This is a genomic window from Flavobacterium sp. IMCC34852 (genome assembly GCF_030643905.1).
Taxonomy (GTDB): Bacteria; Bacteroidota; Bacteroidia; order Flavobacteriales; family Flavobacteriaceae; genus Flavobacterium; species Flavobacterium rivulicola.
The window spans coordinates 2,306,853-2,364,523 of sequence record NZ_CP121446.1 but is presented as its reverse complement, the minus strand read 5'-3'; the positions used below and the strand labels follow the sequence as shown (position 1 = coordinate 2,364,523).

The window sequence follows — 57,671 nt, the reverse complement described above, 5'->3', positions numbered from 1 at the left end:
AATCACTCTCGGATATTTATACGGCGCGGCTACTTCTTTGAACCAGTGTTGAATATGGTTTTTCATATTGTCGGTAGCTTTAGCTGGATCTTTTAATACAATATGGGCGCAAACTAACATGCCTCTTTCCACATCCGGTAACCCTACTACGGCACATTCGAGAATTTCTTCGTGGGTCAAAAGCACGCTTTCGACTTCAATGGCTGCAATGTTATAGCCCGAAGAAATAATCATATCATCGCCTCGGGCGACAAACCAAAAATAGCCTTCTTCATCTTGGCGGAAAATGTCTCCGGTGACATTCCAGCCGTTTTCTACGTATTCTTTTTGTTTGTCAATTCGGTTCAAATATTTGCAACCGGTGATGCCGCGAACGACTAATCTTCCGGGTTCGTTGGTTGGGACAGCGTTTCCGTTTTTATCTACAATTTTAGCTTCATAACCAGTAATAGCCACACCTGTGGCGCCGGGCTTCATATTGGCTTCATTAGAGGAGATAAAGATATGCAACATTTCGGTAGCGCCGATGCCATCGATGATTTTTAGTCCGGTCGCATTGTGCCAATCTTGCCAGACCTTTAACGGCAAAGTTTCTCCAGCGGAAACACATTTGCGCAAGCTGGAAATATCAAAATCGGCTACTTTGGTAGTGATGATTCGCCATGCGGTTGGTGCGGTAAAACAAATGGTTATTTTATAATCTTGAATCGCTTGTAAAAGCATGTCCGGACTTGGTTTTTCGATTAAGAAGGTCGAAGCACCGAAGTACATGGGGAACAAAACCAAGCCGCCGAGACCAAAGGTAAATCCGAGTGGCGGACTTCCCGTAAAGATGTCATCAGCTGTGGGTTGGAGTGAATATTGTGGAAATGCTTCGCAAATGTTTAGAATGTCTTTGTGGAAATGCGCGGTCATTTTAGGCAAACCTGTTGTACCCGAAGTAAAGCCGATTAAGGCAACGCTGTCGGATTTTGTATGGTAATTGGTGAAAGTTGTTGGTTTGTTTTGCATTAATACTTCCAACTGTGAATTGCCATAGAAACAAACACTTTGTAAATAGTCTGATTTGACCAAATGCATTTCGTCAGCCAAACTGTGGTCGCACAACGCATGAGAGATTTCGGCACAGTCAATGATGGTAGTCAGTTCTTTCGCACGCAATAAAGGCATAGTCGCCACAACGATGCCGCCGGCTTTTAAAATGGCGAACCAAACCGCCACCATCATTGGGTTGTTAGCAGAACGAATCAATACTCTGTTGCCTGATTTCAACCCTAAATCTTCAACTAATACATGCGCAATTTGATTGGCTTTTTCGAATAAATCTTGATAGGTCCAAGTGGTTTCAAAAGTGCGGATGCAAATGTTGTTGCCACGACCTTCTTTGATGTGGTTGTCCAAAAGTCTATCCACACAATTGAGCATTTCCGGTCGGTTGAACTGCGGCATATCTAAAAAGATATAATCCGGTTGCAGGTCTAAGCTCGGTAAATATTGGTGGGTAAAGTTGTCTTCGTAATGTTTCATTGTTCAGTACTTAATCGCTCAATGCTTAATCTTTTTTATTGCTTTTCGGTTTTAGCGCTTTTTTCATGCCTTCGGTTTGCTTTCTTTCGGCGGCTTTTAGCGGATAGAGATGTGAACTTCCTGCTTTGTATTGGTTTGGTATATCATTGGCTTCGAATTGCTCGTAGGCTTGTGCGTTGCGAACGAAATTGGCATCGGCTAATAACGGTCGACCCAGCGCCACCAAATCGGCTCTACCGTTTAAAATAATAGTGTTGATTTGGTCAATGTCTTGAATGTAGCCGGTGGTTATGGTTGGAATGTGAACTGTATTTCTCACTGCATCTGCAAAAGGTGTTTGCCACATTCTGCCGACTTGCGGTTTCTGATTCGCTACGGTATTTCCGGTAGAAACGTTGATGATATCGGCGCCGGCATTTTTAAAGGCTGTTGCTATAGTGATCACTTCTTCTTCAGTGATTCCGTTTTGTGCCCAATCCGAAGCGGAGATTCTTACTGACATGGGTTTGTGTGTTGGGAATACTTTTCGCATTTCCTTGAAAACCCTTAGCGGAAACTTCAATCGGTTTGCTATACTTCCGCCAAATTCATCGGTTCTGATATTCGTCAAAGGCGATAGGAAAGAGGCTAGAAGGAATCCGTGGTGCGCTTGTAATTCGATTAAATCAAAACCGGCGCGGTCGGCATTTTTGGTAGCTTGGACAAATTGGGAAACGATTAAATCCATGTCTTCGGAAGTCATCTCCCTTGGAACAGGAAGTTTGTCGTTAAACGCTATTGGCGAAGCCGAAAGTAAATCCCAAGGCAAATTGATCGGTTCGTTTTGTCCTTCCCAAGGTTTTTTGGTAGCGCCTTTTCGGCCTGAATGTCCTAATTGAATTCCGATTTTAGTTTGGGTGTTTTGATGGACGAAATCGGTTATTTTTTTCCAGTCAACTATTTGTTCCTGAGTGTAAATTCCGGCACAACCTAAAGTGATGCGTCCTGTTTCGGAAACGGCTGTCATTTCGGTAATGATTAGTCCGACACCTCCGGTGGCTCTGCTTCCGTAATGCACCAAATGCCAATCGGAAACTTTACCGTCAATGGCAGAGTATTGTCCCATTGGTGACATGACGATGCGGTTTTGTAATTCTAAATCACGTAATTTGAACTTAGTAAATGCCGCAGGCAAAATTTGATTATTGCTATTGAAATTGTCATTGAACTCTTGAAGGACTTTATCCGTAAATGATTTATCCCTTAGTCTTAAGTTTTCAAACGTTACTTTTTTGGAGCGTGTCATACAACCGAAAGCGAACTGATAGAACGGATGTTGGTTGTTTCTATCCATATGTTCAAACCAATCGAGCGAAACCAAAGCAGCGTGCTGTATCATTTCTACTGTATTTCTGCGGGTTTTATCGTATTGTTCGAATGCGGCTTGCACGTTGTTCGGATTCGCAATTACCGCATCGGATAACCCAATAGCGCAATCCATCGCCAATTTGGTGCCCGAACCGATAGAGTAGTGCGCGGTAGCTTTGGCATCGCCTAACAAAACGATATTGTTGTGAAACCATTTTTCATTGGTTACATGCGGAAACTGACGCCAATGGGATTTGTTGGAAATCAATGGATGTCCGTCGAGTTCTTCTTTGAAAATTTCTGCAATTTTAGCCATCGTATCGGCTTCATTGGTCACTTCGAAGCCATGTTTTTGCCAAGTTTCATCGCTGCATTCAAATATCCAGGTACTCATGCCTTCTTCGTATTGATAGGAATGGGCAACCATTACGCCATGTGGTGTAGTTCTGAAGAAATAGGTGAAAGCATCTAACGGTTTGGTTGAGCCTAACCATACAAAGCGGTTTTTCTTTAACGTGATTTTGGTTCCGAATGCTGATTCGTATTGTGTTCTGATTCCACTGGCAATTCCGTCTGAAGCCAAGATAATGTCGGCGTCTTGGTATTGACTTAAGTTATCAATATTCTGTTCAAAATGAAGATTCACGCCTTCTTCACGACAGCGCTGGTGTAATAATTTGAGTAATGTTTTTCGGGAACAACCGCAAAAACCGTTTCCTGCGATGCTGACTCCTTGTCCGTCACGGGCAACAATGATATCGTCCCAATAGGCAAATTTACTTCGAATTAACTCATACGATTGCATGTCGCGTTTAAGGAATTCGCCCAGAGTTTCATCAGAGAAGACTACGCCAAAACCAAAACTATCGTCGGGTTTGTTGCGTTCGTACACGTCGATTTGGCAATGAGGCATTGCTTTTTTAGTTAGTATCGAAAAGTAAAGTCCGCCCGGACCGCCACCTATAACTGCTATTTTCATTCTTTTTAAAGGTTCTAAGGCTCTGAGGTTTTAAGGTTCTAAGGTTAGCCTCTTTTGATGGAGAACAATTCTCCTAATTTGGCATAATTAGAACCGGCTAATCTCGAGATGGGTTTATAGGTTTCTAAATTGATTTTGTAATGGTCTAACAACACTTCGTCGTCAAAATGCATCATTACGATTCTACCGATAATGATACAAGCACCGCCGTTTTTATGGTCTTCGAGGAAGTAATGGTGTACCAGTTCGCATTCGAAAGTAATTGGACTTTCTTTGACGCGCATGGGTTTCACTTTTAAAGATGCTATTGGTGTAACACCTGCTAATTCGAATTCGTCCACTTCAGACGGAACCGATTGTGCGGTGGTATTCATTTGCTCTGCTAATTCTTCCGTTACCATATTTACTACGAACTGCTTGGTCGCTAAGACATTGTTTAGCGTGTCTTTATTGGTGTTGTTGCCTCTTCCGGCGGCAAACATTACGTGAGGCGGATCTTCGCCAACGGCATTGAAATAGGAGAAAGGCGCTAAGTTGTTGATGCCATCTTCACTAATGGAAGAAATCCACCCGATAGGTCTAGGGATAATGGCGCCGGTTAGTAGTTTGTAAACAGCCGAATACTCGAGCTCGTTAGGATCAAATAGCATGTTGTTGTTTGTTTACTACAAATTAAAGCTATTTTTTTTAGATTTTTTTAACTGATTGCTATTTTGTAAAGGGAAAACTTGAGAATAATGCATAACACCACCAACGGCATTTGCCATTAACAGTGATAAGGCTATCTGACAATAAAATGAGCATTTAAAGGCTTGTTTTATGACAGCAACTAAGCGTTTTCTTTTTCGTGAATTTTAAAAGCTTTTTTGACCAATGATACTATGGTAGTCGCGATTATGGCGCCTAGAAATGCTAAGAAAATATCTTTTTGCGCATCCCAAATATCGCCTTGAGTTCCGAGGTAAGCAACGCCTTGTGCCGGGAAGAATAAATCGGCTACAGCCCATTCTATCAATTCATAAAAACCGCTTATGGAAAGGGTAATTTCAATAGGCAAGACCCACGCCACCATATTGGGGTATTTGACCCATTTTAAGAACAATTCTCTCATGGGGTAAGCTAATAAGAATCCGAAACTAAAGTGTACTATTCGATCGTAATGATTGCGTTCCCAACCCATATAATCCTTGAGCCAATAGCCAAAAGGGTTTTCGGCATAAGTGTATTTGGCGCCATAAACATGCAGGCAGAGGTAGACGCAAATGAGCAAATAGGAAAGGTCGCTGAATTGGTATTTTTTATAAGTAACCAATAAAAAGACAAAGAACAAAACTGTCAAGGTGTTTTCGAGCAACCAGTTGTTCATGTCGTTGGTTCCGATTAGCGTGCTTATCCAAATGATGGTGAATACACTCAGGAAAACCCACAACCATGGGTTTTTGTTGAACGGAGTTCTTGTGGGTGAAATAGCGATAGTAAATGGCATTTTTATTGTGTTTGATTAGCTAAAGTAATAATATTTTTCAGTTGTAGTTTTAAAGAGGTTGTCAAAACGATTGTAAAAGACATACTTTGTTCAAAATTATTATATATCTAATAAAAACCCAATAAAATTAATGCTTCTGTAATTTTTTACTAAAAAAATTATCAAAAACACTTTTGTATATTTGCTAAATAAGTATATTTATGCAAAATTTATATATATGGAAATTTTAGCTTGTCCCAAATGCCTAAGTGATGCCATAGTCAAAAGTGGCGTCATCAAAGACAGACAAAGGTTTTTATGCAAAAAATGCAATTACTACTTCACCGTTAACAAACTGGGTAAAAAGATAGACAGTTACTATGTAACCAAAGCTTTGCAGTTATATCTGGAAGGCTTAAGTTACAGAGAAATCGAACGAATTATAGGGGTTTCGCATGTTACTGTTAGTAACTGGGTCAAGGAGTTTAAAATTTCCAAGCCCAATCATACCGATTATCACCCAACTTATAAGATATACAATCATTTAGAACTCGTTGAGTTTCTAAAAAATAAGGAAGTTCTCAAAGGTGCCGGGATGATTATAACAGAGTTAGGAGATAAGTTTATGCTGATAAAATGGGAACGATTTAAAGATTAGCTATAGTATTTTACAATAATATATATCATAATTTTTTTCATTGGTAAATTGTTAGAATTTGGCCGAACAAAACATAACCAAAACCAACAATTCAAATTATGAAAAAACTATTATTATTAACGTTTGCAATAGGCTCTTTTTCGGGTCAGGCGCAAACCACTACTGCGCCGGCAGCTACTCCTGCAACGCCAGCCAAAGAATGGGACGTAAGTGTGTACGGTTTTATTCGAACTGATTACATTTGGGATACTCGACGTTCCGCACAAGTACGTGAGTACAACTTAAACCTTTACCCGTTAGACGAACAACTAGATGCCAACGGAGATGATTTAAACGATGCCGGTGCTTCCAACTTTTTATCGGTAGTGTCTCGTTTAGGTGTTAAAGCTAAAGGTCCAAATGTTTGGGGAGCCAAAACCTCAGGAACATTAGAAGGTGATTTTTTTGGAAACACTGAAGCTTCTATCGGTTTATTTCGTTTGCGTCACGCTTATGTAACCCTTGATTGGGAAAAAACGAGTTTGACCTTGGGACAAACTTGGTATCCGACTTTTATTCCGGAGGTTTTTCCGGGTGTTGCCAACTTCAGTACCGGAATTATGTTTAATCCTTTTGGATGGGTTTCTCAGGCGAAAATCAAACAAAACTTTACCAAAGAATTATCTTTTGCTTTGACCGCTTACAAGGAAAGAGAGTTCACCACAGCTACTGCCACAGGCGGAACACAAAACTCAGCTTCTTTTAATTCACCTTTGCCAACGCTACACGGGCAATTCCAATTCAAAAACACCAACTGGATAGCCGGATTGGGATTTGAATACAAATCATTACAACCGTTAACAGTAAGCAATGGGTTAGCCACTTCGGAGAAAGTCAATACCACTTCAGTTGTAGGTTACTTCAAATACAACAATGACAAATTCCACATCAAAGCTTACGGAATCAGCGGTAAAAACATGTACAACTTAGTAATGTTGGGTGGTTTTGCAGGCTATGCGGATCCTAACGGCGGAGTGGAAACTTATGAAGGAATCAAAACCACCGCCATGTGGGTAGATATTGCCGGTAACGGTAAAAGTGTAGCTCCGGGATTGTTCTTTGGATATACTAAAACAGACGGGGTTAGTAAAGACAACCCAACCACGCTCTACGGAAGAGGTTTTGCAGGAACTCGTGGCGTTGACAACGTAATGAGAATTTCGGGTAGAGTAGATTTCAAACAAAACAAATTCAGAGTAACTCCTGAAATAGAATACACAGGAGCCACATGGGGAGATATAAAACCCGATGCTACTTTTGATGGCAACAATAAGGAAGTGGGCAATTTCAGAGCCATGATTTCTTGTGCTTACAGTTTTTAATAACCAACCAATTTATATAGTATGAGCGATAAAAAAACAAAAGGAATTTGGAAAGTTATTTCCGCTTCCTCAATGGGAACCATGATTGAATGGTATGATTTTTACATCTTCGGTAGTTTGGCCGTAGTGTTATCAACTAAATTTTTCCCTACAGACAACCCAACAGCTGCGTTCTTGTCAACCTTGGCCACCTTTGCAGCAGGTTTCGTAGTGCGTCCTTTCGGAGCATTATTCTTTGGTCGATTAGGAGACCTTATTGGAAGAAAGTACACTTTTATGGTTACTTTGATGTTAATGGGTGGTGCGACCTTCGTAATTGGGTGTATTCCAAGTTATGAGACCATTGGTTTTGCCGCACCAATTTTAGTCTTAATCCTTCGTTTACTACAAGGGCTTGCACTTGGAGGAGAATACGGAGGAGCTGCAACCTATGTAGCAGAACACGCACCAAAAGGCGAAAAAGGCTATTGGACATCGTGGATTCAAACCACTGCTACCGTAGGTTTATTTATTTCCTTGATGGTGATTTTAATTACTAAAAGTGTTTTGTCTAAAGAAGCCTTTGATGAATGGGGATGGAGAGTTCCGTTTTGGGTATCAATTCTGATGGTATACGTGTCTTACATGATTCGTAAAAACATGGAAGAATCACCCGTTTTTGCCAAAGCCAAATCAGAAGGAAAAACTTCAACCAATCCGTTAAAAGAAAGTTTTGGTCACAAATACAACTTAAAATTTGTCTTATTGGCTTTATTCGGAGCGACTATGGGACAAGGTGTAGTTTGGTATACCGGACAATTCTACGCGATGAACTTCTTAAAAACTGTACAAAGTATCGACTCGTCTCAAGTAGATATGCTATTGGGTATCGCCTTAATCTTAGGCACACCTTTCTTCGTGGTCTTTGGTTGGTTGAGTGACAAATGGGGCAGAAAATCAATTATGATGGCGGGAATGTTATTGGCTATTTTCTTATACCGACCAATATATAGAGCCATGTATAACAGCACCGATTTGACTAAGAAAACAGAAATCGCTGCCAATACTAAAGTAGTACCTTCGTTTAAAGAAATCGATGCTACTAAATCAGACTCTATCTACACTACTACAAAAGAATATACTGACGGAACCAAAGTAGAAGAAATCAAAACCCTGCATTTCGAAGCCGGAAAATTAATGGTAGACGACAAAGGAAAAGATAAAATCGAAACTAAAGTCACTAAAACCATCAACAGCACCGACAAATGGTTCTTGGTATTGATGGTATTCATTCAAGTAATCTTTGTAACGATGGTGTACGGTCCAATCGCGGCTTTCTTAGTAGAAATGTTCCCGGTTAAAATCAGATATACTTCGATGTCGTTGCCTTATCACGTTGGAAATGGTATATTTGGAGGATTACTGCCAGCCATTTCAACCTACTTTGTAACCCAATCCAAAGAAGCCGGTGATGTAGAGTTTTACCTCGAAGGATTATGGTATCCGATTGGAATCGCTGCCGTATGTTTTGTCATCGGGATGATTTACATCGACAGAAAAATTAATACACTTCACGACTAAAACAGACATTATGAACACAGTAAAAAAGATTTTAGGGATTGTTTGGATAGCCTTAGCCGTAGCCGTGGCTTACTACGCAATTGGTATTTTCGGAGGCAAATTAACCTCAGGAAAACAAGATGATTTGGTTTTCGGGATAATTATATTTTTTGTATTATTACCTTTGATTGTAACCGGATTAACCATCTTTGGATGGTATGCTCTCACTAATGAATATGAAGATTAAACAAAAATAGTTTATTGGTTGCCTCAAGCTCTTAATTCGTTAAGGGCTTTTGGCTTTTTATATTGTTAAAATAAATGAAACAAAGACACCAACAAAAATTAGTAATCATCTCTATGGTACTACTCATCGGATTAAATCTTCCGATACTGTTGCTGTTTGACAGTGCCGAGAGTATTATAGGGTTTCCTGTAATTTATATTTACATTTTTTCGGTGTGGTTGTTTTCTATTTTGTTGTCATTTATCATCATAAAGCGCTACCATGAATAGTATTGTTTTATTAATCATATTGGCACTTTATTTAGGGATTCTTTTCTTCATTGCCCATTGGGCAGAGAAAAAAGGAAACTCAAAATGGACGAACAATCCGTATATCTATTCACTTTCCTTAGCGGTTTATTGTACGGCATGGACGTATTACGGAAGTATTGGTGTAGCCGCCAATTCGGGACTGAATTATCTGCCAATTTATTTAGGTCCGATAATAATTATACCTGCATGGATGATTATTTTGAAGAAAATCATACGCATTTCAAGAGTCAATAAAGTTTCAAGTATAGCCGATTTTATTTCGCTTCGTTATGGCAATAGCCGTTTTTTAGGCGCTGTCGTAACCATCGTTTGCTTGTTTGGTATTTTGCCCTACATCGCTTTGCAATTAAAATCCATAGCCGAAACGTTTCACGTTGTAACCCAAACCGAATCGAGTTCCAACATCTTTGACGACAGTACAACTTATGTAGCTTTTGCCTTGGCGATATTTGCTTCTATTTACGGAACGCGTTACGTTGATGCTTCCGAAAAACGAAAAGGAATTGTAACCGCGGTTGCTTTAGAAAGCGTATTGAAATTGGTTTTCTTTATCATCATTGGTGTATATGTTACGTTCTTTGTCTTTGATGGTTTTGATGATATTTATGCCAAAGCTTCGCTGCTCGAACACTTCCGCGAAAAGAATACCATCGGCGGATTACCACAAGCCATCAACTGGTTTTTCTTGTGCATACTTTCATTGTTTGCCATCTTTTTGTTACCAAGACAATTTCAGGTTTCGGTGATCGAGAATACCAGAGAAAACCATGTGAATACTGCAGTTTGGTTATTTCCGTTGTATTTGTTGTTGTTCAATATTTTTGTCTATCCAATCGCTTGGGGCGGCAATATTTTATTCGAAGGACAAAGCGTGAATTCGGATACGTATTCGCTTTTAATTCCGCAGCTTTTTGACAATAAGACTCTTACCGTGATGGTTTTCTTGGGTGGATTTTCAGCAGCCATTTCTATGATAGTTGTTTCGTCTATCGGATTGTCTACGATGGTGAGTAATAACTTGATTATTCCTTATGGTTTGTTGGGAAGACTGAAACACAACGAGCAAAGTACCATCAACAAAAAGATTGTCAACATCCGTAAGATTGGGATTTTCTCGCTGATTATCATTTCTTATTTCCTCTACCGTTATTTCGCTTTAGATTACAGTTTGTTCTCTATTGGATTGGTGGCTTTTGTCATTATTGCTCAATTGGCACCATCGTTTTTCGGCGCTTTGTTTTGGAGAAGAGGTTCAAGAACCGGAGCGGTTTCGGGCTTAATTGTAGGTTTTGTGATTTGTTTGTACACACTGTTAGTGCCTTATGCATTAGGCATCACTTCTTCCGATACTTCCTTCATCACCGAAGGTTTATTTGGCATCAAATTATTAAAACCATTACAACTTTTTGGCTTAGATTATTTACAGCCTGTTCCTCATGCATTGTTTTGGAGTTTGTTGTTCAACTTCATGATTTACATCGCGGTGTCGGTGAGTTTCAAAGGCAATTACCGAGAGCGTAACTATGCCGAAATGTTCCTTGATATCAACAAATACATCACCATGCACGAAAATGCATTCGTATGGAAAGGAACGGCTTACCGAACCGATATCGAGAAAGTGTTGATTAAATTCTTAGGCGAAGAACGAACCAAGCGTGCCATGAACATCTTCAACCTAAAATACAATGTAGATAAAAACGAAGAGTTAGCCGATGCACGTTTGATTAAATTCTCCGAAAACCTTTTGACCGGACATATCGGTACGGCTTCTGCCAAAATATTAATTTCCAGCGTGGTCAAAGAAGAAAAGATAACTTTACCCGAAGTTTTGAAGATTTTGGAAGAATCCAAAGAGAATATCATCATCAATAAAAAGCTGACAGAAACCTCTAATGAACTTAAAGAAATCTCGGCTAAGCTTCATGAAGCCAACGTTTCTTTGATGGAAAAAGACAAGCAAAAAGATGAATTCCTCGATACGGTTACCCACGAATTGCGAACACCAATCACCGCCATTCGTGCTTCGAGTGAGATTTTATACGACGATGACGAAATTCCCGAAGAACTGCGCAAACAGTTTTTGCAAAACATTATATCAGAATCGGATAGGTTAAACCGTTTGATTGATAAAATTCTTGACTTAGAAAAGTTTGAAACCGGTCGACAAAAAGTTAACTTTGCTACTCACAAAGTTTTGCAAACTATTGAAAATGCGATTGAACCTTTGCAACAGCTCATCAATAACAAGTACATTCACGTTCACATAGAAGGCAACAGCAATCTGAAAGCCGATTTTGATGAAGACAGAATAGTACAAGTGGTGACCAACTTAGTGTCGAACGCGATTAAGTTTTGTCCCGAAACCAATGGTTTGATTACCTTAGCGGTTTATGAAAAACACGATTTTGTGCAAGTGGAAGTGAGTGACAATGGTAAAGGAATTGCACCGAATGATTTTGAAAATATATTTGACAAGTTCTACCAATCGACCAATCAGAATTTCAAAAAACCTATTGGTAGCGGATTAGGATTGGCGATTTGCAAACAAATTATCGAACACCACAAAGGTAAAATTTGGGCTACCAATAATGCTACCGGCGGTGGTTGTTTGAGTTTCACCATACCCAAAAAACAGCAGCCATGAAAAAGATTTTAATTGTAGACGACGAACCCAACATAGTAATGTCATTGGAATATACTTTCAAAAAGAACAATTTTGAAGTGTTTATTGCCCGCGACGGTCAGGAAGCTTTGGATATTTTAAAAACCCAGTTTCCCGATATTATCATACTCGACATCATGATGCCTTTCGTAGACGGCTTTGAAACTTTGGAACAAATCAAAAAGAACGAACAACTCAACCACTGCAAGGTTATTTTCTTATCTGCCAAAAACAAAGAAAGCGATATTGAAAAAGGAATGGCATTAGGAGCTGATGCTTACTTAACAAAACCATTCTCCATTAAAAAAGTAGTGGAGCAAGTGAATGATTTATTAGAGTAATGGATTAGTTTAAGTTGCTGTCGTACTTATTTGAGTGTCGATCATTTTTTGTAAAAGTGCTAAATTTCAAGACAAGTATTGTATATACCTATTTAGCAATAAAGTTTTGAAAGGTAAGGGAATAATGGTTACTTTTAAGCTGTTAATTAAATAGTTACCAACCTAACCTTACCAATGAATTACGAAGATTTTTACAACCAAAGCATACAAAACCCCGAAGCTTTTTGGGCAGCACAAGCCAATGAAATAGATTGGTTTACCAAACCACAAGACATACTTTCCACAGACGAAACGGGTTATCCGTTATGGTACAAAGACGGAAGCCTAAACGCTTGCTATTTGGCACTTGACAAACATATCAATGATGGTTTCGGTGACCAAATAGCCATCATTTATGACTCACCGGTTACCCAAACCGTAAAAAAATATACTTATAACGAAGTCAAATCAGAAGTCGCCAGATTGGCCGGAGGTTTGTTGTCTTTAGGTTTAAAAAAAGGACACACCGCCATCATTTACATGCCCATGATTCCACAAGCGGCATTCGCTATGTTGGCTTGCGCCCGAATAGGAGTGACACACTCGGTAGTTTTCGGTGGCTTTGCGCCACACGAATTGGCTATTCGTATTGATGATTGTAAACCAAGACTAATCTTAACGGCATCTTCCGGAATAGAAATCGATAGGTTAATTGCCTACAAACCCTTAGTAGACGAGGCGATTGAATTGGCCGAACATAAACCTAAAAAAGTGGTAGTGCTCAACCGAAAACTCGGAGCTAGAATACCTTTCAAGAAATACGATGTCGATTACGACGCTTTAGTCTACGGCTCAGAAGAAGCCGATTGCGTTCCGGTAGAAACGACACATCCGTTATATGTTTTGTACACTTCGGGCACGACAGGTAAACCCAAAGGCATTGTTCGCGATACCGGAGGTTATGCCGTGGCGCTTAAGTTTTCTATGCAGAAAATCTACGGCGTACAACCGGGCGAAGTCTTTTGGGCTGCTTCCGATGTGGGTTGGGTTGTTGGCCATAGTTTCATAGTTTACGGACCATTAATCAACAGAAATACGACTATTGTTTTCGAAGGAAAACCCATCAAAACACCCGATGCGAGTACGTTTTGGAGAGTGATAGCGGAGCACAAAGTGAGTGTGATGTTTACCGCACCAACCGCCATTCGCGCCATCAAAAAAGAAGATCCAAACGGAGAGTTTATCAAGCAATATGATTTGTCTTGTTTGCGAACCCAATTCCTTGCCGGAGAACGTTGTGATGTGGCGACCTTAGAATGGTACCGTGAGCACATTCCGATTCCGGCGATCGACCACTGGTGGCAAACCGAATCGGGTTGGCCGATGATAGCCAACATGATGGGAGTAGAATATTTACCTATCAAACCGGGTTCTTCGGGTAAAGCAGTTTCAGGTTATAACATTATGATTTTAGGTGAGAACGGACAAGAATTAGGGCCAAACGAAGAAGGTTATGTGGTCATCAAATTGCCTCTGCCGCCGGGAACTTTATTGGATATTTGGAATGATAATCAGCGTTTCCAAGCAGGTTATTTACAAAAATTCCCAGGCTATTATTTCTCAGGCGATGGCGGATTTAAGGATGAAAACGATTATATTTTTATCACCGGTAGAGTAGATGATGTGATTAATGTCGCCGGTCACCGTTTGTCAACAGCCGAAATGGAAGAAATTGTCGCTTCCCATCATTCTGTTGCCGAATGCGCTGTTATCGGTATTAATGATGAATTGAAAGGGCAAATTCCTTTGGCTTTGGTCGTAACCAAATTGGGCGAAGCCATAGAGCATTTTCAGTTGCAACACGAAATTGTAAAATTAGTCAGAGAACAAATCGGTGCCGTAGCTTCACTAAGAGATGTGGTCATAGTCAATCGCTTGCCCAAAACACGTTCGGGTAAAATTCTGCGCAAATTAATGCGAAGCATAGCCGATGGCGATAATTTCCAAATTCCATCCACGATTGATGATGAAGCCATTATTGATGAAATTAAAGAAGTGTTGGAACTAGCCAAGATTGGGAGTTTTAAGTGAAATAGTTAGAGGGATTAGTGAAAAGAGAAAAGGGATTAGATACTGTTATTCGAGAACTAACAGACAACTAACAACTATATCTATTTAGCAAGAAAATTTAACACGGCACCAATAGAATATTTATATTTACATAACAAAACGATAATAAAAGAAGATTTACAATGAGTTATTACAAAATACTGAATCTGGAGCATTACTTCAAAATGTATAAGAAATCGATTCGTGAACCCCGAAAATTTTGGGACCGAATCGCCGATGAGAATTTTACTTGGTACCAAAAATGGGACAAGGTTTTCGAATTTGATTTCCAGCAAGCCAAGTTCAAATGGTTTGTCGATGCTAAAGTCAATATCACCAAAAACTGTATCGACCGTCATTTAGCGCGAAGAGGCGATAAAACCGCCATCATCTTCGAACCGAATAATCCCGACGAAGCAGCGCAGCACATTTCTTATAACGAATTGTACGCTCGCGTGGCCAAATTAGCCAATGTACTCCGAGACCAAGGCGTTCAAAAAGGCGACCGTGTATGCATTTATTTACCGATGATTCCCGAACTAGCCGTAGCTGTTTTAGCTTGCGCCCGAATAGGTGCTGTTCACTCGGTGGTTTTTGCAGGATTCTCCGCTTCGGCAGTTGCGGCTCGAATTAATGACTGTGAATGTAAAATGGTCATTACTTCTGACGGAAGTTACCGTGGCAATAAATCCATTGACTTAAAAGGAATTGTTGACGAAGCTTTGGAAAAATGCCCAACAGTAGAAAAAGTATTGGTAGTAAAAAGGACCAACACTGCTGTAACGATGAAAGATGGTCGCGACCTTTGGTTACAACCACTATTAGATGAAGCGATTTCGAATAACGTAGCCGAAATTATGGATGCCGAAGATCCGCTTTTCATTCTGTACACTTCCGGCTCGACCGGAAAACCCAAAGGAATGGTGCACACCACCGCAGGTTATATGGTTTACACTGCTTATACTTTTAAAAATATTTTCAATTACGAAGAAAACGATGTGTATTGGTGTACCGCCGATATCGGTTGGATTACCGGACATTCTTATATTCTTTACGGACCGTTATTAAATGGTGCTACAACCGTGATTTTTGAAGGTGTTCCGTCTTATCCAAACTTCAGTCGTTTTTGGGAAGTAATCGAAAAACACAAAATCACCCAATTCTATACGGCGCCAACAGCCATTCGTGCGTTAGCCAAAGAGAGTTTGGATTACGTCCAAAAATACCCTTTGAGTTCACTAAAAGTTATCGGTTCTGTAGGCGAGCCTATTAACGAAGAAGCTTGGCACTGGTACAACGACCACGTAGGAGGAAAGCGCTGCCCATTAGTAGATACTTGGTGGCAAACCGAAACCGGTGGGATTATGATTTCGCCAATTCCGTTTGTAACACCAACAAAACCAACATACGCTTCACTACCATTACCGGGAATTCAACCGGTATTAATGGATGAATTGCGCAACGAAATCGAAGGCAATCAAGTCACCGGAAGTTTGTGTATCAAATTCCCATGGCCGTCAATTGCACGAACGATTTGGGGTGATCACCAACGTTATAAAGAAACGTATTTCACCGCTTTTCCGGGAAAATATTTCACGGGTGATGGCGCTTTACGCGATGAGGTTGGTTATTATAGGATTACCGGTAGAGTAGATGACGTTATCATTGTTTCGGGTCACAATTTAGGAACAGCGCCAATTGAAGACGCTATCAACGAACATCCGGCAGTAGCGGAAAGTGCGATTGTAGGTTTCCCACACGATATCAAAGGAAACGCTTTGTATGGTTTTGTAATTTTGAAAGAAGTAGGCGAAAGCCGTAACCAAGAAAACTTAGCTAAAGAGATCAACCAATTAATCTCTGACCAAATCGGACCAATCGCTAAACTCGATAAAATACAGTTCGTTTCGGGCTTACCTAAAACGCGTTCGGGTAAAATTATGCGACGTATTTTAAGAAAAATAGCCGAAGGTGATTACTCTAATTTCGGAGATATATCAACCCTTTTGAATCCGGAAATAGTCGAAGAGATCAAGAACGGAAAGTTATAAAAGCAAAAAAAACTCTGAATGTAAATTCAGAGTTTTTTTTTAGTCTTTTAATAATTCGGCCAGTTTATTGAAGCTCGGACTCATATCAAAATAAAACCCTTTCAGACCGTAGGGATTTTCAGCTAGGGTTAAATAATCATAAGTACCTTCAATTAAACTTTGTTTACCGCCAAATTCAAAACCCAGGACGCTGATAATATCATATTCATGGGGAACATTGATGACAAAAAAAGCATTTTCTTTTGAGGTTCCGTCACCCGTGCTGAAAATAGCTTCTACTATAATCCCGATTTGGATGGCTTTATTCTTAGCTTCCGTCAAATTGCTCTGTTTTTCATAAGCATAGGACATGATGTTTAAAGTTCTGATGTCGAATGGATTTTCGTTTAAAACTTCTGAACCATAGGTGATAATTTTTTTAAAATCCTCGGTTTCCAACACTTCTTTGTTCAATACACTTCTCAAACTGTCATTGGCGGCACCCGTGTAAAAGGAAGAATATCGATCTTGATTAGTAAAACCGTAATACAAGTGGCGCTTCTCTTCAAGGGTCATGGTTGAATCGGCGGCATTGAATTTTTCCTCTAATTTTTTGTAAAAAAAAGTTGAATTTTTATCCGCAACTTCTTTTTTGATAGCTTTATAATCGGGTTTAACAAATTTTTGATCTTGCGAACAAACGGTCAAAGAAGTTAAAACTAAAACTAAGGCGAAGTATTTTTTCATAAAGGATATTTTAAGAATTAATTCTTTACCAATAATAAGAAAAATATTAATTAGTTATGAATTTAGGGTTTGGTTATTCAATAAAAACTGAATATCTTGTCTTGAAACTTCTGGATTGGCTCCTTTATGAGAAGCCACCAAAGCACCTACGGCACAACCAAAAGTAACCGCTTCCGGATAGTCTTTTGTATACAATACTTTAGAAAGTAAAGCGGCTAAAAAACTGTCTCCTGCACCTATAGTATCGGCAACTTTAACTTTAAATCCATTATGGTTAAAAAATTGATTATCAATATATAAAACTGCACCATCTTTACCTTTAGTTACACAAATGGTATTGGTATTGGTTAGTTCGGATAAGAAGAGAATGTGGTCTTCAATGGTGTCACTGTTCGAACCCAAAGCGTGAGCGACCTCAAACAATTCATCATCATTTAACTTAATGAAATCCGCCAGTTTCATCATTTGTTCCAAAAAATCAATAGAGTAAAACGGCGGTCGAATATTGACATCAAAGATTTTGTAACGGGCATTTTCCAATAACGTCAAAAGTGTGGTTTTTGAAACCGTATCGCGACAAGCCAAGGAACCAAAGATTAAGGCATCGGCTTCTTTAACGACTTTTAAATTGTCATCACTGATTTCAATTTTGTCCCAAGCCGAAGGATACACAATGTCATAAGAAGCACTTCCTTTAGCATCTAAAGTCACCAAAACTTCTCCGGTAGCTAATTTATCATCGATTTGAATCAAAGAAGTATCGACGTTTTTTTCTTTAATAATGTTCAAGAGTTCTTTGCCCAAAGCATCATCACCGATTTTAGAAATCATTTTTGTATCAATCCCTAAGGATTGCAAGCGTATGGAAACATTCATCGGTGCGCCGCCTGCAATTTTTCCGGTAGGCAACACATCCCATAATACTTCGCCAAAGCAAACTAATTTCTTGTTCATACTATTCTTTGTTAGATAAGCTTTCGGCTAAATTCTCTTGTGTTTCTCCTATGGTTTCAGGCATTTTGAACATCACCCAAAACAGTTGTCAAACCATGATCAGATTGGTAAGAAGTTAGGTGTTTTAGTCCCAAGTTCGGGCAACAGATTTTATTTTTAGATTTTGTAAAGGTTTATCGTCTTTACTGATGATTTTTAAAATAGAAAACTGCTCAGTAGGGAAAAACAAATTGGTCATCGAATATTTTCCACCATTCAATAAAATTTCTATGGATGATTTGTCCAAAATGAGTTGAACTTCATTTATTTTGTCTTCACCAAGCGGCATCACTTGTGGTTTGGCGGTAAAAGTTTCATGAAAATCCGACTTCCCCGAATTGCTTCGGTCCGTTACAACGATATCACCGGCGATGGCTATGGTAAATAGTTCGCCATTGATGTTTGACAAAGAAATTATCACATCTGTTCCGCCTTCCATAGTAAAATTGACTTCCGCTTGGGATAAATCGATTTCGGTTTTTTCAAATGGCGTAACCACTTTTTCCTGTTCAAATACCGATTTGGTCAAAGCGTCAAATTGCGGAATCATATTTTGGGTCAGTCGATAGCCTTCTTTTTGTTTGATCAGATTGAGTTCTCTGGGCAAAGTCATAGCGCTGCGCCAAACTTCTGTCGGGACTTTAGTCGCATATTGCCAATTGCTCATCCAACCCAAAACGATTTTTTTGTCATTGGGAACATTAGAGAAAGTTACGGTCGCGTAATAATCGGTCCCATAGTCTAACCAAAGGGCTTTTTGGATTTCGGTAAACTTTTTGCCGTCAAAATCGCCTATAAAATAGCGTGTGCCCGAACCGCCATTAGGTGCTTTATCACCATGGTTAACAATCATTACCCAATAAGTTTCTCCATTAGACTTTATTTTAATCGGAAACAAATCGGGACATTCCCAAACTCCTAAATTAGAGTCATCGTCTTTTGGCTTAAAAGTGCTTTCTTCCTGCCATTCTTTTAAATTGGGAGAAGAGAATAACTTGATTTTATCGCCTACGGCTAAAGTCATAATCCATTTAGAAGTTTCCTCGTGCCAAAAAACTTTCGGGTCTCTGAAATCCTGTTCGCCCGAGTTATTTAACACGGGATTGTCTTTGTATTTTGTCCAAGTTTTGCCTTCGTCAGTGCTGTAAGCAATGGCTTGGCTTTCGGTATTTTTTTTTCCGGCTTTCCAAATTTCGTCGTTGTGGTAGGTATAAATGGCTATCATGGCATTTTTTCCAAAACCGGCGGTATTATTTTTGTCGATCACGGCACTGCCCGAAAATATCCAACCCAACTTGTCGGGATACAAAGCAACGGGCAAATGTTTCCAATGTAATAAATCGGTACTTTCGGCATGTCCCCAATGCATTGGACCCCAAACGATATCTTCGGGATAGTATTGGTAAAACAAATGGTATTTGCCGTTTAGATACACCAATCCGTTGGGATCATTCATCCATTTGGCTGGAGGCGTAAAGTGAAATTGAGGTCGATAGGGTTCGGTGTAGCTTTTTGGTGTTTGTCCGAAACTTATTTGGCATAGAAAAATCCAAATTAATAGTAGTTTATTTTTCATTTATAGTGTTTCAGTAAATAGTTAAAAAATTCATTATTGTTAACAATCATTTCAAACGTTCTAAAACGCCTTTTCGCTTGATGATGTTTTTATAATCCCATTGAATTTCTTTTGATTTTTGAAGCCAACGTTCTACGTCTTCAATATTGATTTGGTCAATGGTTGTATACGTAATGGAAGCATCTTTAAATTTGCCGCTTCCGGGTTTTAGATTTTTTTCTTCAAAAGTGACGCCACTCCAAAACATCAAACGCAAACCGGCTTTTAATTTGTCATAACCTACAATTGGATTACCGTCTAAAAACCATACCGGATGGGCGTGCCATATTTTGTGTTCCGCTTCGGGCAGATTTTTAAGAATGATTGCTGCCAATTTGTGACAAATATCTTGGTATTCAGGCTCTTGAGCGTTATTGTAGTTTTGAATATCGGGATTCATATTTTAATTTTGAAATATAAATATAAAAAAAATCCTCACACTGAGGAGAGGATCATTTTAACTTTACAGGAAAGCAGTACTATTCAGTTTCCTTCGGTGAGGCTTGAGCCGATGGTTTTCTTTTTAAAATGGCCGCACTGATAACAGGGACAAGCAAACCAATTGGAACCATAATTTCCATGTAAGTAAAAAGGATAACCCAAATGGTGCTTTTATAGAGTTCTTTAAAATACAATATTCTGTCCTTTTGAATTTTGAATTCCGCCGCCGTCAATCCTTCTTTTTCCAATTTTTGTATCTCGGCTTGGGAATATTTTTCCATGAAATCAGGATATAAATAATGGTGTTCTATCACCCAAATCCCCACGTAAATAGTGGCAGTGATTAAGGACATCAATAGGCCTACTTTAAAAGCTTTTCCAAAGCTGATAAATCCACCGTTTTGCTTGTCGCGAAAGTTTTTCACGCCCAAAAAGACAAAGGTATAGGCTACTAACATTCCGGCAAAACCGAAAACCATGCCCAAATCGTATTTGGGATTATAACTATAAACAGCCGCTCCGATTCCCATAAATACGCTTACAATCAGTCCGCCGATTACACCGTATTTGATAATAGTGTTTTTCATAATAGTAAAGTTTTGATTAGGTTACAAAGGTTAGTATTTGTGCTGTTTTTCCGCTCATCCTTTTGGGTGAAATTTTTAAAATCATCCTAAAGTAGGAGGCAATAATTGCAGCTTTTTAGCGGTTTCTATAGCTTGCGTTCGGCGCTTGGCTTCTAGTTTTTCGAAGAGTTTGGCGCTGTGGGTTTTGATGGTGTTAAGGGAAACAAACAGTTGCTCGGCGATTTCCTGATTGCTCAGACCTTGCGCCATTAAAGTCAGTACTTCGAGTTCGCGTTTGCTGATGTTTCGTTGTTGTAATTCGGTTTCGTTTAACATAAAATCAGAGGTAGGCACTCGTACTTCTTTTTCAATGATGATGGTTTTAATTTTAGGTTTGGTGACTTTGTTGGAAAGCCAAATTCCGAAAAGCAAGAAGAATATAGAGATGAGTCCGATGTATATTTCGTATTGGTTTTCTAAAATTAAAAAGCGAAACTCCAGCCAACGAAGTAACAAAAGTAATACTGTCATTACTATGGCATAGCTAAGTATTTCTTTATATGGTTTTAATTTGTTCAAAATAACGATATGCTGTTTTAACTCTTTTTCATTACCAACTCAATCTGAGCGTCATCAATCAGAAAAATAATTTTTTTATCCTTCACACTAATCAAAAACAGAATATTGGAATACCCTTCTTTTTTGAGCCCGACCTTAATTTGTTTTTTCTTTTTGTCAAAAATCCACTGATTGTTTTGAAACAATTTTTCAAGTTGTTGCATCATTTTGGTGTTGCTTTTAGTCTCAAAAGTAAAGCTATGGTCGGCATTGAAGTGATAAGTAGCTTTTTGAAAACCGGTAACCAGTTCTTTGGTTTCGGGTTTGTCGGCATTTTTAAGCGCAGTGGCTTTTTTTACTTTCCATTTGCCTGTAATTAAGGTTTCATCAATCGTTTGGCCTTGCGCGGAAGTCATCGCCAAAAAAAAGACTAAGAGTAGGAATGGGGTTTTCATACAAGTATGGTTTTTAGTTATGGCTAAGATAGGAAAATGTTGGAATGTTTTGAACAAGAAGTTTATTCTGTAACCTAACTGTTTAAAAAAAAAGCCCCGATAGTGTAGGCTATCAGAGCTTTATTAAGGCAGATTAATTATTTTGATTTTAAGGGCAAGCAGGGAATTAGATGCTAGAAACAATCAAACAACTCAGCAATAGGATGAGAATTCCGGCTATGATTAGTACTTTATTCAGTTTTCGGACTGTTTTTTTAGCTTTTGAATTTGTATTTGATAGAGGGAAAGGTTTTACCATTTTTAGTTTTTCTACATGGTTTAGCCAGCCACCGCTTTCGGCGATGTATTTTCCCAATTCGGTCAACTCGTAACAAAACTCTTTTTCCGAATAGTTTTTTATCAATTCTTTTTGTTGCATAATTTCGGCTAACATTTTTGCGCCGGGTAGCGGGTTTCCATCGTGATTTTTGAAATCCTGCAGTTTCACAGGTTTGTGTTTGGCATATAAAAAAAGCAGTAGGTTTATTTGAATCAGTTTGTTAATTTGGTCAATCATAAGGAGACTTTATAAAAAAATGGGATGGTTAACTTTATTGGATAAAGCGGAATTTATCTTTGAAATAAAATCCAATAAATGGCAATGGCAGTCTCACACCATAGTAGGCACTTATTAATCCGGCAATCCAAAGTATAACCAATCCCATGTTGTTAATAATTAATAATAGAATAAAGAAAGAGTCAAAATAAATGGGTATAGTCATTAAAATATTGGTCATGATTACCATTATGGCTAATCCGAATGATTGTTCTAAATGGAACTTAGCCAAAGATGATTTGGCACCTTTTCGATAGTTTACAAAAGCTATTATCCAACCTATTATAGTCAAATAGCTAATTACTGAAACGGTTTTTTTGTGCATCATTGTCTTCAAATGCTACGGAGTTAGTTTTTTTATCCTTAATAAATCCCATTGACCTATTTTTTGTTTGGGGCAATAGTAAGCCAACAGGATTTTAAGGACACCCACAATCATTATTTAAACTAACCCTGATTATTTTTGATTTAAACCTAAGTTTATGAAAACTTTTTTGCTTTCAATCTTTAGGCAAATTTAAACCAATGAAAAGTTGTTTTCTGTAGAATAGGCAAGGGTTTAGTGTAGAATTGCTTCTACAAAAAAAGCGACTTTTTAAAGTCGCTTTTTTGGATTCGGTTACATAATTCAATCGGCTTTTAAACTCAAAACAACAAGGTCATTTTAATTGTACAACTGAAAGAAATCAATCAAATCGGCCAGATTGTCAATCTCGAGTTTTTCAAAAATTCTGTTTTTAAAAGTGCTGACTGTTGATTTTTTTACATTCAAGTATTCGGCAATTTCCATGTTGCCATAGCCTTTGATGAGTAATCGTGCTACTTCGACTTCTCTGTTAGACAGTAATTCTAATGGATTGATGGGTTTTTTAGAGATGTAAGAATCGAGTATGCGGTCTTTGATATTTTGGGTGATGTATTTACCCGAAACCATCATGCTTCTCAAGGCGAGTTTCATTTCTTCTTCGCTGCTGCCTTTGTTCAAATAACCCGAAGCACCGGCATTCAAATAACGCAAGGCGTAAATGTCTTCGTCATAGGCTGAAAATATCAGTATTTTAATATTGGGTTGGATATTCTTGGTTTCGGCTATAATATTTAAACTGTTGCCATCCGGAAAATTGATGTCTAATACGAGCAAATCAATTTTGGTTTCTCGAAGAATTTTCAAGGTATCTTTAAAATTGCCGGCCTGGTGAATTTTAGCATTAAAAAACAATTCTTTAATTAATAAAGAAACGCCTTGTCTAACAATGCTGTGATCGTCTGCAATTAGAAAAGTGAAATTTTGTGTTGGCTTCATTTTAAGGGTACATTGCGTTATTGGATTTTTCTTTATATTGATTAATGAGCATGCTAAACTTTACTTAAAACCAAATCAAAGACTATTTTGGTTCCTTGGCCTTCTTGACTTTCAACCTCAATTTTTCCTTCAAAGAGTTCAACAATTTCTTTGCAGAGGTTTAATCCTAAACCTACACCCAAATCATTGACATTGTTGGAAACAGTACCTTGGTAATAGGATTCGAAGATATTGGCCAAATCACCTGCCGCAATTCCTATGCCGTTGTCTTCAATGGTTACTTGCAAATTGACTTCATAATCCGAAGTATTTTTTTGGTTAATAGTAACTTCTATCAAACCTTTTTCGGTAAACTTGTTGGCGTTGCCTATAATATTATAAAACAATTGGTGCATTTTAGCCACGTCTGAATACACTTCGTAATCCGTTTGCATATTTGAACTCAGCTTTAGTTTGTTGCCTTTACTTTCCACCAGCGATGTCATGGCGGTGATGATTTGCTCCAGCTCTGTTTTAAGATAAAAGTTTTTGTTTTTTAAAGTAAGGCGATGGTTTTCAGCTTTGGAATATTCTAATATTTGATTAGACAACAGCAACAAGGAATTGGTGGTAAATTGTACCGAATTAAAAGTTTCTTTGATTTCATTGTCTTTAACCGTTGCACTTATCTTTTGACTGTAAATAGCGATAATACTCAACGGTGAACGAATCTCGTGGCTGATCATTCCCATGATTCTATTTTTGAAGTTGAGGCTTTGTCGAATTTTTTCCTGTGCAGTAGTCAATCTTTTTTCATACTCAAAAGCCAAGCGTGTAAATCCGAACAAAATAAGTGACACCACAAACATCAAAAAGAGAACAGCTACTATCGAATAATTTCTAATGGCTTTGTTGGTTGCCAATTGGTCTTTTAAATCCTGCTGACTATTGAGTTTTAATTCTTGGGCGGCATTGGTAAAATAGGGCAGTGTGGTTTGGCTCAGCAACAGTAATTCGGTGTTGAATTTAACCAGCTCAAGGTCTTTTTTTCTCAAGTTGAGAAAAGCCGATTGCAGTTTGCCAAACTCCGCCGCATAATATTTGTTACTGGTCGAAATTAGGTATTTCATTTGTTCTTCGAGCGTACCGGTTTTTACTTTGTCTTTGTATTTCATGGTAATCACCGTATTCAACTGCTCTTTTTGGATTTCTATTTTACCCGAAAAAGCTGCCAGTAATCGGGCTAATAAGCCTTTTCTGGATATGCTGTCAATCTTGATGGAAGTATTGGTATCAATACTGTCGAGCACTTTATTATAATTCAAACGGTCAAATCGGAAGGGCGCAACAACGTCTTCATGGTTGGGATGAATTTGTCTGCTGATTACCGAATCAATAGACGATTTTAGGAGAAGAATATCGGCTGTTACTTTATCTCTTTTGGCCAAAATGGTTTTAAAAGCTTCATGGTTTTTGGTGGTAAATGCCAAGCTGTCTATCAACGAACTCGTTACTTTTAGCGAACCCAAATAACGGTCTAACGCTTTTGGATTTTTGGTGCTGATGTAATCGTTAAAAGACTCCTGCGATTGGATGATGGCATTGTTTACCTTACCGGTAAATCCATTAACTTGGTTGGCATGGTCAATGCTTTCGAAAGACGCTTCGATTTTGTTTTCATTGGCGGTTTCGTTATACCAAATTAGCACAGCAATGAGTTGTAAAAGAATAATGCATACTAATAAAGTATAATGCACAACTTTTCGATCCTCAAACTTTAGTTTTTTAAGAAAGATAGCGTTCAATATGGAGCTTTTTAAAATTTGTTTGCTGTAGGTATAAACAAATGTTAAAGAGTTGGGGCGGCAAAATTAATTTTTTAAATCAATTTACCATACAAAAGTAAGTCTCTTTAAGCTATTAGCGTGTAATACATTTTAATAATTCTTGTAGAATATATTCTACACTACTCGCTGTAACCTTATGTTTTAAAAGTGCTGGCCTTCAATAGACTACTAAAAAAAAGCCCCAACATATTTTACTACGTCGGGGCCATACTTAACTCTAATCTCAAAAAAACATTAATCGTCTAAGTCGCAAGAATCTTCTATGCTATCCTCTATAAGGTTGGCCAAGGCTTGATTGCCGTCGGTATCATTCGGACCAATTTCAATTACACCATCACCATCACCGTCAACGGCGCTGCTTAAATCAACCATGCTCAATACTTGGTTCAAATCGAAATTGAAAACTAAATCATAAGAATTGTTGTTGATTACCAAATTTTGATTGGTGTCTTCATAGTCAATTTCAAAGTCTTCATCTATGTCGTGCCAAAAGATAAACGGAGTTCCGTTAATCGTACCGGTAATTTCAATTGATTTGTTGAACATAGCTGATGCACTGTTGGTACTTTTGTGTAATTTGAATTCTACTTCTTCATAAGTACCGTTAGGAACAGTCACAGTAGTTACTGGGGCATTTTGGTTTAAAAGGTCTAACTCAAACGGGCCATACAATTCAAACTCATCATCGCTGTCGTAAAAGCCATCATCATCTGAATCGCCATTAGAATCGTCATCATCACTACTATTTTCAGCCAATTCAAATTCAATTTCTCTCAAGTTAATTTTAAAGCTGTTCAAAACAACATCTCCGTTTAATGCGGAACGGTTAGCTGATGGAGAATAAGTAGCTCTGGCTACAATATTCAAAGTGTTTTCTGAGCTTCCGCTATCATTGGAACAAGAAGCCAAAACAATTACTAATGTAATAATCCCTAATAGTTTTTTTAATTTTTTCATACCATTTAGTTTTTAAAATTTATTACAAAACAGAATTAACTTTAAATACCCTACCAGTGACAGATAATATTTTTTTAAGAAATCAACATTTGTCGGTGCAAACTGTTCATAACTAATTGGAAAGCAACGATGAACGGCTTCGAATAGTTTTTATTTTTATTTCAATCTAAATCTAAAACGTATGAATTTAAAAATGCTCCTTATTGTTTTATTGTTATTGGCGGGTAAAAGTTTTGGCCAGACTAAAATTGAAACCAAAGACGGTATTCATTACATTACCACTGATATCGGTTATACTGTTGCCGGGACTTATTTTTTTAATGGTGCTGAACCTACAGTAGAGTTAAATGCTAACGGTACCGGTTTATACCAATTGCATGAGCAACCTAAAAAAGCAGTTACTTGGGGTTTAGAATGCAATGAAGCCGGAGAGCCAATATTTAATAAAGGTTTTGATAATGCAGCTTATACCCTCTGGTACTTGTACACCAATCCTGAGAATGAAGACGAAGGCCATTGGAAAGCGGTACCTTTCACCATTCATTTTAACAGCCTTAAAATGTACATACAAGGTGAGCGTTGTAAAAGTTATACAGAATAATATTTTGCGCATAACAATCCAAACAAAAAAGCACCTTATGGGTGCTTTTTTGTTTGGAAATAGGTTCAATCCTTAATTTTGAGCCGGTATCATAAAAAGACACACTTATAAAGTCGTTCCGTATTTTCTACTGTAATTTCTCCGCTATCTATGGCGTCATCTATAGAAGACATAGAATAAAATTGACGCGGCGGAGCATCATTTTCAAATTTAATCAAATGAACCAAGCAGTACACAAATGGTGCACCATTGTTGTTGTTGTCCAAAACCAAATGAAATAGTTGCGGTTCTGACAATTCAGCAACGGTAAAAATTTTGCAAATCGGCATGCCACTGTCAAAAGCTGCTGCCGAAGATAGTCTTGAAAGTCTGATTAAATTAACCCTAAAAACAGTTTCATCATAATAAGCCCTTAAATCAGAAAGAGACAAATTTGTAGTAGGAACGGATGAATGTCGTTGATCATCCTGTACATTTTTTTGTACAGTTGTAATAGTGCCGGTTTCGGAATCACTACACGAAACCCCAACCATAACCGCGACGAACGCGATTGTAATGGATAAAGTTTTCATTGCCAAAAATGTTTAAAAAATTGAGAATAAATGTAGTGAAATTAAATACACTATTGCTTATGGAAAAGACTAATTTATCAATAATTTACTTGATTTTGAGGCAGTTGCAAATTCAAAGGGTCAAAATTCAATTTTTAAGTCTATAGCAATTTAAGACATCAAAGTTTCCTCTTACTCTGCGATATCCTGCTGCAACAGCAAAGTAGCACAAAGATTAGCCAGTAAAAAACGTTCTTCTGGGTTGGTAGCTGCTAAGTAAACAAGTCCGTTATCCATTAAGGAAACGGCCGCTACGGCTTGATTATCAGGATTACATATTTCATAACCTACTGAGCCCATCCAAATGGGTTTTGGCCCTTTGCTGGTTTGTAATTCGGTTATGGGTTTTAGACTATAGTATCGTGTTTGATCATAACCAAAGTAGCCAATATATTGTTTGGCATCTCTTTGCGAGGCATTATTGTCAAGTAGCAATTCCCATGGTTTGTTGTCTTGGTTTACATAGACTTGAGCATAAAACATATAAGATTGGTCAATGCCTTTACCGGTAATGTCTTTAATAATATTAACGATGCTATTTGGATTATTACCCACCAAAAGCTGTTCAGAGGCAAAGTCGGTAGCCGCATATACATCAGTATTGTTTTGCAAACCGTCTTTCATTTGAAATCCAAAAGTTTGGTAGCGGTCTCTGTTTTCAACCGTAAGAATCTCGGGATATAGAAAATCTACAACCGGCGAAACTGTTACAGGTACACGGGTATTACCGCCTTTGGTCCAAGAGCGCTTTACTTTAGAAGTGGTATACTCACCAAAACTAAGTTTCTGATTGATTAAAATACCCTGTCGGCCTTTGACTTTGTATTCGGATAGGGTATTGATGTCCGCATTACTAATGGCCGGTTTGAAAGGAGTACAGCCCATAACAACGAGGTATAGCGCTGAGAGCGAAATGTAATTTTTCATGTGATTGATTTTGATTGATGATTTTTGGGGATTGGTATAAGAATGGGGAAAAATGTTACAAAGCCAGGGTTGGAGTCATTTGGCAGATCATCGAAATTTAAAGTATTTTGGTTCAAGAAAAAGAATTAAACAAAAAGAAAAACCCCAATAGTCATCACAACCATCAGGGTTTTCTCAATCAAACTAACCTAAATATGTATTTCAAGTTAAAATCCAGTCAATCAGCGACTCAGTTACTCAGCGACATGATTCCTAAACACCAACTGTCCGTCAAAACAATCCAACAAAATAATACTATCTGTGGTCACTTTACCCGCTAAGATTTCCTTAGACAATTGGTTCAGTACTTCGCGTTGGATTACTCTTTTTACCGGTCGGGCACCAAACTGCGGATCGTAACCTTTTTCAGCTAAGTAAGCAATGGCTTCCGGTGTGGCATCCATCGTAATGTTTTGGTGTGCAAGCATTTTAGTAACGCTTTGCAATTGTAACCCAACGATTTGTTTGATATTCGCAGCGGTTAATGGTGTAAACATTACTATCTCATCAATACGATTGATAAACTCTGGATGAACCGTTTGTTTTAGCAAACCAAGTACTTCGGTTTTAGCGGCTTCCGTAGCGGCTTCAATACCGCCTTTTAGGTTTTCAAACTTCTCTTGTATAATCGCAGATCCCATATTGGAAGTCATGATGATAATGGTGTTTTTAAAGTCGGCCAATCGTCCTTTGTTATCCGTTAATCGACCTTCGTCTAATACTTGTAACAAGATATTAAATGTGTCAGGATGTGCTTTTTCGATTTCGTCTAATAAGATAACCGAATAAGGTTTTCTTCTTACGGCTTCGGTCAATTGTCCGCCTTCGTCATAACCTACGTATCCCGGAGGCGCACCCACCAATCGGCTCACACTGTGGCGTTCTTGGTATTCACTCATGTCGATACGCGTCATGGCGTTTTCATCGTCGAATAAATATTCGGCCAAGGCTTTCGCCAATTCGGTTTTACCCACACCGGTAGTTCCTAAGAATAGGAAAGTACCAATTGGTTTTTTCATGTCTTGTAATCCGGCACGACTTCTGCGTACGGCATCGCTGATGGCTTCAATAGCTTCTTCTTGTCCGACTACTCTGTGGTGCAACTCGTCTTCCAAACGCAAGAGTTTTTCTCTTTCACCTTGGAGCATTTTGGTCACGGGAACGCCGGTCCATTTCGCCACCACTTCGGCGATGTCTTCGCGGGTAACTTCTTCTTTGATCAAAGAGCTTCCGGCTTGATTTTCGGCCAATTGGGTTTGCAATGCATCTAATCTTTCTTGGGCGTCTTTTATTTTTCCGTAACGGATTTCGGCTACCTTACCGTAATCACCGTCGCGCTCGGCACGTTCGGCATCGAGCTTAAAATCTTCTATTTCTTGTTTGACAGATTGGATATTATCTACGACATCTTTCTCTGATTTCCATTTGGTAAAGATTTCGTTGCGTTCTTCTTTTAAATTCGCCAAGTCTAAGCCTAACGATTTCAACTTGATTTCATCGTTTTCTCTTTTAATCGCTTCAATCTCGATTTCCAATTGCATGATTTTTCGATCCAAGACGTCGAGTTCTTCGGGTTTGGAATTGATTTCCATGCGCAACTTCGAAGCCGCTTCGTCCATCAAGTCGATGGCTTTATCAGGCAAGAAACGATTTGTGATATAGCGTTGCGATAATTCAACGGCCGCTATAATAGCATCGTCTTTGATACGGACTTTATGATGGGTTTCGTATTTCTCCTTAATTCCTCGTAAGATGGAAATCGCACTTTCGGTATCAGGTTCATCGACCATTACTTTTTGGAAACGACGCTCTAACGCTTTGTCTTTCTCGAAGTATTTTTGGTACTCGTCTAAAGTCGTTGCTCCAATAGCTCTTAACTCACCACGAGCCAAAGCCGGTTTTAAGATATTCGCGGCGTCCATAGCGCCTTCACCACCGCCGGCTCCTACGAGTGTATGAATCTCATCAATAAACAAGACGATATCGCCTTCGGCTGAGGTGACTTCTTTCACCACCGATTTTAAACGCTCTTCGAATTCTCCTTTGTATTTGGCACCGGCAATCAGCGCACCCATATCAAGCGAGTAAACGATTTTGTCTTTTAGATTTTCGGGTACATCGCCGTCTACAATTCGGTGTGCCAAACCTTCGGCTATAGCGGTTTTACCCACGCCGGGTTCACCCACAAGCATTGGGTTGTTCTTAGTACGACGCGTTAAGATTTGCAATACTCTTCGAATTTCTTCATCACGACCAATCACCGGATCGAGTTTGCCTGTGCGGGCTAATTCGTTGAGGTTTTTGGCATATTTGTTTAGTGAATTATAAGTTTCTTCGGCTGAAGCGGAAGTTACTCTTTCGCCTTTTCTGATTTCGGCAATAGCGGCTTCCAAACCGTTGTATGTTACACCTTGGTCTTTTAAAATTTGGGCGACTTTACTCTTCGATTTAAAAATGGCCAATAGTAAATGTTCAATCGAAACGTATTCATCGTTCATTTTTTTGGCAATAATATTGGCTTCAGTCAAAGCCGTTGAAGCTTCTCGGGACAACATAATATCGCCTCCTGAAACTTTCGGAAAGCTTTGTAAAGTACTGTCGAGTATCTTTTTAAATAAATCGACATTGACGTTGAGCTTCTTTAGTATAAATGGCGTCACATTCTCATCGACTTCCAAGATACCTTTGATGATATGCTCGTTTTCGATTTGTTGGTGACCAAAGCCTTGCGCAATTTGTTGCGCTTGCTGAATGGCTTCTTGTGATTTAATAGTAAAATTGTTTGTGTTCATAATGTAGTGTTCTCCTTTGTGTTGTTGTTTGGGATAAAAGTTTTGAAAACTTCAGTTAATTGGCGTCAATTTATATTCCAATAAGTTTAAGCCGACAAAATGGCCGTTTTTTTGGTTATCTTTGCGATTGTTATAGACAGTTTGACGTTAGTAATGACGTTATGTCTTGATTTTGAGGGAAAGGGAAAAGTTAAAAGGGAAAAGTTTATGAGTTTGTTTCAAAATATTTTTGGTGGTTCAGATCAATCTGAGCGTGAAAACAAAATGGCTTGGCGTACTTTAACTGATTTAGGTCAGCTAAACGAGATTGTTAATGAGTCGACTGAAACTCCGGTAGTGATTTTCAAGCACAGTACTCGTTGCAGTATTAGCCGAATGGCATTGCGTCAGTTTGAACAAGAGTTTGATTTGGAAGGAAAAGTCATTCCGTATTACTTGGATTTATTGGAACACCGCGACATTTCAAACGAAATTGCAAACCGTTTCAGTGTTTACCACCAGTCGCCCCAACTGATTGTAATTAAAGATGGTAAAGCCATTTACGATCGTTCGCATGAAAGTATTGAGGCTAAGAAGTTAGCTGATTTAGTTTAACTTAACTCAGATTTAAAATAAAAAAGCCGTCTATAATTGACGGCTTTTTGTTTATCTCCTGAATCGGTTTCGGGTGATGATGTCCTTTAGTTTGGCTTTTAAATCGTTTCCGGTGTCAAAAACCATTTGCTCATTGGATGGAAAAGCCACCGCTCTTCGATCGAAATATTGAAAATAATCTTGTTCACAAGCGCGTTTGTCGCCACGGTATTTGGCATACATATAATTAAACGTAAACTCACTTGCCAGCGGAAACGTTTGTAGTAGCTGATTCGTATTAAAATCGATATAATCTACTTTGGCGGTTACTTGACAGGCTTTAAATTGCGAGAACTCGTAAATCGTAGCGCGAACGGTTCGCATATCGTCAACTTTAATCGGATTACCTAAACTGTCTTTTACAACTTGACCGTTGGCGTCTAATAGATTTTTGAGCCCAACCTTAATCAGTTTTTCTTTTTGCAGTTCGCGTTCTTTGATTTGTTCAGGCGAGATGTTGATTTGGCGGAAGTTCACTACCAAACCGTAATCATAATTGATGCCTTTGACGCGATTGCTGTGGTAAACCGTCCATTTATCATTTAAACCATAAGTGCTGAAATCCAGTAAATCATTTTCCAAACGAATCGGAATGACCATATTGGTTTCGTTTTTAGTGTAAACGCTTACGTAGTCAGTCCCTTTAATTCTTGCTTCTTCAATGAGTTTGTCGGTGTCTTTGAAACCCGGACTTAAATTTTGCAGATACACCAAGTCATCATAGGCGCGGCGTACCACCATTTTGTCTTTGTTGGCCAAAAGCGCTTTGGAGTTGTTGTATAAATATTTGGCCAAAGCATTTTTACTGCTCACAATCTGATCGGAGTAGTCTTCGAAAGGGAAAATAGCTTCGCGACCTTCTTTTAACAAACGAACCGGTAATAAAGGGCGAATGCGTTCCTGACGTGCATTGAGTTGGACATAAGTTTCATAAATCCTCTCTAAGTTCTGCGGATTGGCATCTTTAAACCAAGTGTCAATGTTGCGCAAATCGCGTTCTTTGGCTTTGGCAAAAGCTTCTTCGAGCATATAAACGTAATCTTGCTTGCCTTTGGCATTTTTGTTTCCACGCAAACCTTCGACAGCATTTTGAATCGCACCGTCATAATCACCGGAAGTGAGCATATCACGGGTTTGTCGAACGCCACAAGCGCTAACCACAAGAAGTAACGCTACCAGAGAAGTAATTTTTTTCATAGACAGGATTGTTTGGAACAAATATAAGAGAAATGACTTTGTTTTGAAAGCAGATTGTAAGACTTGAAAAGAATTTACGGCATAGGTTTGATTCGGATGTATTGCCACTGGTCATTCAAACTTCCGTCGGTTTTCCAATAATGGTTTGTGGCTACAATGGGCAAATAGAAATAGCCGTCAGTGCTCCAAAACATATCGGTATTTTCTCCTGCCGGCATCCAATATTTGAAACCGGTGTTCATTTTATGGACTATCTTTTGCTTATCGATGACAAAGAAATCCAAATCTGCGGTATTTTCATAAACGTTTGCGCCTAAGCAAATAATCTTTTTTTTATCGGTCGAAATATTAGGAAAGTCAACAAAGGTTGAAATTCTCTCACCGCTTGTTTTGTCAATTAAAGTAAAGTCATAATCTTCCCAATACATGCCATAAACGACATATGCATTAAGTAAATTGATTTGCCCGATGTATTCATAAATACGAATAGTTTCTTCTTCTGAGGGAAGATCAGTAAAGGTGACGGACTTCTTTTGACAAGGCAATGTGATGATACCGTTGGTCTTTTTGTGGACTAAAGTATCAGCGGTCAAAAATGAAACCGCCTTTTTCTTTTTTGCAGTATAAAGCTTTTGGTCAATCAATTCAATGCTGAAATACTGGGTTAGCGACTCATCCTCATTGTAATAAGTGGTGCTGTCGTTTTCAGTGAGATAAGTTATGATATTCAAATCCGGCTCATCCAACATCTTTTTGGCCGCTCTAATACTATCGTTTTGTGCCTTTAAGCCAAAGCTTAAAAACAAGACGAATAGGAGTAGGCAAGCTTTTGAGTTCATCTTAATGATTTATTGTAGAAAGGCTTTCAAATCTTCATAAGTCTTAATCTTAGTCGATACTTTCTCTTTGCCTAATACATTTTCAATCTGGGTTGGAATAGGCAATTTTAAGCCCAATAAAGGTTCCACCACATCCAAGAATTTAATAGGATGAGCAGTTTCCAAAAATACACCAATGCTTTTCGGTTGTTTTGCCATTTCTTTTTTCAGTCCCAAATATCCCACAGCGCCGTGTGGTTCAGCGATGTACTGTGTTCGATTGTAAATATCTTTGATGGCTATTTCGGTTTCAGCATCGGTAAAAGAGTAGGAAGAGAAGTCTTTTTCAAATTCACTTAAATCATAGTGATACAATTCCTGAATGCGAATAAAATTGGATGGATTCCCAACATCCATCGCATTAGAAATCGTAGCGATAGAAGGTTTTGGTTCATAGTTTCCAGCTTCTAAAAACCTTGGCACTGTATCATTGGCATTAGTCGAAGCCACAAAATGGGCGATAGGTAAGCCCAATCTTTTGGCCATAATCCCGGCGCAAATATTCCCAAAATTGCCACTCGGGCAAGAGAGAATAATCGGCTTGTCGTACTTTTTTAACTGTTGGTAAGCAAAGAAAATATAAAACATTTGCGGCAGCCAACGGGCAATGTTAATCGAGTTAGCTGAGGTTAAATTTTTATGATTTAAAGTATGGTCTAAAAAAGCTTGTTTCACCATATCCTGACAATCATCAAAAACGCCATCTACTTCTAAAGCTTTTATATTTTTTCCAAGCGTAGTTAATTGACGTTCTTGTATTTCACTCACTTTACCGGAAGGATAAAGTATAATTACTTCAACACCTTTTACTTCCAAAAATCCGCTAGCAACCGCACCGCCGGTATCGCCGGAAGTGGCTACGAGAACGGTTACTTTTTTATCATCATTACGGTTAAAATAACCTAAGCATCTCGACATAAATCGGGCACCGACATCTTTAAATGCCATGGTTGGTCCGTGAAATAGTTCCAAAGAAAAGACATCTTTTTCCACCGTTACACAAGGAAAATCAAAGCATAAAGTTTCGGCTATGATGCGTTTGAGTTCGGCTTCCGGAATTTCGTCGCCAACGAATTGTTTGATGGCTTCAAAAGCAATCTCTTCTTGCGTAAGGTTTTCAATATTTTGGAAGAAAGAATGGGGAAGCGGCGTAATGCTTTCCGGAAAGTACAAACCTCTATCGGGTGCCAAACCAAGCACAACTGCTTGTTCAAAGCTGACTCTTGGCGCGTTTTTATTTAAGCTGAAATATTGCATTTTAAACTACGATTTACAAAGTACAAAATACGAAATACATTTTACTTTGTACCTCGTACTTCGTCCTTCTTATATTGTTTTCACTCCTTCATCATTCACCTTTGAAATATGCATATCAAAAGCAATTCCGGTTTCAAGATAGCTATTGCTCATCGCATAAGCTACTTTCTCGGCAATTTCTTGTCCTTTGCACAAAGCGAATATCGAAGGTCCGGCACCTGAAATCCCTGAGCCAAGTGCACCGTTTTGCAAGGCCGTATTTTTGACCAAATCAAAATTAGGAATTAATTGTTTCCGCGCCGGTTCAATAATCACATCTTGCAAAGAACGACCAATCAGCTCGTAATCTTTGGTATATAATCCGGCAATTAATCCGCCAACGTTTCCCCATTGGGTTATTGCATCTTTTAAGGGAACAGCGCTAGGGAGAACCGCTCTGGAATCGGAAGTTTTAAGCTCGATTTGGGGATGCAGAACTACTGCATAAATTTCACTTGGACTTTCAATTTTAATCACATCTAACGGATTGTAACCACGAACCAAAGTAAATCCACCAAGTACACAAGGTGCTACATTATCGGCATGTTCGCAACCACTAGCTAAAGCTTCACCTTTCATGGCAAAATCAACCAATTCTTGACGGGTAAAGGGTTTGCCTAATAATTCATTAATACCGAAAACCGCTCCGGCCGCACTGGCAGAAGAACTTCCGATACCGCTTCCGGCTTTTATTTTTTTATGGATTTCAATTTCAAAGCCACAATCAGGATTAGCTGCATTTACAATAGCAAGCGCAGCGACACCGGCCACATTTTTTTCGGTTTCCAAAGGTAAATCGGCACCGATTATTTTGGTAATGCGTATGCCTTTTTCGGCTACTTTTCGAATAATCATTTCGTCGCCAATGCCTTCCAAACACAAACCCAATACGTCAAACCCGCAATTGAGATTGGCGATAGTGGCCGGACAGAATATTTTTATTTCGTTCATTTTTAAAGGTTTCAGGTTCAAGGTTTCAGGTTCAAGGTTGAGACAACTCGTAACTTTGAACTCGCAACTTGCAACTTTTTAAACATTTCCAATCCTAACTACATCCGCAAAAATCCCTGAAGCTGTGACAGCTGCTCCGGCACCGGCACCTTTGATTAGTAAAGGTTGGTCGACGTAGCGATCGGTGTAAAATTGGACGATATTGTCTTTTCCTTCGAGGTTGTAAAACGGACTGTCAGACGGAATAAATTGCAAGCCAACACTGGCTTTTCCGTTTTCGAATGAGGCTACAAATTTCAGTCGGCTGTCCTTGGCTTTGGCCTCTGCCAAAAGGTTGTCAAAGTGGCTTGCATGTTTGGTTAACGATTTGAAAAAATCCTCGTTGTTGGTGGTTTCCATGCATTCTTTTGGCAAGAAGGAATTGTTGACAATGTCTTCCATTTCCATTTCGTAACCGCTTTCGCGAATGAGGATTAAAATCTTACGAGCAACATCAACCCCACTTAAATCAATTTTTGGGTCAGGTTCTGTAAATCCTTGAAAACCTGCTTCTTTTACCACGTCATGAAAGTTGTAAGTATCACTGAAATTATTAAAAATAAAGTTCAAACTTCCCGATAAGACTGCATTGATTCGGTTGACTTTATCACCCGAAGCAATTAAGTGTTTGAGCGTGTCAATGATAGGTAAACCGGCTCCGACATTGGTTTCAAATAAAAACGGTGCATTGTATTTTCGGGATAAGTTTTTAAGGTTTTTATAGTTGCTGTATTCTGACGAGCACGCTATTTTGTTACAGGTGACAACGGCTATATTTTGGCCTAAGAATTGGTCATAAATGCTCGCAATGTCATAATTGGCGGTGATATCGACAAAAATGCTGTTGCGTAAATTCAATTCTTTAGTTCGGGCGATGAATTCATTTGGATTCGCCTTTTCGCCATTATCCAAAGTCTCTTTCCAACTCTTTAAATCGATACCGTCTTCGTCAAAAACCATTTTTCTGGAATTGGATAAAGCAATAACACGCACATTGATTTTCAAATTTTCTTTTAAGAATTTCTTTTGTTGGCTGATTTGGTCGATGAACTTTTCGCCTACGTTTCCAACACCCATTACGAATAAATTTAACTGCTTGGTATTGTCTTCAAAGAAACGCTCATGTAACGTGTTCAGTGCTTTTTTAACATCTTTTTCATTAATCACAACGGAAATGTTTCTTTCCGAAGCTCCTTGAGCAATAGCACGGATATTGACGTTGTTTTTGCCTAAAGTACTGAACATTTTTCCGCTGATACCTTGGTGGTTTTTCATGTTTTCGCCAACAAGAGCCACGATGCACAAATCTTTTTCGACGATAGTTGGGTCAACTTTCCCTTGGGCAATTTCCATTTCAAAAGCTTTGTCGATAGCGGATTTGGCTTTGTCAGCATCAGCATTTAGAATTCCGACACAAATAGAGTGTTCTGAAGAAGCTTGGGTAATAAAAATCACATTGATATTTTCATTGGATAAAACTTCAAACAAACGTTTGGAAGAACCCGCAACACCAACCATTCCTGAACCTTCCAAGGTCAGCAAGGCAATGTTATCGATATGCGTAATTCCTTTAATCGGATTGCTTGATGCTTCAGGAGTATTGGAAATCAAAGTTCCGTAGGCTTCGGGTTCGAAAGTATTTTTGATAAAAATCGGAATGCTGTCTTTTAACACAGGCTGAATTGTTGGCGGATACAAAACTTTGGCCCCAAAATGCGACAATTCCATTGCCTCTTGATAGGAAATGGTTTCTATCGGTTGGGCCTGCTTAACGCTTTTCGGATTGGCGGTGAACATACCATTGACATCGGTCCAAATTTCTAAGACTTCTGCGTTTACCGCAGCTGCAATAATTGCTGCCGTATAATCGGAACCGCCTCGACCAAGTGTTGTAGTATTTCCATCCAAAGAAGAAGCAATAAATCCGGGAAACAAGGTTACTTGAGTAGTATTGTTTTTGAAATAGTCGGCAATTAATTGATTGGTTACTTCAAAATCAACCGCAGCTTTTCCGAAATTGGAATTGGTTTTAATCACTTCTCGACTGTCTTTAAAAGCGGAGTTGCTGACTTTTTGCTTTAGCGCTACCGCAATAATCTGAGAAGATAACAATTCGCCAAAACCAGCTACGATATCAGCCGTTCTGCTTGACAATTCGCCCAAAAGGTAGCAACCATCCAATAAGGTTTTTAAATGGTTGATATCGTGGTTAATGGTATCAATAATTTCGCTTTGATCGCTCAGTGGAACCAATTCGTCTATAGCGTCTTTGTGTTTTTTCTCGATTTGACTAACGATATCTTTGTAACCTTTGTCTTTGGCACCGGCAGTTTTTCCGGCTAAAATTAGTAAATCGGTTACGCCGCTAAAGGCCGAAACGACTACGGCAAGTTGGTTTTCTTTACTTTTGTTGGCAACTATTGCTATGGTTTTAGAAATGTTTTCAGCATTGGCAACCGAAGTACCGCCAAATTTTAATACTATCATGACTTTTTTAGTTATGAGTTATGAATGATGAGTGATTTGCTTTCTTGCGAAAGTACATGTCAAGTGGATTATATGTGAAAATTATACCCCAAACGGGGTTGTAGTTGTTGATGTTGTGGTGCCAAATGTCGCAACCAAAGAATTGGTTGTAGAAGAGAATAGGTATTTAGCGTAGTTCGACATCATGATTTTCAAATGTATGACTTTTTAGGAATTAAAAAAGGTTTCCTTAAATTTTTAAGAATATCGCAATAATTATATGTAACTGATGTGATTTTGTTTATATCAATATTCTAAAGTTGTTTTTTTTAATAATTTATCAAAAAATACTCGGTCAAATTGTTGCTTTTTAACAATCGTTTGCGGAATTTTGGGCTTTTAATCCTCACCAAAAATGGAGCATTCGCATTACATCAGTACGGAAGTATTGACTTTAGAGACTTTACAAGGAATTATTGCCGAGCACAAGACTTTGGCTCTTTCGGAAGAAGCCAAAATCAACATTCAACAATGTAGGGATTATTTGGACCAAAAAATGGCCGCCAATGAAACCCCGATTTATGGGATCAATACAGGTTTTGGTTCACTGTGTAATGTGAAGATTTCAAATGAAAATTTGTCTCAGCTTCAGGAAAACTTGGTAAAATCGCATGCTTGCGGTACCGGGGAAGAAGTGCCTTCAGAGATAGTGAAAATAATGTTGTTGCTCAAAATTCAATCCCTGAGTTACGGTCATTCAGGTGTGCAATTGCAAACGGTAGAGCGTTTGGTTGATTTCTACAATAACGATATACTTCCTGTTATTTATACTCAAGGTTCGCTTGGCGCGAGTGGTGATTTGGCACCATTGGCTCATTTGTCTTTACCTTTATTAGGCGAAGGCGAAGTGTATTATGACGGTTTTCGTCAGCCGGCAAAAAAGGTGTTGGAGAAAATGGGTTGGCAACCGATAGTATTGCAATCTAAGGAAGGTTTGGCCTTATTAAACGGCACCCAATTCATGAGTGCTTACGGCAGTTATATTTTGTTGAAAGCAATGAAGTACTCTTATTTGGCAGATGTGATTTCGGCCATATCATTGGAAGGATTTGACGGAAGAATCGAACCTTTTGACGAACTGATTCATTATGTTCGTCCGCACAAAGGACAAATCGTGACTGCCAAAAGAATGCGAGAATTATTAGAAGACAGTCAAATCATTACGCAACCCAAAGCACATGTTCAAGATCCGTATTCATTCCGTTGTATTCCACAGGTTCATGGCGCATCGAAAGACACGATCGACTATGTGAAAAAAGTATTCAAAACCGAAATTAATTCGGTTACAGATAATCCAAACATCTTTAAAAACGAAGACTTAATCATTTCCGGCGGGAATTTCCACGGACAGCCATTGGCTTTAGCCTTAGATTTTTTAGGCTTGGCTTTGGCAGAATTGGGAAGTATTTCAGAAAGAAGAACTTACCAATTGATTTCAGGTTTGCGTGGCTTACCGGCATTCTTAGTCGACAATCCAGGGTTAAATTCAGGGTTTATGATTCCGCAATATACCGCCGCTAGCATTGCCAGTCAGAACAAACAATTGGCGACGCCGGCCAGTGTTGATAGTATTGTTTCTTCTAACGGACAAGAAGACCACGTGAGTATGGGTGCAAACGCAGCCACGAAAACGCTTCGCATTATGGAAAACTTGGAACGCATTTTGGCGATTGAATTGATGAATGCTTCTCAGGCCATTGCTTTCAGACAGCCTTTGAAATCAAGTGAGTTTATTGAGTCATTTTTGAAATCTTATCGAGAAGAAGTGCCTTTGGTCAAAGAAGACCGCATTCTGCACTACGACATTGAAAACTCGGTAGCGTTTTTGAATAGTTTTATGATTGAGTTAGAAGAGTAAACTGAACAATCCTAAAATTGCCGGAACCGCTTGTACAAAAAATATTCTTTTGGACGCAGTCAATGCACCATAAATTCCGGCTACGAGAACACAACCTAAGAAAAACAAGGCTACGTTTAGACTCCAAACAACATTAGTAATTAATAGTGACCAAATTAATCCGGCAGCGAGAAAGCCGTTGTATAAACCTTGATTCGCCGCCATGACTTTGGTCTTTTCAAATTGGTCTGCCGGAATGGTTTTAAACACTTTTCTTCCGCGAGTTGTCCAAGCGAACATTTCGAGCCAAAGAATGTATATGTGCAGTACTGCAATAAATCCGATGATAATTTGAGAGAGAATATTCATGTGGTTTTTGTTTCAAGTTTCAGGTTTAATTGTCTTCGTTTAAGATTTTTTCAATTCTTTTGTCGGGAACCAGCCACATTAGGGCGACTAAAATATAGATTGCACCTGAAATTTCGGTGTAATATTTGGAAACAAAAACAGCTATTAAATATAAAACTACTGATGCTTTGCCTTTAAAATCTTTTCCAACCGCTTTGGAAAGAATAGAATCTTTGCCGTGGTGTTTCAAAATCACAGTTTGTAATATAAAATAGGCAATCGCATTCATCAATAAAATAACCCCATATAACATCATCGGAAATGGAGCAAAGTGATGCTCGCCAATCCAAGCCGTCGCAAAGGGTATCAAAGACAACCAAAACAGCAAATGCAAATTGGCCCAAAGAATTTGACCATTAACACGTTTCACCGTATGCATCATATGGTGGTGGTTGTTCCAATAAATACCGACATAAATAAAACTCAGGATATAACTCAAAAACTTATGAAACAAAGGGACTACCGCTTCAAAAGTGGTTTCAGTCGGCACTTTAAATTCGAGCACCATGATGGTAATGATAATGGCTAAAACGCCATCACTAAAAGCTTCGAGTCGGTTTTTGTTCATATAGTTTTTGTTGTCGTTTATCAGTTCTGTCTACTTCTTAAAATTCTTCTCAATTGCTTTTATCATTTCTCCGGCGATGTCTTTGTTGGTCGCTCCTTCGATGCCTTCTAATCCAGGTGAAGAATTGACTTCTAACAATAACGGACCTTTGGAAGAACGAATGATATCGACGCCGGCGACTTTTAAATCCATGGCTTTGGCTGCTTTGATGGCTATTTTCTTTTCTTCAGGCGTTGGTTTAATTACCGATGCCGTTCCGCCCATGTGGATGTTGGCACGAAATTCTCCTGCCGCGGCCTCGCGCTGGATAGCCGCGACAACTTTACCGTCTACGACAAACAAACGCAAGTCTTTTCCGTTGGCTTCTTTGATGAATTCTTGTACCAAGATATTGGCGTTCAAGCTTTTGAAGGCATTGATTACGGATTCGGCTGCTTTTTTGGTTTCCGCCAAAACAACGCCTTTTCCTTGAGTTCCTTCTAATAGTTTTACAATCAATGGCGAACCGCCAACCATTTTAATCAAATCGTCTGTATCCAAAGGTGAATTGGCAAATCCTGTAGTCGGAATGTCAACACCGTGGTGTAATAATAATTGAAGGGAAAAAAGTTTGTCTCTCGATTGGGTTATGGCCGCCGCGGAATTCAAACAAAAAACTTTCATCGCTTCAAACTGACGCGTTAAGGCACAACCGTAAAAGGTGATACTCGGTCGAATTCTCGGGATAATTGCGTCGAAATTGTCTAATATTTTTCCGCCACGGTAATGAATTTCGGGTTTGTCGGCATCTAGTTTCATATAACATTCTTTGATGTTCAAAAAATGCATTTCGTGACCGCGCATTTCGCCGGCTTCCATGATGCGTTTGTTGCTGTATAACTCGGGATTGCTGGCCAAAACACCGATACGCAAACCGGATTTGTTTGAAATAGCGTTTTGGTATAAATCTTTTAAATTTTCGGTAGAAGGTTGGCCCAATAAATATTTTTGTTCAGGGTCAACCAAGATTCTGCCGCTCATGGCTTCTCGACCTAACAGCATACGGAAACCCATGGAATCTCGGTTGGTTAAGGTCATTTCAATTTCCCAAGTATCGGTTCCGATGCACAAATTGGTCTTAATCACATAACGCTGTTCGCGAAAGCCACTTGAGCTTTTGACTATTCTTTTATCGACTAATTTGGCTTCACAATGGATAACTGTTTTGAGGTTATTCTGAATAGGGTTGATGTCAAATTTCACCCAGTTTTCGGTATCTTTAAGAAACGGAGCAATGTTAATGGCATGCAATGCCGAAGTTTTGGCACCCGAATCGACGCGGGCTTTGATAGCGGGAATACCGAGTTCGGGAAACGAACACCATTCTTCTGAACCTAATATGATTTTATTTATTGGCATGGATAAAAAATTAAAAGCCACGAACTTTCGAATAAAACATGATCAATTATTCGGTAATTCGTGGCTTGTAAAGATTAAACTATCTTATTTTGTAGGCTTTTCCGCTTTTTGGATTTTAACTGTCAACTCTTGGGTTGTTTCGTCTAAATCCATAAAAATTTCATCACCTGAAGCTATTTTCGAAGTGATAATCTCTTCGGCTAAAGCGTCTTCTACATATTTTTGGATTGCACGTTTTAAAGGTCTGGCACCAAATTGTTTGTCGAAACCTTTATCGGCGATAAACGCTTTGGCGGTTTCAGAGAGGTTCAATTTGTATCCTAACTCTTCTATACGAGCGTACAATTTTTTCAATTCGATTTCGATGATTAAATCGATGTCGTGTTTCTCTAACGGATTGAATACAATTACATCGTCAATTCTGTTTAAGAATTCAGGGGCAAAAGTTTTTTTCAAGGCATTTTCAATCACGCTTTTCGAATGTTCATCGGCTTGCGCCACTTTAGCGGAAGTACCAAAACCAACGCCTTGTCCGAAGTCTTTCAATTGGCGAGCTCCAACATTGGAAGTCATTATGATAATGGTGTTTTTGAAGTCGATTTTACGCCCTAAACTATCTGTCAAATAACCGTCATCTAAAACCTGTAACATCATATTGAATACGTCCGGGTGTGCTTTTTCGATTTCATCCAATAAAACCACACAGTAGGGTTTTCTGCGCACTTTTTCGGTTAATTGTCCGCCTTCTTCATAACCCACGTAGCCCGGAGGCGCACCGATTAATCGGGAGATGGCAAATTTTTCCATGTATTCACTCATGTCGATTCGAATTAACGCATCTTCAGAATCGAATAACTCTTTGGCCAACACTTTGGCCAATTGTGTTTTTCCGACACCGGTTGAACCCAAGAAAATAAACGAACCAATCGGACGATTCGGATCTTTTAGACCGGCGCGATTGCGTTGGATAGAGCGGGCAATTTTGGTTACCGCTTCATCCTGACCGATTACTTTTCCTTTAATTAAATCAGGCAAATGGGCTAATTTATTGCTTTCGGTTTGGGCAATACGATTGACCGGAATTCCGGTCATCATCGAAACCACATCAGCTACATTATCTTCGGTTACCCGAATTCGGTTGCTTTTGGAATCTTCTTCCCATTGTTCTTGTGCGATGGCTAAATCTTTTTCCAATCGTTTTTCGTCATCACGCAATTTGGCTGCTTCTTCGTATTTCTGTTTTTTAACGACAGAGTTTTTCAATTCGCGTACTTCTTCCAGTTGGCGTTCTAAGTCTAAAATTTGTTTCGGCACGTCGATATTGGTGATGTGAACACGAGAACCGGCTTCGTCTAAAGCGTCAATAGCCTTGTCCGGAAGGAAGCGTTCTGACATGTATCTATTGGTCAATTTCACACATGCTTCGATAGCTTCGTCGGTGTAAATTACGTTGTGATGGTCTTCGTATTTGTTTTTGATGTTGTTTAAAATAGTAATGGTTTCTTCAACTGATGTTGGTTCAACGATTACTTTTTGGAAACGTCTTTCTAACGCGCCGTCTTTTTCAATGTATTGTCTGTACTCATCCAAAGTGGTAGCACCAATACATTGGATTTCGCCACGGGCTAACGCCGGTTTGAACATGTTTGACGCATCTAATGAACCTGTAGCTCCACCGGCTCCGACGATGGTATGAATTTCGTCAATGAATAAAATGATGTCATCGTTTTTCTCTAATTCGTTCATTACGGCTTTCATTCTTTCTTCGAATTGTCCTCGGTATTTGGTACCGGCCACTAATGAAGCCAAATCTAAAGTAACTACTCTTTTATTGAAAAGAATTCGAGAGACTTTCTTTTGAATGATGCGTAGCGCCAAACCTTCGGCGATGGCAGATTTACCAACTCCGGGTTCTCCGATTAGCAGCGGGTTATTTTTCTTTCTTCGGCTTAAGATTTGAGACACGCGCTCAATTTCTTTTTCTCGACCTACAACCGGGTCGAGTTTGCCTTCTTCAGCCAATTCGGTTAAGTCGCGGCCAAAATTATCCAAAACCGGAGTTTTTGATTTTTTATTAGTCTTGTTCGCCGGATTGTTGAAACTGCCTTCTTTCAAACTGTCATCTTGACCGGAATCGTCATTGAATGACTCGTTTCTTGGCAAGTTGTCTGTAAAATCTTCTTCGTTTGGTGTCATGTTTAAATATTGTTCTTTAACTACATTATAGTCTATTTTCAGACGATGTAGCAGTTTGGTTGTTGGGTCATTCTCGTTTCTCAGAATGCACAAAAGTAAATGAGCAGTACTAATTGAAGTAGCTTGGAATACTTTGGCTTCTAAGAACGTTGTCTTTAAGGCGCGTTCCGCTTGACGAGTCAAGTGTAAATTTTTCTTTTCGTTGCTGATTTCTACATTAGGGTTGGCCGGGCTTAAAATTTCGACCTTTTTTCTCAAATGATCTAAATCTATAGACAGGTTGTTTAGAATAGCAATCGCTTTACCATTTCCATCTCTCAGGATACCAAGCATCAAATGTTCTGTACCAATAAAATCATGGCCTAAGCGCAACGCTTCTTCCTTGCTGTAGGTTATAACATCTTTGACTCTTGGTGAAAAATTATCATCCATATAAATATATTATTGGTATTGTAAATTTAGTTATAATGAATGGTTCTAACAAAAATCATTCCGCCTAAAAGTACTGTCAGCTAATTGACAAAAAAAAAGCCAATAATAAAAGCAGTTAAGCTACTATTTTATTAACCAAAAAAAGCGGCTATTTTGTTAATAAAATCTGGTGGAGCAATCAAGATTTGAAATCTGGCAAAATAGAAGTGCAAACGAGTATAATTCTTTTTTAGGCGTTTTTATATAGTGCTGATTATTAGATTTTAAAATTCAATAAAGACATTTTTTTCTTACTTAATCGTTTTTTTTATACATTAGTTAGCTGGAACCGAATATTACAGTAAGAAAAAGCCCTTTGATTTGTTTTTTTTAAAAATGTACACTAAAAGTAGACCTGTAGTATTTTTTTGTTTTATAATTTTGAAAGAATAATTTTAATAAATTAATTTAAATTTTAAAAAGATGGTAAAAATTAATTGCTTGGTATTTTTAGTGGTGACTTTTTCAACCGGTTTATTTGCTCAAGAAAAAGACAGTATTGTAAACCCTAAAGGCAAAATTTATTTTGGAATTGAAATAGGTAATAATACGATTAACTCTTATGAGTTTAATGAATCGAAAACGTCTTTTCAAGGAGGTTTGGTAGCGGAGTATTATTTTGCAAGACATTGGAGTGTTTCCGGGAGAATAAAATATTACAAAATCGGAGCATCATTTTCAGATGATGGATCTTCTATTGATTTTGCGGGTAAGACTACCTACAATACGGGAAGATTCAGAGGAGAAGCCATTGCTATACCATTGGATATAAAATGGGAGTTTAGACTTTATAAAAATTTTGCAGGATTTCTAAAACTCGGATATGCTTTGAGCATTGAAACTAAAAGTGAATACAGTAATTATTCGCCGGCAATTACTGAAAATTTCCCTAATTACAATCATAATTTATTTACGGGTTACGGATTGAATTATTTTATCAATGAGAAAGATGCGGTGTTTATTAGCGTTGAATATTTTATTGGCGGCAACAAAGGCAAGCAAAATGGATTAAATATTTTTGACGATGGAAGGAAATATTTGACAAATACTTTGGTGAATTTGGGCTACAAGCGCTGCTTTTTTTAAGGTATAATATCTTGCTATAAATACAAAAAAAATGGTTACCTCAGTAGCGTAAATTTCAAATTAAATATTAACCAAAAATATAATGACATGAAAAAAACTGTATTAATGTTGATTACAACAATGCTACTCACTGCCTGTAGTAGCGACAGCAATCCCAATGACGGATTGCCACCGGAAACGCAAACGGGTGCAAACACTTTTGGATGTTTGATAGATGGGAAATTATTAGTGCCTAGAAGCGGAAATAATAGTGTGGTTTTTCCATTGTGGGGAGCAATTTTATGGGGAGGTATACCAAATATTGAAGATTATAGAGAATTAGAAATTAGAGATTACAAAAGCCCAAAAAGCGCTACATTATTATTGCATATGAAAAAAGTAGATAGTATTGGTGTGGGGAATTATAATATTGATGAATCTAATGGTATGAGTAACATTGACGGTCTTGATCAAAACTATCTGCATTGTACCATTTTTGATGAGAAAACGAATTCTTTTCAGCAGTATGTTTCTTTTGATAACTCAGGGGTTTTGAAAATTAAATATTTAAAGTTGAATGGATTAATAATTTCAGGCACTTTCAACTGTAGGGTTAGAAACATTCAAAACTTTGACGATATTATTGAAATTACAAAAGGAAGATTTGATATAAAAGCTAGTACTATCATGCAAACCTATTTCCCATAATAAAAAAGGGTTGTCTCGGCAAAGACAACCCCTTATTGATGATTAACAAATATATTATTAACCAAAAAGCAAACAAATTTATGAAAAAATTATTTTTTCTGGCTTTTTGTATGTTGTTTTTTTTACATGCAAAAGCACAAGACGATGACGCGACTGCGCCAAAACAACTCGATTCACTTTTAGTGGATATAGATAAATCACTAGTCACCAGTGGTGTTATTTATGAAAGAACTACTCCTTTTGCTGACCTTTACAATTTCAACAGTAAAGACACATGCAATACTGCCAATTTCAGTTATTTTAAACAAAGTTTATTAGAATTGTACCGTGCCAGTAATGCTCAAAAATTCATTTCGTTGGATTCACTTACTGTTAGTTTAAGAAATGATTACCTTAATGATAACGTTGTAAATGTTGGAATATTGAATACTCAATTCAATGTTTTGAACTATCATGAGGAATTTCCCGAAAATGGTGGATTAAAGTTGGACAGTATTGCTCGAAAGTTTATACAAATTCCTGACAGAGTCCCGTTTTACATGATGCATAATACGATTATTGCTCCATTAAAAAATGCTGTTAATGGTAAGAACCTCGTTTTTCGATTTAATAAAGGTTTTTATTTTACTAATGGTAACAAGCTCATTAAAAATTTGACGATTGACTTTGGGGAAGGCATTATAAAAAACATTATAGTAGAAGGTGAATTTATGACGCAAGAAGTTGTTATTACTTACACAACTAATGGTACTAAAACCATAAAATGCATCCTGCAATTCAATGACAATACTACTTTGGAAACAAATGGAGATATTTATTTTAGGAATACCGATTTAGATACTCCCAGTTTTGCCAGTTGTGGCGGAATAGATGCTTTACGAGAAGATTTTAATTTAGTTCCTGCCGATGAGGATTCTATGGGTTACTTAAATAGCGACCCGAAAATAAAAAACCAGATAAGTTACAGGGTATACTATTCTCAAAACAATACTCAAAAATTAATACAAAAGCCCATTGTTATTATTGATGGTTTTGATCCGGGTGACAAAAGAAGAATTGAAGACTGCGATTGTGAACAAGATGCCGAGTGTGCCAACAAATATAAAACCAATGGTGTTTTTGATCCGCTTAAGCATAAGTCTATAGTGGACATGATGGTATACTATGAAAATACTGATACTCCTTTATATCTATTACCAATTCTTCGTAATGAAGGCTATGATGTCATCATCGTTAATTTTCCAAATTACCAAACTACTAATTTAATCAATGGTCAACCTGTAACTATTGATGGCGGGGCCTATTACATTGAGAGCAATGCTATGTCGGTTGTTAAACTACTGAAAGATGTTAAACAAAAATTGATTGCCAATTCGAGTATCCATCAAATAGCTATTATTGCGCCAAGTATGGCTGGTCAAATCTCACGCTATGCGTTAAGCTACATGGAGAGAAAGTTTCAAGAAACGGCTTTACCCGAGTGGCAGCATCATGTATATTTATGGGTAAGTGTTGATAGTCCGCATCTTGGAGCAAATATTCCGCTAGGTGACCAAGCTTTATTAAGTTTGATTAAATCAAGTTCAAATGTAGCCAATGAGTTTTATGTAAATCAACTTAATTCTCCTGCAGCAAAACAGCAACTTATAGAGTTTCATGGGAAAAAACAAGAACCTAATCCTTTATATCCTACGCTTTCATCTAATCCCTATAATTATAATTATCATATTGCTGAACCAAGTTTGCTTAATGCGCAAACAATGTCACAAGGCATGTCTTTTGACAGGGGCAATGATTACTTTAAAATGCATTATGATAATCAAAATAATAACGGGGGTATCGGTTCCGGAGGTTGGCCGGTAAATTTGAGAAAAATTGCGGTAGTAAATGGTTCGTTATCAGGTTCAAAAGAAGTTAGAGATATAAATGGGCAGCCCTTGATTAACAATAATGGAAATGAAATTAAATTTGCCGAAGATGGAGAAAAAGTATTAAACATAAGAGGTTTTCAAAGAGTTCGTGTTTCTTTGCCTGTCGGGTCAATAACATGGTATATTCATATTGCTTCATTGGAGAGTCAATTCATGGGTTCAATCGGTTCAACAACCAGGGTGAGTAGGTTTAAGAAATTTGTTGATGATAAAACTACCATTGCGACAAATTTAAATGCAAGAGGAGTAATGGATAATGTACCCGGAGGCTTTTTTGATGCGCAAGGACAAATCGCATATCCAACTTTAGCGACAAACACTGTGCCAGGTAATTCTATAAATAGTTTTGGTGATTGGAGTTTTGAAAATCTTATTTATGAATTAAGTCAGCACCTTGGAGGTAGTAAATGGTCATTAAGAGAATTCAACCCAATTCATTCCTTTATCCCTACTTTTTCTGCTTTGGCACATAAATTCCCAAATCAAAATTGGGCTAATCCGTTAGAATACAATTTAATTTGTGCAGAAGAAACACCCTTTGATAGTTATTTTGGGACTTCAAAAAACACACCTCATACTTCGTTTACAAAAGAGTGTGTTGATTGGTTGCTTAAAGAACTTGACGGCAGTCCGCAATTGCCTGTTTATCCTATTTCGTTGGAAGATGTCATTATTGGTTCTGAGGAATTGTGTATAGGTCAAACAAAAACATATACTTTAGACAACGGAGATGATTTATGCAGATTACCATCCGGAGCAACTTGGACAGCCTCTAATGTCATGGTGAATGCCCAAACACCTAATAGCATTACGGTTACCGGAGTCAGTGATGATGAAGCATCAATAACAGCTACTTTTGGAAATGGTATACAATCAACAAAATATTTACATGCAGGCGGACCAAGTTTGAATTATTTTACTTGCAATACTGTAGGTGGTCTTGATTTTTGCTCCGGGCAAGTTTATGCGAATGTGCCCCGAAATAATGTTGACGACAGAATTACAGCTCACTTTAACGGAATGTCAAGTGCAGAAGCTGCAGATCAAAATAATTGGCAATGGGAAGTGATTAATTCAAAAGTTCAAATACGTCAACCAAGTATTCGTAACAATTGTATTTTGAAATTATTAGAATACGGTTCAACCGGAGTAAGAGTAAGAGCTCGAAATAATGATTGTGGTTGGGGAAGATGGGAATATTTAACTTTTAATATCAGCCCCGGACAATCAATCTATAAAGTGTTTCCTAATCCATCATCAAGTATAGTTAATGTTGATTTAGAAAATGCTGAAGTTGTGCCAAGTGCAACTGATATTATTACCGGAGAACTCTTTGATCTTATGGGGTATTCTAAAGGTGAAATAAATATAGTTAATAATCAGGCAACTTTTTCAGTTAGTGGTTTAAATACAGGGATTTATGTGCTAAAGATTTACATTAACGGAGTTCCTGAAAGCCATCAAATAGCAGTTCCTTAAATTATAATAATTATGATTTTAATTCCGTCTCGAGTTTTTTGAACTCGAGACGGATTTTTTTATTACAACACCATCAATTTTGTAATGATTGAGTAAAAGTAATGTTTGTGAAAAAGCCTCAGTTTTGTTAATAAATCATTGAAATTTGTGGACTAAAATTAGCACTAAAAGCTATAAATATCCTATATTAGCACGTTTTGAATTTAAACTAATTTTTTATTAATAATTTATAAAATATGTCTGACGGAGAAAAGTTAATTCCTATTAACATCGAAGATGAAATGAAATCAGCTTACATCGATTATTCGATGTCTGTAATTGTCTCAAGAGCGCTACCTGACGTGCGTGACGGTTTGAAACCGGTACACCGAAGAGTGTTATATGGAATGTATGATTTAGGCGTTTTTTCAAACAGAGCGCACAAAAAATCCGCGAGAATTGTTGGAGAAGTATTGGGTAAATACCACCCGCACGGCGATACCTCTGTATATGATGCCATGGTTCGTATGGCACAGGAATGGAGTTTGCGTTATCTATTAATTGACGGACAAGGTAACTTCGGTTCTGTTGATGGTGATAGCCCGGCAGCGATGCGTTATACCGAAGCCAGAATGAAAAAAATGTCGGAAGACATTATGGCAGATATCGACAAAGAGACTGTTGATTTCCAATTGAACTTTGATGATACCTTGTATGAGCCCAAAGTAATGCCAACCAGAGTGCCGAATTTGTTGATTAACGGAGCTTCCGGGATTGCGGTTGGTATGGCTACTAATATGCCGCCCCACAACTTGACTGAAGTAGTTGATGGTACATTAGCGTACATCGATAACAACGATATTGAGATTGACGAATTAATTACGCACATCAAAGCACCCGATTTTCCAACCGGAGGTGTAATTTATGGCTATGAAGGTGTTCGTGAAGCTTTCAAAACCGGTCGTGGTCGAATTGTCATTCGTGCCAAAGTAGCTTTTGAAGAATCCAACGGAAGAGAAGCCATTATCGTTTCTGAGATTCCATACCAAGTGAATAAAGCCGAGATGATTAAGAAAACGGCTGATTTGATTAATGAAAAAAGAATCGAAGGTATTTCGAATATTCGTGACGAATCAGATAGAAACGGTATGCGTATCGTGTATGAATTGAAGCGTGATGCAGTGCCAAATGTAGTTTTGAATACGCTCTATAAATACACCCAATTGCAGTCTTCTTTCAGTGTGAATAACATTGCCTTAGTAAACGGAAGACCTCAAATGCTCAATGTAAAAGACTTGATTCACTATTTTGTCGAACACCGTCATGATGTAGTGGTCAGAAGAACCCAATTCGAATTGCGCAAAGCAGAAGAAAGAGCGCATATCTTAGAAGGTTTAATCATTGCTTCTGATAACATCGATGAAGTAATCGCCTTAATCCGTGCTTCGAAAGACGGAGATGAAGCTCGAGGCAAATTAATCGAGAGATTTAACTTGTCAGAAATTCAGGCGCGTGCCATTGTTGAAATGCGTTTGCGTCAATTAACCGGTTTGGAACAAGACAAGTTAAGAGCGGAATACGAAGAAATCATGAAGTTGATTCAGCAATTGAAAGATTTATTGGCCAGTAAAGAATTAAGAATGGCTTTGATTAAGGAAGAATTAATCGAAATCAGAGACAAATACGGTGATGCTCGTCGCTCTCAAATAGAGTACTCAGGTGGTGATGTAAGTATAGAAGATTTGATTGCCGATGAAAATGTGGTAATCACTATTTCTCATGCAGGTTACATCAAACGGACTAACTTATCAGAATACAAAACTCAAAATAGAGGTGGCGTCGGACAAAAAAGTGCCGGAACTCGTGACCAAGATTTCTTAGAGCATCTATTCGTTGCCACCAATCACCAATACTTGTTATTCTTCACCCAAAAAGGAAAATGTTTCTGGATGCGCGTATACGAAATTCCTGAAGGTAGTAAAACCAGTAAAGGCCGAGCCATTCAAAACTTAATCAACATCGAAAGTGATGATAAAGTAAAAGCCTTCATTTGCACGCAAGATTTGAAAGACGAAGAATACATCAACAGTCATTATGTAATCATGGCGACCAAGCAAGGTCAGGTGAAAAAAACACCTTTGGAACAATACTCACGTCCGCGTCAAAATGGTATCAATGCCATTACCATCAGAGAAGACGATGAACTATTAGAAGCCAAATTAACCAACGGAGAAAGCCAAGTATTAGTAGCGGTGAAATCCGGAAAACTGGTTCGTTTTGAAGAAGAGAAAACCCGACCAATGGGAAGAACAGCTTCCGGTGTACGTGGTATAACCTTGGCAGATGACAAAGATGAAGTAATTGGTATGGTTTCTGTTAACAAAGACGATATCAATGACACACAGTTATTGGTAGTTACCGAAAACGGTTACGGAAAAAGAACCAAATTGGTAGATGAAGACGGAGAAGATGTTTATAGAATCACGAACCGTGGTGGGAAAGGAGTAAAAACTTTAAACATCACTGAAAAAACCGGAGCATTAATTTCAATTAATGCCGTAACGGATGAAGACGATTTGATGATTATCAACAAATCCGGATTGACCATTCGTATGGAAGTGTCTGATTTGAGAGTAATGGGAAGAGCTACACAAGGGGTTCGTTTGATCAATATCAAAGGAAACGATTCAATTGCAGCCGTGACCAAAGTAATGAAAGAAGACGAAGAAGAAGTAGTTGAAGGCGAATTTGAAAGCAACAATGACGGTGATGTGACTGATGCTTCAACATCGGAAGATACTACTGAAGAAACACAAGAATAATTTTAATATAATACCACATGAAAATTAAACACATTGTATTGGCTTCAACCTTATTGGTTTCTGCTGCTACTTTTGCTCAAAAAGATGAGCTCAAAGTTTTGAAGAAGATTTATACCAAAGAAGCACCAAAACCTGCCGATGTTGCAGAGTATAAAACTAATTTGGCCAAATTAGAAGGTGTGGCCAGTGAAGAAGGCGATAAAGTATACGCCGGTTTTTACAAAGCCATGTTGCCTTTAGTAGAAATTTCAGCTTTAGGGCCGTTAGCCACTGATGGTCAAAAATCTCAAATTGTTACGGCCAAAACAGTAGATGAAATTGAGAAAGGATTAAATGCTACTTTAGAATTTGAGAAAAAATCAGGAAAAAAGGTTTATACAGATGACATTTTAGCCAAAATTCAGTTGTATAAAAATGAGATTATCAACCTTGCGATTAATCTGGCTGCCCAACAAAAATTCCAAGATGCTTCAAACGTTTTGTATTCTTCTTATCTTTTAGATAAAAAAGACCAAGACAATTTGTTTTTTGCAGCAAGTTATGCCATCAATGCCGTTAATTATGACTTGGCTTTAGAGTATTATAATGAACTGAAAAAACTAAATTATACCGGTGAAACGAAGGTGTATTTTGCTTCAACTAAAGCTGATAATAAAGAAGAATCTTTCGGAGCCAATAAAGTTCTAAGAGATGCTGCAGTTTCTTCGGGTACTCATGTCAAACCAAGAGAAGAAAAAACGCCTTCAAGAAGAGGAGAGATTTTCAAAAACATTGCCCTTATTTTAGTTGAAAAAGGAAGAGTTGAAGAAGCTAAAACCGCAGTAAGCGAAGCGCGTCAAGCAAATCCGGAAGACACCTCATTAATCTTGACGGAAGCCGATTTGTACTTGAAAATGAATGATATCGCTACTTACACCAAATTGGTTAACGAAGCCTTGGAAAAAAATCCAAACAATGTAGATTTGATTTATAATTTAGGTGTGGTTGCCGGAAATGCCAACAAGTTGGATGACGCTGAAAGATACTATAAAAAGGCACTTGAAATCAATCCTAATTATTTCAATGCTAATTTAAATTTGGCAGAATTAAAATTAAGAGCAGACGATAAGTTTGTAACTGAAATCAATAAGTTAGGTACTTCTGAAAAAGACAACAAGCGATATGAAGTGCTCAAAGCTGAAAGAGAGAAGAATTTCAGATCTGTTTTGCCTTATCTTGAAAAAGCAGTAGAATTAGAACCGGACAACGAACCGGCGAAACGTACATTAATCAGTGTTTACGGTGCGTTGGAAATGAGTGATAAAGCCAAAGCTTTGAAAGCTACTCTAAAATAAATTAAACTGTCATACAGCTATAAAAAAGCCCCGAAAATTTCGGGGCTTTTTTATGCTTTATATTTTGAATATTATAAGTGAATCACTTCTCCGTAAGCATCGGCTACGGCTTCCATCACCGCTTCACTCATTGTTGGGTGAGGATGAACCGCTTTCAAAATTTCGTGACCTGTGGTTTCTAGTTTACGAGCTACAACTGCTTCTGCAATCATATCGGTTACACCGGCACCAATCATGTGGCAACCTAACCATTCGCCGTATTTGGCATCAAAAATGACTTTCACAAATCCATCGGGAGTTCCGGCGGCTTTGGCTTTTCCTGAAGCTGTGAATGGGAACTTTCCGATTTTTAATTCGTATCCTTTTTCTTTAGCCGCTTTTTCAGTCAAACCTACCGAGGCAATCTCAGGCGTAGCATAAGTACAACCCGGAATGTTGCCATAATCTAAAGGTTCAACATGTAAGCCTTTGATTTTTTCAACACACAGAATACCTTCCGCAGAAGCTACGTGTGCCAAAGCTTGTCCCGGTGTTACATCACCAATAGCGTAGTAACCAGGAACATTAGTCTGGTAAAAATCGTTTACCAAAATTTTATCTTTATCCGTTTTAATTCCGGTTTCTTCAAGACCAATGTTTTCGATGTTGGTTTTGATACCCACAGCCGAAAGCAAAATATCCGCTTCTAAAACTTCTTCGCCTTTGGCAGTTTTTACAAAAGCTTTAACTCCTTTCCCGGTAGTGTCGATTCTTTCTACTGAAGAATTAGTCATTACTGTGATACCCGATTTTTTCAACGAACGCTCAAATTGTTTTGAGATGTCTTCGTCTTCTACCGGAACTACATTAGGCATAAATTCAACGATAGTAACTTCTGTTCCCATTGAATTGTAAAAGTGAGCAAACTCAACACCAATAGCACCGGAACCCACGACAATCATTTTCTTAGGTTGTGTTGGTAAAGTCATCGCTTGTCTGTAACCAATTACTTTTACACCATCTTGCGGAAGGTTCGGCAATTCTCTCGAACGCGCACCGGTAGCAATGATAATATGGTCAGCAGTATATTCCGTTACTTTTCCGTCAGCGGCAGTTACGTCAACTTTTTTTCCGGGTTTTACTTTTCCGAAACCATCAATCACATCGATTTTATTTTTCTTCATCAAGAATTGAACACCTTTACTCATACCGTCAGCTACACCGCGAGAACGGGCGATAACGGCATTGAAATCTTTGTCAAATTCTTTTACGGTCAAACCGTAATCTGAGGCATGTTTTAGGTAATCAAAAACCTGAGCCGATTTTAAAAGCGCTTTTGTTGGAATACAACCCCAATTCAAACAAATCCCACCAAGGTTTTCTTTTTCGATAACGGCTACTTTAAAGCCTAATTGTGACGCGCGGATTGCCGTAACATAACCGCCCGGACCACTTCCTAAAACAATAATATCGTATTTCATTATTTAAAAATTTTCTTTGATTATTTGTGACTGCGAATTTATGGATTTATTTTGAGAATTGTATTCAATTCTTTTTCATTCTTGAGACGTTTGTTCATTTCTTCAACCCCTTTTTTATTGAGGTGAATGGCATTGTAAAAATAGTCGGTTTTATTTCGGATGGATTCATAATTAGCATCAATAAACGGAATGTTTAGTTTTTGACAAATGGTTTTCGGTCTTTCAAAAGCAATGGTATCATAAGTGACTTGGTAAACCGGTGTTTCAATGGCAATTAAACGAATGTTGTTTTTTCGACATAAATCATTCAGTTCTTTCAACGCTTGGGTAATACTCGGCATGTCTTTCGGCTTGAAAAAATACTTTTTATTGATATCCGAAATCGGGTATTTTATAGTATCCCATTGCTCATCATTGAGCTCAAAACCTTTCGGGAAAGAATTGGATTTATTCAAAGTCACACAATCGATGAACATTTGGTATTTGAACAAAGCGTACAACGGTATATAACGCTCAGCCGCATCAAACTGAAAATAATCCATAAAGGGTTGGTCTTCTTCTTTGGGGAAAAAGGCAAATCGGGCATAGTCGTTTTTGTTGACCATTTTGGTGTTGTGTTCCAAACTTCCCGCACTGATAAACGGATCAATGTTGAGCAACACAAACTTAGGCGCTTTGTTTTTGGCCAAATAATTTTGCAATCTCAAAGTCGATGCCATCAAGTCGGAATGCCCATTCATCCCGATGTTAACCGATTTTAAATGATAATTGTCTTCGAAAAATTGCGGGTCAAAATGCGCCCAACATCTCGAACTTCCCATAAAAACCAAATCGGCATTGACGTTTGACGTTTGTTCCAATGTATCATAACCCGTAACCGTTTTGCCTTTGATTCTAAAATAAACAGCGATTTG

47 protein-coding genes (2 of these 47 cut by a window edge) are annotated in these 57,671 nt (G+C 38.2%); 17 read left to right on the top strand and 30 right to left on the bottom strand.

The genetic code is table 11. The features are described 5' to 3' along the window. The 4 genes from P7V56_RS10215 to P7V56_RS10200 form a co-directional block, all read right to left on the bottom strand. Positions 1 to 1,527, bottom strand: the 5' portion of a protein-coding gene (locus P7V56_RS10215; protein WP_171221739.1) for an AMP-binding protein. It extends 66 nt beyond the left edge of the window; 1,527 of the gene's 1,593 nt are visible here — the first part of the coding sequence; it begins with the start codon at positions 1,525 to 1,527; the stop codon falls past the left edge of the window. Between the two features lie 25 nt (positions 1,528 to 1,552). Next, complete coding sequence (locus P7V56_RS10210; RefSeq protein ID WP_171221738.1) at positions 1,553 to 3,853, bottom strand: oxidoreductase; 2,301 nt, start codon at positions 3,851 to 3,853, stop codon at positions 1,553 to 1,555. Between the two features lie 44 nt (positions 3,854 to 3,897). Next, positions 3,898 to 4,503: a flavin reductase family protein gene (locus tag P7V56_RS10205; RefSeq protein WP_171221737.1), complete on the bottom strand. Its 606-nt coding sequence runs from the start codon at positions 4,501 to 4,503 to the stop codon at positions 3,898 to 3,900. A 179-nt stretch (positions 4,504 to 4,682) separates the two neighbouring features. Further along, the gene (locus tag P7V56_RS10200; RefSeq protein ID WP_171221736.1) at positions 4,683 to 5,339 is read right to left on the bottom strand and encodes a DUF2238 domain-containing protein; all 657 of its coding nucleotides are present in this window, start codon (positions 5,337 to 5,339) and stop codon (positions 4,683 to 4,685) included. 217 nt (positions 5,340 to 5,556) lie between these two features. Between P7V56_RS10200 and P7V56_RS10195 the strand changes: the two genes are divergently transcribed. The 9 genes from P7V56_RS10195 to acs all read left to right on the top strand — a co-directional run bounded on the left by P7V56_RS10195 (position 5,557) and on the right by acs (position 16,576). After that, positions 5,557 to 5,976, top strand: coding sequence for an IS1/IS1595 family N-terminal zinc-binding domain-containing protein (locus P7V56_RS10195; RefSeq protein WP_171221735.1), 420 nt, complete (start codon positions 5,557 to 5,559; stop codon positions 5,974 to 5,976). A 98-nt stretch (positions 5,977 to 6,074) separates the two neighbouring features. Further along, positions 6,075 to 7,337 (top strand): DcaP family trimeric outer membrane transporter, encoded by a 1,263-nt coding sequence (locus P7V56_RS10190; RefSeq protein ID WP_171221734.1) that lies wholly within the window; start codon positions 6,075 to 6,077, stop codon positions 7,335 to 7,337. Positions 7,338 to 7,358: 21 nt separating this feature from the next. Beyond that, positions 7,359 to 8,897: an MFS transporter gene (locus tag P7V56_RS10185; RefSeq protein ID WP_171221733.1), complete on the top strand. Its 1,539-nt coding sequence runs from the start codon at positions 7,359 to 7,361 to the stop codon at positions 8,895 to 8,897. A gap of 10 nt (positions 8,898 to 8,907) precedes the next feature. After that, on the top strand, positions 8,908 to 9,123 hold the full coding sequence (locus P7V56_RS10180; protein WP_171221732.1) for a DUF6814 family protein: 216 nt from the start codon (positions 8,908 to 8,910) through the stop codon (positions 9,121 to 9,123). Between the two features lie 74 nt (positions 9,124 to 9,197). Then, positions 9,198 to 9,392, top strand: coding sequence for a hypothetical protein (locus P7V56_RS10175; protein ID WP_171221731.1), 195 nt, complete (start codon positions 9,198 to 9,200; stop codon positions 9,390 to 9,392). Then, a complete protein-coding gene (locus P7V56_RS10170) occupies positions 9,385 to 12,078 on the top strand; it encodes an ATP-binding protein (protein ID WP_171221730.1) in 2,694 nt (897 codons plus the stop codon). Before P7V56_RS10175 ends, P7V56_RS10170 begins: the two co-directional genes overlap by 8 nt. Next, entirely contained in the window at positions 12,075 to 12,437 is a 363-nt protein-coding gene (locus tag P7V56_RS10165; protein WP_171221729.1) for a response regulator transcription factor, read from the top strand. The genes P7V56_RS10170 and P7V56_RS10165 overlap by 4 nt, the downstream gene beginning before the upstream one ends. 174 nt (positions 12,438 to 12,611) lie before the next feature. Then, positions 12,612 to 14,507 carry an acetate--CoA ligase gene (locus P7V56_RS10160; RefSeq protein ID WP_171221728.1) on the top strand — a complete coding sequence of 632 codons (1,896 nt, stop codon included), beginning with the start codon at positions 12,612 to 12,614 and terminating at the stop codon, positions 14,505 to 14,507. A gap of 161 nt (positions 14,508 to 14,668) precedes the next feature. Next, positions 14,669 to 16,576, top strand: a complete 1,908-nt coding sequence (acs, locus tag P7V56_RS10155; RefSeq protein WP_171221727.1) for an acetate--CoA ligase — start codon at positions 14,669 to 14,671, stop codon at positions 16,574 to 16,576. 39 nt (positions 16,577 to 16,615) lie between these two features. Here the strand turns inward: acs and P7V56_RS10150 are convergent, their stop codons facing one another. The 12 genes from P7V56_RS10150 to P7V56_RS10095 form a co-directional block, all read right to left on the bottom strand. After that, a complete protein-coding gene (locus P7V56_RS10150) occupies positions 16,616 to 17,302 on the bottom strand; it encodes a DUF4919 domain-containing protein (protein WP_171221726.1) in 687 nt (228 codons plus the stop codon). A gap of 54 nt (positions 17,303 to 17,356) precedes the next feature. After that, complete coding sequence (locus P7V56_RS10145) at positions 17,357 to 18,256, bottom strand: carbohydrate kinase family protein (protein ID WP_171221725.1); 900 nt, start codon at positions 18,254 to 18,256, stop codon at positions 17,357 to 17,359. Positions 18,257 to 18,380: 124 nt separating this feature from the next. Next, the gene (locus P7V56_RS10140) at positions 18,381 to 19,871 is read right to left on the bottom strand and encodes a glycoside hydrolase family 32 protein (RefSeq protein ID WP_171221724.1); all 1,491 of its coding nucleotides are present in this window, start codon (positions 19,869 to 19,871) and stop codon (positions 18,381 to 18,383) included. Positions 19,872 to 19,917: 46 nt separating this feature from the next. Further along, entirely contained in the window at positions 19,918 to 20,310 is a 393-nt protein-coding gene (locus P7V56_RS10135) for a DUF1801 domain-containing protein (protein ID WP_171221723.1), read from the bottom strand. 79 nt (positions 20,311 to 20,389) lie between these two features. Beyond that, the gene (locus P7V56_RS10130; protein WP_171221722.1) at positions 20,390 to 20,938 is read right to left on the bottom strand and encodes a DUF4199 domain-containing protein; all 549 of its coding nucleotides are present in this window, start codon (positions 20,936 to 20,938) and stop codon (positions 20,390 to 20,392) included. Positions 20,939 to 21,019: 81 nt separating this feature from the next. Continuing rightward, the gene (locus P7V56_RS10125; protein ID WP_240976593.1) at positions 21,020 to 21,496 is read right to left on the bottom strand and encodes a response regulator transcription factor; all 477 of its coding nucleotides are present in this window, start codon (positions 21,494 to 21,496) and stop codon (positions 21,020 to 21,022) included. A gap of 17 nt (positions 21,497 to 21,513) precedes the next feature. Then, positions 21,514 to 21,930: a DUF5004 domain-containing protein gene (locus P7V56_RS10120; protein WP_171221721.1), complete on the bottom strand. Its 417-nt coding sequence runs from the start codon at positions 21,928 to 21,930 to the stop codon at positions 21,514 to 21,516. Positions 21,931 to 22,096: 166 nt separating this feature from the next. Further along, positions 22,097 to 22,486 carry a hypothetical protein gene (locus P7V56_RS10115; protein ID WP_171221720.1) on the bottom strand — a complete coding sequence of 130 codons (390 nt, stop codon included), beginning with the start codon at positions 22,484 to 22,486 and terminating at the stop codon, positions 22,097 to 22,099. Between the two features lie 34 nt (positions 22,487 to 22,520). Then, positions 22,521 to 22,853, bottom strand: a complete 333-nt coding sequence (locus P7V56_RS10110; protein WP_171221719.1) for a DUF4870 domain-containing protein — start codon at positions 22,851 to 22,853, stop codon at positions 22,521 to 22,523. Positions 22,854 to 23,189: 336 nt separating this feature from the next. Then, positions 23,190 to 23,828, bottom strand: a complete 639-nt coding sequence (locus P7V56_RS10105) for a response regulator transcription factor (RefSeq protein WP_171221718.1) — start codon at positions 23,826 to 23,828, stop codon at positions 23,190 to 23,192. A gap of 53 nt (positions 23,829 to 23,881) precedes the next feature. Next, entirely contained in the window at positions 23,882 to 25,612 is a 1,731-nt protein-coding gene (locus P7V56_RS10100; RefSeq protein ID WP_171221717.1) for a sensor histidine kinase, read from the bottom strand. A 276-nt stretch (positions 25,613 to 25,888) separates the two neighbouring features. Beyond that, positions 25,889 to 26,611, bottom strand: a complete 723-nt coding sequence (locus P7V56_RS10095; RefSeq protein WP_171221716.1) for a DUF4382 domain-containing protein — start codon at positions 26,609 to 26,611, stop codon at positions 25,889 to 25,891. 181 nt (positions 26,612 to 26,792) lie between these two features. On the opposite strand from P7V56_RS10095, the gene P7V56_RS10090 reads away from it, so the two are divergent. Beyond that, positions 26,793 to 27,212, top strand: a complete 420-nt coding sequence (locus P7V56_RS10090) for a hypothetical protein (RefSeq protein WP_171221715.1) — start codon at positions 26,793 to 26,795, stop codon at positions 27,210 to 27,212. Positions 27,213 to 27,301: 89 nt separating this feature from the next. On the opposite strand, the gene P7V56_RS10085 is transcribed toward P7V56_RS10090, so the two are convergent. From P7V56_RS10085 to clpB, 3 genes are all read right to left on the bottom strand, one after another. Next, complete coding sequence (locus P7V56_RS10085) at positions 27,302 to 27,784, bottom strand: hypothetical protein (protein ID WP_171221714.1); 483 nt, start codon at positions 27,782 to 27,784, stop codon at positions 27,302 to 27,304. A 171-nt stretch (positions 27,785 to 27,955) separates the two neighbouring features. Next, positions 27,956 to 28,750 (bottom strand): hypothetical protein, encoded by a 795-nt coding sequence (locus tag P7V56_RS10080; protein WP_171221713.1) that lies wholly within the window; start codon positions 28,748 to 28,750, stop codon positions 27,956 to 27,958. 233 nt (positions 28,751 to 28,983) lie between these two features. Further along, on the bottom strand, positions 28,984 to 31,581 hold the full coding sequence (clpB, locus tag P7V56_RS10075) for an ATP-dependent chaperone ClpB (protein WP_171221712.1): 2,598 nt from the start codon (positions 31,579 to 31,581) through the stop codon (positions 28,984 to 28,986). 207 nt (positions 31,582 to 31,788) lie between these two features. Between clpB and ytxJ the strand changes: the two genes are divergently transcribed. Then, positions 31,789 to 32,175 (top strand): bacillithiol system redox-active protein YtxJ, encoded by a 387-nt coding sequence (gene ytxJ / locus P7V56_RS10070; protein WP_171221711.1) that lies wholly within the window; start codon positions 31,789 to 31,791, stop codon positions 32,173 to 32,175. Between the two features lie 51 nt (positions 32,176 to 32,226). Here ytxJ and P7V56_RS10065 read toward each other — a convergent pair whose 3' ends face one another. From P7V56_RS10065 to thrA, 5 genes are all read right to left on the bottom strand, one after another. After that, positions 32,227 to 33,411, bottom strand: coding sequence for a carbohydrate kinase family protein (locus P7V56_RS10065; protein ID WP_171221710.1), 1,185 nt, complete (start codon positions 33,409 to 33,411; stop codon positions 32,227 to 32,229). Between the two features lie 74 nt (positions 33,412 to 33,485). Beyond that, positions 33,486 to 34,250 (bottom strand): hypothetical protein, encoded by a 765-nt coding sequence (locus P7V56_RS10060; protein ID WP_171221709.1) that lies wholly within the window; start codon positions 34,248 to 34,250, stop codon positions 33,486 to 33,488. A gap of 9 nt (positions 34,251 to 34,259) precedes the next feature. Continuing rightward, positions 34,260 to 35,546: a threonine synthase gene (gene thrC / locus P7V56_RS10055; protein ID WP_171221708.1), complete on the bottom strand. Its 1,287-nt coding sequence runs from the start codon at positions 35,544 to 35,546 to the stop codon at positions 34,260 to 34,262. Between the two features lie 69 nt (positions 35,547 to 35,615). Continuing rightward, positions 35,616 to 36,536: a homoserine kinase gene (locus tag P7V56_RS10050; RefSeq protein ID WP_171221707.1), complete on the bottom strand. Its 921-nt coding sequence runs from the start codon at positions 36,534 to 36,536 to the stop codon at positions 35,616 to 35,618. A 78-nt stretch (positions 36,537 to 36,614) separates the two neighbouring features. Continuing rightward, positions 36,615 to 39,062: a bifunctional aspartate kinase/homoserine dehydrogenase I gene (thrA, locus tag P7V56_RS10045; protein ID WP_171221706.1), complete on the bottom strand. Its 2,448-nt coding sequence runs from the start codon at positions 39,060 to 39,062 to the stop codon at positions 36,615 to 36,617. Between the two features lie 394 nt (positions 39,063 to 39,456). On the opposite strand from thrA, the gene hutH reads away from it, so the two are divergent. Next, complete coding sequence (gene hutH, locus P7V56_RS10040) at positions 39,457 to 40,959, top strand: histidine ammonia-lyase (RefSeq protein ID WP_171221705.1); 1,503 nt, start codon at positions 39,457 to 39,459, stop codon at positions 40,957 to 40,959. Here the strand turns inward: hutH and P7V56_RS10035 are convergent. From P7V56_RS10035 to P7V56_RS10020, 4 genes are all read right to left on the bottom strand, one after another. Further along, positions 40,948 to 41,307, bottom strand: coding sequence for a DUF1304 domain-containing protein (locus P7V56_RS10035; protein WP_171221704.1), 360 nt, complete (start codon positions 41,305 to 41,307; stop codon positions 40,948 to 40,950). The two genes, hutH and P7V56_RS10035, sit on opposite strands and share 12 nt — an antisense overlap. 25 nt (positions 41,308 to 41,332) lie before the next feature. Beyond that, positions 41,333 to 41,914, bottom strand: coding sequence for a TMEM175 family protein (locus P7V56_RS10030; RefSeq protein ID WP_171221703.1), 582 nt, complete (start codon positions 41,912 to 41,914; stop codon positions 41,333 to 41,335). Between the two features lie 30 nt (positions 41,915 to 41,944). Continuing rightward, positions 41,945 to 43,312, bottom strand: coding sequence for a 30S ribosomal protein S6--L-glutamate ligase (rimK, locus tag P7V56_RS10025; protein ID WP_171221702.1), 1,368 nt, complete (start codon positions 43,310 to 43,312; stop codon positions 41,945 to 41,947). A gap of 84 nt (positions 43,313 to 43,396) precedes the next feature. After that, complete coding sequence (locus P7V56_RS10020; RefSeq protein ID WP_171221701.1) at positions 43,397 to 45,940, bottom strand: ATP-dependent Clp protease ATP-binding subunit; 2,544 nt, start codon at positions 45,938 to 45,940, stop codon at positions 43,397 to 43,399. Positions 45,941 to 46,402: 462 nt separating this feature from the next. On the opposite strand from P7V56_RS10020, the gene P7V56_RS10015 reads away from it, so the two are divergent. The 5 genes from P7V56_RS10015 (at position 46,403) to P7V56_RS09995 (ending at position 55,297) form a co-directional block, all read left to right on the top strand. After that, a complete protein-coding gene (locus P7V56_RS10015) occupies positions 46,403 to 47,065 on the top strand; it encodes an outer membrane beta-barrel protein (protein ID WP_171221700.1) in 663 nt (220 codons plus the stop codon). Between the two features lie 87 nt (positions 47,066 to 47,152). After that, positions 47,153 to 47,752: a Riean_0653 family protein gene (locus tag P7V56_RS10010; RefSeq protein WP_171221699.1), complete on the top strand. Its 600-nt coding sequence runs from the start codon at positions 47,153 to 47,155 to the stop codon at positions 47,750 to 47,752. A gap of 80 nt (positions 47,753 to 47,832) precedes the next feature. Continuing rightward, positions 47,833 to 51,162 (top strand): T9SS type A sorting domain-containing protein, encoded by a 3,330-nt coding sequence (locus P7V56_RS10005; protein ID WP_171221698.1) that lies wholly within the window; start codon positions 47,833 to 47,835, stop codon positions 51,160 to 51,162. A 236-nt stretch (positions 51,163 to 51,398) separates the two neighbouring features. Next, complete coding sequence (gene gyrA, locus P7V56_RS10000) at positions 51,399 to 53,963, top strand: DNA gyrase subunit A (RefSeq protein WP_171221697.1); 2,565 nt, start codon at positions 51,399 to 51,401, stop codon at positions 53,961 to 53,963. 17 nt (positions 53,964 to 53,980) lie between these two features. Beyond that, on the top strand, positions 53,981 to 55,297 hold the full coding sequence (locus P7V56_RS09995) for a tetratricopeptide repeat protein (protein WP_171221696.1): 1,317 nt from the start codon (positions 53,981 to 53,983) through the stop codon (positions 55,295 to 55,297). A 71-nt stretch (positions 55,298 to 55,368) separates the two neighbouring features. Here P7V56_RS09995 and lpdA read toward each other — a convergent pair whose 3' ends face one another. Both lpdA and P7V56_RS09985 read right to left on the bottom strand, forming a co-directional pair. Further along, the gene (gene lpdA / locus P7V56_RS09990; RefSeq protein WP_171221695.1) at positions 55,369 to 56,757 is read right to left on the bottom strand and encodes a dihydrolipoyl dehydrogenase; all 1,389 of its coding nucleotides are present in this window, start codon (positions 56,755 to 56,757) and stop codon (positions 55,369 to 55,371) included. A gap of 38 nt (positions 56,758 to 56,795) precedes the next feature. Then, positions 56,796 to 57,671, bottom strand: partial view of an SGNH/GDSL hydrolase family protein gene (locus tag P7V56_RS09985; RefSeq protein WP_171221694.1) — the 3' portion only. It continues 66 nt past the right edge of the window; the window shows 876 of its 942 coding nt (coding positions 67-942); its start codon lies beyond the right edge, outside the window; the stop codon is at positions 56,796 to 56,798.

Excerpts from the sequence above, each read along its gene's own strand:
- P7V56_RS10210 (WP_171221738.1), bottom strand. The coding sequence starts at position 3,853 with ATGAAAATAGCAGTTATAGGTGGCGGTCCGGGCGGACTTTACTTTTCG.
- P7V56_RS10205 (WP_171221737.1), bottom strand. The coding sequence starts at position 4,503 with ATGCTATTTGATCCTAACGAGCTCGAGTATTCGGCTGTTTACAAACTA.
- P7V56_RS10200 (WP_171221736.1), bottom strand. The coding sequence starts at position 5,339 with ATGCCATTTACTATCGCTATTTCACCCACAAGAACTCCGTTCAACAAA.
- P7V56_RS10195 (WP_171221735.1), top strand. The coding sequence starts at position 5,557 with ATGGAAATTTTAGCTTGTCCCAAATGCCTAAGTGATGCCATAGTCAAA.
- P7V56_RS10190 (WP_171221734.1), top strand. The coding sequence starts at position 6,075 with ATGAAAAAACTATTATTATTAACGTTTGCAATAGGCTCTTTTTCGGGT.
- P7V56_RS10185 (WP_171221733.1), top strand. The coding sequence starts at position 7,359 with ATGAGCGATAAAAAAACAAAAGGAATTTGGAAAGTTATTTCCGCTTCC.
- P7V56_RS10180 (WP_171221732.1), top strand. The coding sequence starts at position 8,908 with ATGAACACAGTAAAAAAGATTTTAGGGATTGTTTGGATAGCCTTAGCC.
- P7V56_RS10175 (WP_171221731.1), top strand. The coding sequence starts at position 9,198 with ATGAAACAAAGACACCAACAAAAATTAGTAATCATCTCTATGGTACTA.
- P7V56_RS10170 (WP_171221730.1), top strand. The coding sequence starts at position 9,385 with ATGAATAGTATTGTTTTATTAATCATATTGGCACTTTATTTAGGGATT.
- P7V56_RS10165 (WP_171221729.1), top strand. The coding sequence starts at position 12,075 with ATGAAAAAGATTTTAATTGTAGACGACGAACCCAACATAGTAATGTCA.
- P7V56_RS10160 (WP_171221728.1), top strand. The coding sequence starts at position 12,612 with ATGAATTACGAAGATTTTTACAACCAAAGCATACAAAACCCCGAAGCT.
- acs (WP_171221727.1), top strand. The coding sequence starts at position 14,669 with ATGAGTTATTACAAAATACTGAATCTGGAGCATTACTTCAAAATGTAT.
- P7V56_RS10150 (WP_171221726.1), bottom strand. The coding sequence starts at position 17,302 with ATGAAAAAATACTTCGCCTTAGTTTTAGTTTTAACTTCTTTGACCGTT.
- P7V56_RS10145 (WP_171221725.1), bottom strand. The coding sequence starts at position 18,256 with ATGAACAAGAAATTAGTTTGCTTTGGCGAAGTATTATGGGATGTGTTG.
- P7V56_RS10140 (WP_171221724.1), bottom strand. The coding sequence starts at position 19,871 with ATGAAAAATAAACTACTATTAATTTGGATTTTTCTATGCCAAATAAGT.
- P7V56_RS10135 (WP_171221723.1), bottom strand. The coding sequence starts at position 20,310 with ATGAATCCCGATATTCAAAACTACAATAACGCTCAAGAGCCTGAATAC.
- P7V56_RS10130 (WP_171221722.1), bottom strand. The coding sequence starts at position 20,938 with ATGAAAAACACTATTATCAAATACGGTGTAATCGGCGGACTGATTGTA.
- P7V56_RS10120 (WP_171221721.1), bottom strand. The coding sequence starts at position 21,930 with ATGAAAACCCCATTCCTACTCTTAGTCTTTTTTTTGGCGATGACTTCC.
- P7V56_RS10115 (WP_171221720.1), bottom strand. The coding sequence starts at position 22,486 with ATGATTGACCAAATTAACAAACTGATTCAAATAAACCTACTGCTTTTT.
- P7V56_RS10110 (WP_171221719.1), bottom strand. The coding sequence starts at position 22,853 with ATGATGCACAAAAAAACCGTTTCAGTAATTAGCTATTTGACTATAATA.
- P7V56_RS10105 (WP_171221718.1), bottom strand. The coding sequence starts at position 23,828 with ATGAAGCCAACACAAAATTTCACTTTTCTAATTGCAGACGATCACAGC.
- P7V56_RS10095 (WP_171221716.1), bottom strand. The coding sequence starts at position 26,611 with ATGAAAAAATTAAAAAAACTATTAGGGATTATTACATTAGTAATTGTT.
- P7V56_RS10090 (WP_171221715.1), top strand. The coding sequence starts at position 26,793 with ATGAATTTAAAAATGCTCCTTATTGTTTTATTGTTATTGGCGGGTAAA.
- P7V56_RS10085 (WP_171221714.1), bottom strand. The coding sequence starts at position 27,784 with ATGAAAACTTTATCCATTACAATCGCGTTCGTCGCGGTTATGGTTGGG.
- P7V56_RS10080 (WP_171221713.1), bottom strand. The coding sequence starts at position 28,750 with ATGAAAAATTACATTTCGCTCTCAGCGCTATACCTCGTTGTTATGGGC.
- clpB (WP_171221712.1), bottom strand. The coding sequence starts at position 31,581 with ATGAACACAAACAATTTTACTATTAAATCACAAGAAGCCATTCAGCAA.
- ytxJ (WP_171221711.1), top strand. The coding sequence starts at position 31,789 with ATGAGTTTGTTTCAAAATATTTTTGGTGGTTCAGATCAATCTGAGCGT.
- P7V56_RS10065 (WP_171221710.1), bottom strand. The coding sequence starts at position 33,411 with ATGAAAAAAATTACTTCTCTGGTAGCGTTACTTCTTGTGGTTAGCGCT.
- P7V56_RS10060 (WP_171221709.1), bottom strand. The coding sequence starts at position 34,250 with ATGAACTCAAAAGCTTGCCTACTCCTATTCGTCTTGTTTTTAAGCTTT.
- thrC (WP_171221708.1), bottom strand. The coding sequence starts at position 35,546 with ATGCAATATTTCAGCTTAAATAAAAACGCGCCAAGAGTCAGCTTTGAA.
- P7V56_RS10050 (WP_171221707.1), bottom strand. The coding sequence starts at position 36,536 with ATGAACGAAATAAAAATATTCTGTCCGGCCACTATCGCCAATCTCAAT.
- thrA (WP_171221706.1), bottom strand. The coding sequence starts at position 39,062 with ATGATAGTATTAAAATTTGGCGGTACTTCGGTTGCCAATGCTGAAAAC.
- hutH (WP_171221705.1), top strand. The coding sequence starts at position 39,457 with ATGGAGCATTCGCATTACATCAGTACGGAAGTATTGACTTTAGAGACT.
- P7V56_RS10035 (WP_171221704.1), bottom strand. The coding sequence starts at position 41,307 with ATGAATATTCTCTCTCAAATTATCATCGGATTTATTGCAGTACTGCAC.
- P7V56_RS10030 (WP_171221703.1), bottom strand. The coding sequence starts at position 41,914 with ATGAACAAAAACCGACTCGAAGCTTTTAGTGATGGCGTTTTAGCCATT.
- rimK (WP_171221702.1), bottom strand. The coding sequence starts at position 43,312 with ATGCCAATAAATAAAATCATATTAGGTTCAGAAGAATGGTGTTCGTTT.
- P7V56_RS10020 (WP_171221701.1), bottom strand. The coding sequence starts at position 45,940 with ATGGATGATAATTTTTCACCAAGAGTCAAAGATGTTATAACCTACAGC.
- P7V56_RS10015 (WP_171221700.1), top strand. The coding sequence starts at position 46,403 with ATGGTAAAAATTAATTGCTTGGTATTTTTAGTGGTGACTTTTTCAACC.
- P7V56_RS10010 (WP_171221699.1), top strand. The coding sequence starts at position 47,153 with ATGAAAAAAACTGTATTAATGTTGATTACAACAATGCTACTCACTGCC.
- P7V56_RS10005 (WP_171221698.1), top strand. The coding sequence starts at position 47,833 with ATGAAAAAATTATTTTTTCTGGCTTTTTGTATGTTGTTTTTTTTACAT.
- gyrA (WP_171221697.1), top strand. The coding sequence starts at position 51,399 with ATGTCTGACGGAGAAAAGTTAATTCCTATTAACATCGAAGATGAAATG.
- P7V56_RS09995 (WP_171221696.1), top strand. The coding sequence starts at position 53,981 with ATGAAAATTAAACACATTGTATTGGCTTCAACCTTATTGGTTTCTGCT.
- lpdA (WP_171221695.1), bottom strand. The coding sequence starts at position 56,757 with ATGAAATACGATATTATTGTTTTAGGAAGTGGTCCGGGCGGTTATGTT.